The organism is Enterocloster sp. 210928-DFI.2.20 (assembly GCF_020554465.1).
Taxonomy (GTDB): domain Bacteria; phylum Bacillota; class Clostridia; order Lachnospirales; family Lachnospiraceae; genus Enterocloster; species Enterocloster bolteae.
Map to the genome: position 1 here is coordinate 1 of NZ_JAJCHK010000044.1, position 43,026 is coordinate 43,026.

The 43,026-nt window shown below is 47.2% G+C and carries 36 protein-coding genes and 2 pseudogenes; 28 read left to right on the forward strand and 10 right to left on the reverse strand.

The window, feature by feature from the left end; genetic code table 11:
- Positions 1 to 113: 113 nt before the first annotated feature.
- The gene (locus LI015_RS25125) at positions 114 to 1,673 is read right to left on the reverse strand and encodes a BCCT family transporter (RefSeq protein ID WP_002568251.1); all 1,560 of its coding nucleotides are present in this window, start codon (positions 1,671 to 1,673) and stop codon (positions 114 to 116) included.
- 187 nt (positions 1,674 to 1,860) lie between these two features.
- On the opposite strand from LI015_RS25125, the gene LI015_RS25130 reads away from it, so the two are divergent.
- On the forward strand, positions 1,861 to 2,409 hold the full coding sequence (locus LI015_RS25130) for a hypothetical protein (protein WP_002570253.1): 549 nt from the start codon (positions 1,861 to 1,863) through the stop codon (positions 2,407 to 2,409).
- A 24-nt stretch (positions 2,410 to 2,433) separates the two neighbouring features.
- Complete coding sequence (locus tag LI015_RS25135) at positions 2,434 to 3,534, forward strand: ComEC/Rec2 family competence protein (protein WP_002568249.1); 1,101 nt, start codon at positions 2,434 to 2,436, stop codon at positions 3,532 to 3,534.
- A gap of 210 nt (positions 3,535 to 3,744) precedes the next feature.
- Here LI015_RS25135 and LI015_RS25140 read toward each other — a convergent pair whose 3' ends face one another.
- Positions 3,745 to 4,728, reverse strand: a complete 984-nt coding sequence (locus LI015_RS25140; RefSeq protein WP_002568248.1) for a zinc dependent phospholipase C family protein — start codon at positions 4,726 to 4,728, stop codon at positions 3,745 to 3,747.
- A 171-nt stretch (positions 4,729 to 4,899) separates the two neighbouring features.
- On the opposite strand from LI015_RS25140, the gene LI015_RS25145 reads away from it, so the two are divergent.
- The gene (locus LI015_RS25145; protein ID WP_002570252.1) at positions 4,900 to 6,291 is read left to right on the forward strand and encodes an alanine/glycine:cation symporter family protein; all 1,392 of its coding nucleotides are present in this window, start codon (positions 4,900 to 4,902) and stop codon (positions 6,289 to 6,291) included.
- Positions 6,292 to 6,674: 383 nt separating this feature from the next.
- Here the strand turns inward: LI015_RS25145 and LI015_RS25150 are convergent, their stop codons facing one another.
- Positions 6,675 to 8,957, reverse strand: a complete 2,283-nt coding sequence (locus tag LI015_RS25150) for an EAL domain-containing protein (protein ID WP_002568245.1) — start codon at positions 8,955 to 8,957, stop codon at positions 6,675 to 6,677.
- Between the two features lie 195 nt (positions 8,958 to 9,152).
- Between LI015_RS25150 and LI015_RS25155 the strand changes: the two genes are divergently transcribed.
- From LI015_RS25155 to LI015_RS25165, 3 genes are read left to right on the forward strand one after another with little or no spacing between them, the layout of a single operon-like run.
- Positions 9,153 to 10,679, forward strand: coding sequence for a GntR family transcriptional regulator (locus tag LI015_RS25155; RefSeq protein ID WP_118024096.1), 1,527 nt, complete (start codon positions 9,153 to 9,155; stop codon positions 10,677 to 10,679).
- Positions 10,680 to 10,696: 17 nt separating this feature from the next.
- Positions 10,697 to 11,215, forward strand: a complete 519-nt coding sequence (locus LI015_RS25160; RefSeq protein WP_002568243.1) for a peptidylprolyl isomerase — start codon at positions 10,697 to 10,699, stop codon at positions 11,213 to 11,215.
- A gap of 52 nt (positions 11,216 to 11,267) precedes the next feature.
- On the forward strand, positions 11,268 to 12,017 hold the full coding sequence (locus tag LI015_RS25165) for a GNAT family N-acetyltransferase (protein ID WP_002568242.1): 750 nt from the start codon (positions 11,268 to 11,270) through the stop codon (positions 12,015 to 12,017).
- Here LI015_RS25165 and LI015_RS25170 read toward each other — a convergent pair.
- Positions 11,956 to 12,627 (reverse strand): hypothetical protein, encoded by a 672-nt coding sequence (locus LI015_RS25170; protein WP_227126593.1) that lies wholly within the window; start codon positions 12,625 to 12,627, stop codon positions 11,956 to 11,958. The genes LI015_RS25165 and LI015_RS25170 overlap by 62 nt on opposite strands.
- Positions 12,628 to 12,811: 184 nt before the next feature.
- Between LI015_RS25170 and LI015_RS25175 the strand changes: the two genes are divergently transcribed.
- The 4 genes from LI015_RS25175 (at position 12,812) to LI015_RS25190 (ending at position 15,543) form a co-directional block, all read left to right on the forward strand.
- Positions 12,812 to 13,543, forward strand: a complete 732-nt coding sequence (locus LI015_RS25175; protein ID WP_002570247.1) for a YesL family protein — start codon at positions 12,812 to 12,814, stop codon at positions 13,541 to 13,543.
- A 158-nt stretch (positions 13,544 to 13,701) separates the two neighbouring features.
- Positions 13,702 to 14,610 (forward strand): 4-(cytidine 5'-diphospho)-2-C-methyl-D-erythritol kinase, encoded by a 909-nt coding sequence (gene ispE, locus LI015_RS25180; RefSeq protein ID WP_002577485.1) that lies wholly within the window; start codon positions 13,702 to 13,704, stop codon positions 14,608 to 14,610.
- A 22-nt stretch (positions 14,611 to 14,632) separates the two neighbouring features.
- Positions 14,633 to 15,340, forward strand: a complete 708-nt coding sequence (locus LI015_RS25185) for a GntR family transcriptional regulator (RefSeq protein ID WP_002568238.1) — start codon at positions 14,633 to 14,635, stop codon at positions 15,338 to 15,340.
- Positions 15,340 to 15,543 (forward strand): hypothetical protein, encoded by a 204-nt coding sequence (locus LI015_RS25190; RefSeq protein ID WP_002568237.1) that lies wholly within the window; start codon positions 15,340 to 15,342, stop codon positions 15,541 to 15,543. The genes LI015_RS25185 and LI015_RS25190 overlap by 1 nt, the downstream gene beginning before the upstream one ends.
- 4 nt (positions 15,544 to 15,547) lie before the next feature.
- On the opposite strand, the gene spoIIR is transcribed toward LI015_RS25190, so the two are convergent.
- Complete coding sequence (gene spoIIR, locus LI015_RS25195) at positions 15,548 to 16,201, reverse strand: stage II sporulation protein R (protein WP_117625648.1); 654 nt, start codon at positions 16,199 to 16,201, stop codon at positions 15,548 to 15,550.
- Between the two features lie 120 nt (positions 16,202 to 16,321).
- On the opposite strand from spoIIR, the gene LI015_RS25200 reads away from it, so the two are divergent.
- Both LI015_RS25200 and LI015_RS25205 read left to right on the forward strand, forming a co-directional pair.
- Positions 16,322 to 17,383, forward strand: coding sequence for a D-alanine--D-alanine ligase family protein (locus LI015_RS25200; protein WP_002568235.1), 1,062 nt, complete (start codon positions 16,322 to 16,324; stop codon positions 17,381 to 17,383).
- A 17-nt stretch (positions 17,384 to 17,400) separates the two neighbouring features.
- Entirely contained in the window at positions 17,401 to 17,826 is a 426-nt protein-coding gene (locus LI015_RS25205) for a DUF1934 domain-containing protein (protein ID WP_002568234.1), read from the forward strand.
- 78 nt (positions 17,827 to 17,904) lie between these two features.
- Here LI015_RS25205 and LI015_RS25210 read toward each other — a convergent pair whose 3' ends face one another.
- Positions 17,905 to 18,366 carry a hypothetical protein gene (locus LI015_RS25210; protein WP_002568233.1) on the reverse strand — a complete coding sequence of 154 codons (462 nt, stop codon included), beginning with the start codon at positions 18,364 to 18,366 and terminating at the stop codon, positions 17,905 to 17,907.
- A 325-nt stretch (positions 18,367 to 18,691) separates the two neighbouring features.
- On the opposite strand from LI015_RS25210, the gene rpoB reads away from it, so the two are divergent.
- The gene (gene rpoB / locus LI015_RS25215) at positions 18,692 to 22,576 is read left to right on the forward strand and encodes a DNA-directed RNA polymerase subunit beta (RefSeq protein WP_038282248.1); all 3,885 of its coding nucleotides are present in this window, start codon (positions 18,692 to 18,694) and stop codon (positions 22,574 to 22,576) included.
- Between the two features lie 10 nt (positions 22,577 to 22,586).
- Entirely contained in the window at positions 22,587 to 26,300 is a 3,714-nt protein-coding gene (gene rpoC / locus LI015_RS25220) for a DNA-directed RNA polymerase subunit beta' (RefSeq protein ID WP_227126594.1), read from the forward strand.
- A gap of 303 nt (positions 26,301 to 26,603) precedes the next feature.
- Here the strand turns inward: rpoC and LI015_RS25225 are convergent.
- Positions 26,604 to 26,953: pseudogene (locus LI015_RS25225) on the reverse strand (helix-turn-helix domain-containing protein).
- Positions 26,954 to 27,141: 188 nt separating this feature from the next.
- Between LI015_RS25225 and LI015_RS25230 the strand changes: the two are divergent.
- The 5 genes from LI015_RS25230 to tuf all read left to right on the forward strand — a co-directional run bounded on the left by LI015_RS25230 (position 27,142) and on the right by tuf (position 33,179).
- Positions 27,142 to 28,350, forward strand: a complete 1,209-nt coding sequence (locus LI015_RS25230) for a DUF401 family protein (protein ID WP_002570242.1) — start codon at positions 27,142 to 27,144, stop codon at positions 28,348 to 28,350.
- 157 nt (positions 28,351 to 28,507) lie between these two features.
- A complete protein-coding gene (gene rpsL / locus LI015_RS25235; RefSeq protein ID WP_002568228.1) occupies positions 28,508 to 28,927 on the forward strand; it encodes a 30S ribosomal protein S12 in 420 nt (139 codons plus the stop codon).
- Positions 28,928 to 29,230: 303 nt separating this feature from the next.
- Positions 29,231 to 29,701: a 30S ribosomal protein S7 gene (rpsG, locus tag LI015_RS25240; protein ID WP_002568226.1), complete on the forward strand. Its 471-nt coding sequence runs from the start codon at positions 29,231 to 29,233 to the stop codon at positions 29,699 to 29,701.
- Positions 29,702 to 29,749: 48 nt separating this feature from the next.
- Positions 29,750 to 31,867 (forward strand): elongation factor G, encoded by a 2,118-nt coding sequence (gene fusA, locus LI015_RS25245; protein ID WP_002568225.1) that lies wholly within the window; start codon positions 29,750 to 29,752, stop codon positions 31,865 to 31,867.
- Positions 31,868 to 31,985: 118 nt separating this feature from the next.
- Positions 31,986 to 33,179 (forward strand): elongation factor Tu, encoded by a 1,194-nt coding sequence (gene tuf, locus LI015_RS25250; RefSeq protein WP_227126596.1) that lies wholly within the window; start codon positions 31,986 to 31,988, stop codon positions 33,177 to 33,179.
- A gap of 257 nt (positions 33,180 to 33,436) precedes the next feature.
- Here tuf and LI015_RS25255 read toward each other — a convergent pair whose 3' ends face one another.
- The gene (locus LI015_RS25255; RefSeq protein WP_008790928.1) at positions 33,437 to 33,919 is read right to left on the reverse strand and encodes a helix-turn-helix domain-containing protein; all 483 of its coding nucleotides are present in this window, start codon (positions 33,917 to 33,919) and stop codon (positions 33,437 to 33,439) included.
- 232 nt (positions 33,920 to 34,151) lie between these two features.
- Between LI015_RS25255 and LI015_RS25260 the strand changes: the two genes are divergently transcribed.
- The 7 genes from LI015_RS25260 to LI015_RS25290 all read left to right on the forward strand — a co-directional run bounded on the left by LI015_RS25260 (position 34,152) and on the right by LI015_RS25290 (position 39,508).
- Positions 34,152 to 34,346, forward strand: coding sequence for a hypothetical protein (locus LI015_RS25260; protein WP_008373537.1), 195 nt, complete (start codon positions 34,152 to 34,154; stop codon positions 34,344 to 34,346).
- Between the two features lie 11 nt (positions 34,347 to 34,357).
- The gene (locus tag LI015_RS25265; protein ID WP_004850597.1) at positions 34,358 to 35,449 is read left to right on the forward strand and encodes a site-specific integrase; all 1,092 of its coding nucleotides are present in this window, start codon (positions 34,358 to 34,360) and stop codon (positions 35,447 to 35,449) included.
- Between the two features lie 169 nt (positions 35,450 to 35,618).
- A complete protein-coding gene (locus LI015_RS25270; protein WP_055152729.1) occupies positions 35,619 to 36,701 on the forward strand; it encodes an AAA family ATPase in 1,083 nt (360 codons plus the stop codon).
- Positions 36,702 to 36,768: 67 nt separating this feature from the next.
- Positions 36,769 to 37,008, forward strand: a complete 240-nt coding sequence (locus LI015_RS25275) for a hypothetical protein (RefSeq protein WP_008793133.1) — start codon at positions 36,769 to 36,771, stop codon at positions 37,006 to 37,008.
- Positions 37,009 to 37,182: 174 nt separating this feature from the next.
- Positions 37,183 to 37,410: a DUF5348 domain-containing protein gene (locus LI015_RS25280; RefSeq protein ID WP_008373546.1), complete on the forward strand. Its 228-nt coding sequence runs from the start codon at positions 37,183 to 37,185 to the stop codon at positions 37,408 to 37,410.
- 201 nt (positions 37,411 to 37,611) lie between these two features.
- On the forward strand, positions 37,612 to 39,027 hold the full coding sequence (locus tag LI015_RS25285) for a plasmid recombination protein (RefSeq protein WP_015541741.1): 1,416 nt from the start codon (positions 37,612 to 37,614) through the stop codon (positions 39,025 to 39,027).
- A 4-nt stretch (positions 39,028 to 39,031) separates the two neighbouring features.
- Positions 39,032 to 39,508 (forward strand): TnpV protein, encoded by a 477-nt coding sequence (locus LI015_RS25290; protein ID WP_008793036.1) that lies wholly within the window; start codon positions 39,032 to 39,034, stop codon positions 39,506 to 39,508.
- A 464-nt stretch (positions 39,509 to 39,972) separates the two neighbouring features.
- Here LI015_RS25290 and rlmN read toward each other — a convergent pair whose 3' ends face one another.
- Together rlmN and LI015_RS25300 are read right to left on the reverse strand one after the other, a co-directional pair.
- Entirely contained in the window at positions 39,973 to 40,962 is a 990-nt protein-coding gene (gene rlmN / locus LI015_RS25295; RefSeq protein WP_002569187.1) for a 23S rRNA (adenine(2503)-C(2))-methyltransferase RlmN, read from the reverse strand.
- A gap of 23 nt (positions 40,963 to 40,985) precedes the next feature.
- Positions 40,986 to 41,165: a cysteine-rich KTR domain-containing protein gene (locus LI015_RS25300; RefSeq protein ID WP_002588768.1), complete on the reverse strand. Its 180-nt coding sequence runs from the start codon at positions 41,163 to 41,165 to the stop codon at positions 40,986 to 40,988.
- A gap of 385 nt (positions 41,166 to 41,550) precedes the next feature.
- Here LI015_RS25300 and LI015_RS25305 point away from each other — a divergent pair.
- Both LI015_RS25305 and LI015_RS25310 read left to right on the forward strand, forming a co-directional pair.
- A pseudogene (locus LI015_RS25305) lies at positions 41,551 to 41,766 on the forward strand (helix-turn-helix domain-containing protein); the annotation flags it as partial.
- Positions 41,767 to 41,798: 32 nt separating this feature from the next.
- The gene (locus LI015_RS25310; protein WP_226799365.1) at positions 41,799 to 42,683 is read left to right on the forward strand and encodes an XRE family transcriptional regulator; all 885 of its coding nucleotides are present in this window, start codon (positions 41,799 to 41,801) and stop codon (positions 42,681 to 42,683) included.
- Positions 42,684 to 43,026 lie beyond the last annotated feature (343 nt).

Sequence of the window (43,026 nt, forward strand, 5' to 3'; positions counted from 1 at the left end):
AAAAGAATGTTGGAAGTGTGCTTTTCAGCACACCCCAACATTCAGTATAGAACCTGATTTTATGATGTTTGCAACGATTTAATTATACCATCCAGTTATACCATTCAATTACATTATTCCATATTCCGCGTTTCGGAATTCTCTTTGTCCAGGTAGTGCCCGGCGTCTTTGAAAAAGCTCCATACAATCATGACAATAATGAAACCAATTGGAAAAGCTGCTATGATGGACACAGTCTGCAGGTTAGCCATGGAATTCTCCGCGAAAATCAGGGCTATGGGCAGCAGCATCAGCAGTATGGCCCAGAACAGCTTTACCTGCTTGTGAGGCTCTTCCTCAGCGCCCAGGGACTTATAGGAGTATGAGCTGGCCACCATGGTCAGGGCGTCGAAGGAAGTGGCATAAAAGGCAATCATGGTAATGGCCAGGAGAACCAGTCCGGCCTTGGCCGCAGGCATTGTCTCAAATATGGATATGATGGCCTGGTACAGATCTCCGGTTTTTGCATAGACACCCATCAGGTCCAGCTTTCCGTGCATCTGCAGTCCAAGTCCGTAATTGCCCAGGATGATGAAGGATGTAAAGGTGCCTGAGAGACCGAAGAAATAACCTCCCAGCACAGTCTGGCGGATGGTCCTTCCCTTGCTGATGGTGCCGATGAAGAAGGGGGTGGCAACACACCATACCATCCAGTAGGCCCAATAAAAGATGGTCCAGTTTTGGGGAAAGGAGGAGGTGCGCATGGCATCGGTCCAGGTGGCCATGCCCACGAAGTTCTGCACCATGTTCCCCACTGCGGTGATGCCTGTCTCGATGATATAGCGTGTCTCGCCCCCGCACAAAAGGAAATAGGCCAGCAGTCCGAAGAACAGGTACACGCAGGAGGCTGCCAGTTTGGCAATGCCCTGCATGCCGAAGTATACGGCCATGGTATACACAACGCAGATGATGACCAGGATGCCGATGGTCAGGAAATTGTTTTCAGGTATGCCCAGCACACGGCTTAAGGCCATGGAAAGAAGGGGCGTTGCCAGGGAAAATGTAGTGGCAGTGCCGGCCAGAAGGGCAAATACCGCTGTCAGGTCAATGAGTTTGCCCAAAACACCGTCCACACGTCTGCCCAGAAGCGGCCGGCATGCCTCGGAGTACTTTTGTTTGTTCCGCTTGCGCACATGAAGCATAAAGCCAAAGGACACAGCCAGAATGATGTAAAAGCTCCATGGGATGGGGCCCCAGTGAAACAGAGGATAGGTGGATGCCCAGTCCTGCATGGCTCCCATGTCCGTGATATGGGGCTCGCCTGCGTAGAGCATCCACTCGCACAGGGAGTAGAACAGTATGTCGGCTGCCAATCCCGCCGTAAACATCATGGAACCCCACTGAAAGGAGGAATACTGCGGCTTTTCAAGATTCCCAAGCTTTATTTTGCCATAGCGCGAAAACGCCATGTACAGGGAGCAGATTAAGGCGCCCAGCCCAAGGAGAAGATAATAGCCTCCAAACTGGTCCCCCAGGAAAAATCGCACAGAACCAAGCACTTGGGATGAGGCGTCCGGGAATATCATGAACAGGGAACAGAGGGCCAGTATGGTCACAAAGGGAATGATGGTTGTGACCCAGTCCAGTCTGTTCTTTAATGGAGTGTCTATACTGCGGTTTTTATCTTGTTTCATGGCTGTATCCTCCTGGATGTTCAAAAAATGATTTAAATTAATTATATTGAACATATTATCATCAGTTCCTGGAAAAATCAAGAGGAACTTGTAAAAACATCAATAATTTTGTAAGAAAAAAGGACTGTTAAATTATTGTAATCTTAGCTATAATAGTAACGTTGACAAAAAGGAGGATTACCATATCATGAGAAAATTAAAGAAATTATCATTGATATTATTAGCTTCAGCGGCCCTGCTTTGCGGTTGTACCCAGAGCAACATTGTTTCTCCCAGCAACGGTGTGGTTCAGGGGGACGGACAGCCTGACCTGGAGGTTGATAAAAATATTAACATCGACTGGCAGGAGGTAAGGGAAGACCTCAGGGATCAGTTCCTGGAGCCTTACGGGGTGTTTGCTGATTATGTGATGGATTTGGATGCCAAGTATGACGCCGGCAGCAACAGGGTCGTTGTTTTGCTTCCCGTGACCCATAAGACCACAGGGGATATTGCTGTGGTTTATGGCCAGGAAGTACTGAAGGCAGTGGGCACCTACATTGCGGAGCAGAATTTCTATTATGAAGCGCCAGACCCGGAGGATACGGACAGTACTTACTACGGCAGTTACTTTGACGAGCATGACGTGCTTGTTCAGGTGTTCCCTTACGACAAAGAGGGGGATGAAAGCGCATACCTTGTAAACGACGTTATGAAGGCAGGGGAACAGAGGGAGCTGACGGCTCAGATTCAGTAAAGAGATGATTAAGGAGATATTGGGATGAGGATTGACAGATACTGGAAACAGGCCGCCGCCGGGCTGCTGGCCATCATGACACTGACAATGACCGGAGGGAATCTGGACAGCTTGGCCATGACCAACTCCCAGCCGCTAAAGGCCCAGGGACAGATGCTGTCTTCCCCGGACAAAATCATCATCAGGGATGAAGGGGAGACAGCCCAGTCATCCCAGGCAGCGGCTGCCAGCCAGCCGGTCATTCAGGCCAAGGCTCAGATTGCCGCATTTGGGGAAGTCACCACTCCCAAGACAGATTCCACTTCCCTGTTCGGGGCCGGCCGTCTCACCATGCTGGCCAACCACGACACGGCAGCCCAGCTTCTGTCGGTTATCATTGAGACAGGTGAGGGCGGTCTCATCGTAGTGGACGGTGGCTGGACCAATAATACGGATTATCTTCTGAACCAGATTAAGCAGAAGGGCGGTCATGTCCAGGCATGGCTTCTGACCCACCCTGATTCAGACCATGTGGGAGCTTTGGCAGACATTCTGTACAAGCATAACGGAGAGATTACCATTGACGGCATCTACTATTCCTTTGCAGAGGACAGCTGGTATGCTGAGAAGGACCCTGAGGTCGCCAAGATGGTGGCCTACATCAAGGGAGCCTTTGGTCTGGTGCCTCAGAATATCCTTCACGGTGATATTGTGTCGGGACAGGTTATTCAGGCAGGCCCTGCCAGGATTCAGGTATTGAATCAGGCATATAAGATGAACAATGATTTTGTCAATAACAGCAGCGTGGCCTATATGGTATCCCTGAATGGGACAAACACCGTGTTCCTTGGAGATTTGGCTAAATCAGGCGGCGAGCAGCTGATGGCCGACCATGATCTGAGCGCCCTTAAGTGTGATATTGTCCAGGTGGCCCATCACGGACAGAACGGCGTAGGATATGAGGTCTACAAGGCGTTAAGACCCAGCGTTGCTCTCTGGCCAACCCCCCAATGGCTGTGGGATAATGACAATGGCGGCGGATCCGGAAGCGGTATCTGGCTTACACAGGAGACAAAGAACTGGATGGTCCGCCTTGGCGTGAATGCAAATTACTGCATTAAGGACGGCGACCAGGTAATCGAATAAAACGTGCATTGAATCAACCAAAAGATGACAGAAATTGTAAAACAACAGAAGCCGTAAAATAACAGAAATTACCAGCAGCAAAAAGCCGCGGCTCCTTCTTCCTGAATCCTCAGGAAAAGGAGCCGCGGCTTTTTACTTATTAATACTCTTTTGATTGGCGGGTCTATGCTGCTTATTGACTTACTTGCCCTGGCCGCTGTTCTGCGGCATTCAGTCATCTGCACAGGGAAGTCCGCTGTGGTAGGAATAATTACCCAGCTCGGACAGAAGATTCTCAAGGGCATTCAGCTTTAAGGGCTGTCCTGTCTCCAGCATGGAGTTGATCATGTAGAAGATAGTGCTCAGCTTCCCCAGGGACTGTCTGAACAGGTCTGGGAAGGAGGACTTGGAGGCAATACTCTTATCCCAAGGATTGCACCATGTCTCATGATGCAGGTTCAGGCTCCAGGCCGGGTTCTCCACGGTATCCGTAACCAGCTTGCTGGAAGCTACCGGATTTTTGAGGAACAGGGATTCAAAAAATGCAATCCTGTCCTTTTTTCTGCTGTTAGGGTCAGACAGAGTCCTGCATCCAAAACGGAGAGCCAGAATGGAGCGGTGTATCATAGGAGCCGTGACCTGGTACCTGTTCTTATAGCTCAGCGGATAGAATGCTTCGTTGATGCAGTCTGACAGGAACTGGGAAATAAATTGGGTTTCCATTCCATTCAGACAGATGGTTGCTGCCTGGTTGAACTGGGATGGCTTCTTTCTCTTGTACTTCTGAAGCAGAAGAGCGTCTATGTCATTCTCCAGCTTGGCGTGGAGTCCGTGGTAATAGGACCCCGGGTGATTGACATCGTATTCAATGCGTCCGTATACATAGGGGTGGCATATAGAGTCACCAATATAATGGCAGATAAAACCGCACATGTAGGCCAGGCCTTCTTCACGCTGCTGCCTGGAACCGATTCGGGAAAGCTGCATGAAACAGCAACGGAAAAAGTAATTGACATGGTGTTCATGCATATAGGAACCTACATTGCGGTGGTCTCGATGGCGCAGGATGGGCAGGTTATAAAAAAACATGTCCGGCCCCTGGAGACCCAGCTGATAGAGCCACCGATACTTGGCAATGATAAACTTCAGATTGTTCTGAGGCATATCATTGTATGCTTTCATGCCCAAGACATAGTGTGTTGTAAAACCTGGCATCGGCATACCTCTTTTCTATTGGATTCTTGCAGTAGTTCCTACTACATATTCTATCATAAACAACTATGAAATGCGAGCCGGAAACAAAAGAAAATTCCTTCCAGCGGTCATAGTCAGGGGAACTTCGGAATAAGACATTTATAAGAAGTAAGCAGGGCAGGATAAGTTCAGATGATGAATGTATTAGAGCAGGTCCACCAGATGGTGTGGGGGCCGTGGACCCTTGTCATATTCCTTGGGGTGGGTATATTCTTTACCCTGAAATGTCATTTTTTCCAAATCAGGGGATTTTTATTCTGGTGGAGCCGCACAGCAGGACGGCTTATATCGGGAGAAGCGTCCAGAAAGGAGGACGGCACCGGAAAAGGAAAGGGAATCAGCCAGTTCCAGTCGGTGTGCACCGCGCTGGCGGCAACTGTGGGAACAGGCAATATAGCAGGGGTGGCAACCGCGCTGACAGCGGGAGGACCAGGCGCCCTGTTCTGGATGTGGGTATCGGCCCTGATCGGCATGATAACCGCTTATGCGGAAACCATGCTGGGAATCAGGTACCGGTACAGGGATAAGGACGGACATTACATATGCGGTCCGTTTATATACATGGAAAGGGGACTGGGACTTAGGGGAATGGGAGTGCTGTACAGCTTCCTGTGCCTGATGAGCTCCCTTGGAATGGGCAGCATGGTCCAGGCCAACTCGGCCATCAGCACCATGGAATACACCTGGCATGTGCCAACCCTGGCGGGCGGACTGATATTTACCGGCCTTCTGGTGCTGGTCACCTGGGGAGGAATCCGCAGAATCGGAAATGTGGCTGAAAAACTGGTGCCTGCGGCGTCCGGAATCTATATTGCCTTTTCCATGATTGTGATTCTTTCCTGTCTGGAACAGATACCCGGAGCACTGGCATCCATGGTAACCTCCGCTTTCCGGCCTGAAGCGGCAGCAGGAGGGACAGCGGGATATGTAATCAGCCGCAGCGTGCGTTACGGCATCTCGCGGGGGGTATTCTCCAATGAGGCCGGACTTGGCACGCTGGCGGTACTCCACGGTCCCACAGAGGGCACAACGCCTCATGAACAGGGGATGTGGGCCATGTTCGAGGTGTTCTTTGACACCGTGGTCCTGTGCACCCTAACGGCCCTGGTAATCCTGTGCATGACCGGTTCCAGCCCGGAGACAATACCTTATGAGGGAGCAGCCCTTGCGGCCTGGTGTTTTAGCAGACGGCTGGGAGTTATAGGAGAATATCTGGTCAGCGGCTCCATGGTAGTATTTGCATTTGCCACAATCATGGCCTGGTTTTATCTGGGGAGGCAGGCTGCGGCCTATTTCATCGGGGGGTGCGGGTTCGGGGAAAATGCGCAGCACATGTTTGCTGCCAAGGTATATCCTCTTTTGTTTATTGCAGCTGTATTTTTAGGAAGCGAGGCCAGGCTGGGACTGGTCTGGCTGCTGTCAGACATATGGAACGGACTCATGGCCTTCCCCAACCTGACAGCCCTTCTGTTTTTATCCAGGGAAGTAACTCTTCCGGAGGGGTTTTTAAGAAGGCGGGACTAAGAGTATGGCCAGCGTCCTGATTCAAAAAAAGAAACAGGGGCAGGATTTAGCTCTGCCCCGGACCACGGATAAACGAAAAAACGCACCATCCTGAGGATGATACGCCTTCTGGAAAAAAGTATTTTAAAAGGGAGGAGAGCTGATAAATTCTTATCAGCTCGAGTATTATGAAAAAAATCTTGTAAGCGTTTTTTGTGTAGCAACTCTTGTTGTTTGCTATGTTTAAAGTATATAGCTTAAACATGAAGAAATAATGTTGTTTGTGTAAAAGGTTTTTGAATGAAATATGAACGAAGTGTGAATGGGCAAAGAGGGCTTGCTCCTTTTTGCAGGCGGCAGGCAAGCAGGAGCCTTAAACGGTTGAACCGGCAGCGCGCCGAATTCTAGGGCTGATCCTGGAGATAACGCTTCTCGAACTCATTTAGAGGTATGGGAGCGGAAAAAACATATCCCTGTATCATATCGCAGCCCATGCTGCGAAGAAAATCAACCTGTTCCGTGGATTCGATGCCTTCGGCCACAGTCTTTACCTTTAAATGCCTGGACAGATCAATCAGGCATGAAATCACATCCTTTGCTTTCTGACCGGACATATTGAGGAAAAAGGAGCGGTCCAGCTTCAGTGTGTCCACATCAAACTCCTTCAGAAGTCCCAGGGAGGAAAAACCAGACCCGAAATCATCCAGGGAACACAGAAAGCCCATGCGGTGCATTTCCTGAATGGTTTCTCTGACTGTCTTGATCTGCTGGTTATCAAAGAAAATGGACTCCGTCAGCTCGAATTCCAGGATTTTATCGGGTATCTTAAAGCTGGATGCGATTCCTGCAAAGGTATCCAGGAAATTGGGATTCCGGAAATGCTGGCGGGACAGGTTGACGGAGACTGGTATCAACGGCAGCCCTTCCTGTCTCCAGCGGTCTATGGCAGCGCATACCTCTGTGAATACATAGAGATCCAGCCGGCATATTTTCCCATTGTTCTCGAACAATGGTATAAAATCAGATGGATATATGATTCCTTTTTGGGGATGATTCCAGCGCACCAATGCCTCTGCTCCTTCCAGCCGGCCGCTTCTGAGTCCGATTTTGGGCTGCAGATAAATCTGAAAATACCGGTTTTCAATGGAGTCCTCAAAAAGCGCGTTTAACTCCTGTTCTATTTTCAGGGTCCGGATCAGGCTTTCATCATAAAAACAGCAGCTGTGGCATAAATCTGTCCCGCAGCTTTGCAGTGCGATCCTGGCATGGTCCTGGAGAAGAGTGATTTCCTGGTACGGGTCGTCTGCAAGGCAAGCGCCCTGCTTGAAGGACAGGGACAGGTCGGGAAGTTCCGTATCATGAAAGTTGTTGATATCATGAATCATATCATTCAGCCGGTATTGGATGGCTCCGGGGCTGTACTCCTTCAGACAGAGGAAGAAGTGGTCTGATTCGCCTCTGGCCGCAAATTCATCCTGCTCCTCACGCAGATGCTGCTTCAGCACCTTATATATATAGGAGAGAATCTGGTTGCCGATCCGGATGCCGAACTGCTCGTTGACCATCTTAAATCCCCGGACATTCAGAAGCACAATGGAATAGGTGCAGGGGGTCATGTTTTTTGAGAGTTCCCTGTATCTGGCCTGGAAAGCCGCGTTATTAAGCCCGCCTGTAAGGGGATCCCTGTATGCAATCAGCTCAAGCTGCCTTTTGTGGGCGTTATAGAACCGGAATACTGCAAATAAAAACAGGGAGAATATAAGTATGGTAGCCCCTATAATGATGAAGGACTGAAGGATGTATTGGTTTGTCCCGGTGGATATGATATCGGCAGGAATGATGGTAAGCAGAAACCAATCGTTTATGTTAAGGGCATTATAGGAGAGAAGCAGTTCTTCTTTTGTGGTAGCAGTAAATTTCAGGACGCCGCTGCGGTTTTCTGTCATATCCCGCTGCATCTTCTGTATGTCTGTAATTATTTTTTCATTTTTTTCTTGTTTAAAGATATCCCCCAGCTGCAGAAAGGGTTTTAGATCCGTAGGAGATATGATTACCTGCCCCTGGCTGTCCACAATGCAGCTCAGCATCTGGCCGCTGAAGCTTTTGGAGGAAATGAGGGACTGCATGTTTTCCTTGCTGCGAACACCCACCAGAACCCCGTCTACTCCGTTGTCCCGATAGACAGGGACGGAATAAAAAATACTTTTTCCACCTATATAGCTGGCTTGTATGCTGCCCTGAAAAGAGGCCCGGACACTGGGAAGCTTAAGAAAGTCCTCCGGGGATACAGGGGGTTCACCATCGTCAGTCTGTGAGGAGACAGAAAAGCCCTCCCTGTCAAAAAAAATCAGAGGTTTAAATTCCAAAATCTGGGCTGCGCGGTTCAGAAAGCCTGACATTGTATCTGTATCTTGTTTTTCTGTAAACTGCGAAAAGCTGTCAGCAGTCATGACCAGATTGGTTATCTTGTTATTGATGGCATCCCGGATATCGCGGGACAACTGGGAGGTCACATCCGTTAAATAGCCCTGGGTAGAGCGGTCCAACTCGATTTGAAGCTTGGCTGCATTCAGGATGGAAAGGGCAAAAACTGAGACCAGGACCAGGGAAAGGAATCCTATATACCATCCGCGTCTGAATAATGGTTTCTCATAATCATCTGATATAGAATCTTTTGTTTTTTTCATTTCCAAGTAAACTCCATATTTATAACAGTCTAACATCAATAAATTTTGATAGTTTTATTTTAAGTGACAGTATTTGATAAATCAATGCAATATTTGTGTACATATACATATAGTATTGAAATTAATACGTGGTATAATACTGTTATAAGGAACAGCGGGCGGGCAGAACATGCCGGGGGTCCGGGAGGGGTGGCAATGAAAAGAAAAAAGACGCTGCATGACTACCTGTATGAAAATCTGAGGGAACAGATTGAGACAGGGTATTATAAATATGGAGAAGCCCTGCCGTCCATGAACCGGCTGTGCGAGACCTACCATGTGGGAATCCGTACGGTTAGGGATGTGCTATCGGAATTAAGGGATCAGGGAATGATACGGACAGAGGAACGCAGACCTGCTGTCATCGTATACGGCAAAACAGGAGAAGAGGACTATATACCCGATATACTGGCAGTGCTTCAGAGAAAGACATCGGTTCTGGCGGTTTATAAGACAATGGAATTGCTGATGCCCAGGATGTTTGCATTATCTGTCCAGGTATGCGGTGTGGAAACTGCTGTGGAATATTTCAAACGGCTGAAAAGGGACAGAAGGAAGGAAGTACGTGCCAGATGGAAGGCCTCATCCAATGCTCTTTATAATCTGCTGGATGCGTCCCATAATCTGCTGTTCAGGGATATATTCACCAGCCTTGAGATTGGCTCCAGAATTCCTTTTTTCCTGGAGCCGGAGTACACGCCGCCCTTTTCCTGCTGCTGCGGGGAATATGATGACCCCATGTGGATGGCCGAGGCAGTGTCTGCCGGTGATACCCGGATGATACAGGAACAGTTTGCACGCATGTACCGGTCCCTGGGGCATGACATAAAGAGGTATCTGGACTGGATTGAATCCAGGTTTGAAACAGGAAACATAGAGCAGAAAAATGGATATTCATGGAATTGCGCTCAGGGGCATGACCACCTTTATATTCAGATTGCCCGTGACCTCATCGACCGGATTGGACTGGGATTCTATAAGGATGGTTCCTTTCTTCCTTCGGAGGCTGTTCTGGCGCAGGAGTATAGTGTCTCCGTTGCCACCATACGCAGGTCCATATCCATGCTGAACCGTCTGGGATTCTGCCGCACGTATAATGTAAAGGGAACACAGGTGACCCTGTTTAATGACCAGGCTGCCTTTCAGTCCATGAAAAACAAGGTTCACAAAAAGGATATCCTTATGTATCTGAGCGGCCTCCAGTTCATGGCCCTGGCATCCGCTCCGGCGGCCCTGCTGGCGGCGCCTTTTATCGGGAGGGAGGAGATAGACTGTATAGAGGAGGAGCTTGCAGGACCTTATGCGGTGCCCCTCAGTATCCTGATGCACCATATCATTGAAGATCTTACCCTGGAACCATACCAAATTATACTGCGGCAGGTCAGCAGCATACTTCACTGGGGGTATTATTACTCCTTTTACCAGAATGGAATCCGGGCAGGCAATGAGCTGAATCAAATCAGCCATGAGGCATTCCGGCGCCTGCAGGCCGGAGATACAGAAGAGTTTGCACGTCTTTTGTCCCTGTGCTACTGCCATGCGCTGGAGCTGGTGCGCGATTCCATGGTAGTCTGGGGACTTTCGGAGGCAGCGCTGTTTGTTACTCCTCAGGAGATGGATAAAGTGAAGCCGTGCTGGACAAAGCCCGCAGAATTTGCTATAGTGGATAAAGATTCTAATTGAAAAAGGAGAAAGACAAAATGGCAAATCCTATAGTTACCATAACCATGGAAAATGGAGATGTAATGAAAGCGGAGTTATACCCGGAAATAGCTCCTAATACAGTGAACAATTTTATCAGCCTTGTAAAAAAAGGATATTATGACGGACTGATTTTCCACAGGGTCATCAATGGCTTCATGATTCAGGGCGGCTGTCCTGAGGGCACAGGCATGGGCGGTCCTGGCTACTCCATCAAGGGAGAATTCGCACAGAACGGCGTTAAGAATGACCTGGTGCACACAGAGGGCGTACTTTCCATGGCAAGAGCCATGCATCCCAACTCAGGCGGTTCCCAGTTCTTCATCATGCACAAGGCATCGCCGCACCTGGACGGCTCATATGCAGCCTTTGGAAAGGTGACAGAGGGCATGGATGTGGTGAATAAAATCGCGGATGTCCAGACTGATTACAGTGACCGTCCCCTGCAGGAGCAGAAGATTAAGTCCATGACAGTGGAAACCTTTGGGGTGGATTATCCGGAACCGGAGAAGTGCTGATGGGAATTGTCATTGAAGGCATCCCCGGCTAATATGACAATGAGGCGGTAATATGGTAACAGAGCGTAGTATCTGTTTAGACGGAAAGACCTGTACAGCAGTCATATCAGACGAACCTGAGGCCCTTCTGGCGGCGAAAGCTGCCGGGAGGGCCGTTGTTGGCGTTGAGAGCGAGAGGACAGACATCTGGGAGTTAAAGGGCATTCCCTATGTGATACCGGACTTTGAGGATGCCACGGACGAGCTGCTGGATCTGGTGATACGCCGCCATCTGGGGCTTCCGTGGAATATATGCAGAACAGACAGGCTGCTTATACGGGAGCTGACCGCGGATGATGCCTGTCACATTCCGGAGGAGGAGTACGGACCTCAGGAAGCCATATTCCGTTTAAGAGACACACTGGAACTGTACTGCAGAAACCAGTACGGCTTTTATGAGTATGGTACATGGGCCCTGGTACGCAGGGACGACCAGGTTCTGGTGGGGCTGGCGGGAGTGTCCAACCCCAGGCTTAAAAGGGAGATGGAGGAATGTCTGGATTCCATGGGACAGTCTGTTCCCTGGCTGGAATTGGGATACCATGTTTTCCTGCCTTACCGGCAGCGGGGATACTGCGCGGAAGCTGTGACGGCTATTGCGGATTACAGCCATGAGGTGCTGGGAGTCCGGCTCTGCGCGCTGATCCGCAGAGAAAACCAGGCCTCCCGCAAGGTGGCGGAAGGCCTGGGAATGACGTGTCTTATGGAAACAGATACTCAATCATCTGAATGGCAGCTTCTTTATGGGGAGAGCCTTGTATGACGGCCAGATAAGGAGGATCCATGATGATGCCTGTCTTTTCTTCCAAAGCCGTATCCTCCAGGGACAGGGCAACAGGCGTAAGGTTTCCCTCGCCGTCCTTTGCCCGGTAGATATGGTCCTTCACCCGTGCATAAAGCTCAGGAGAAAGCAATTCCTCCAGGTTCTGGTATGCGGATACGGTCTCGTAGTGGTCTATGGCGGACTGGTCCCCGATGACCACGTCCAGGCTTTTGCTGGCAACCAGGGCGGAAATTTTGGCCAGGGTGGCATATCCGTACTGGGAGGTGGATTCCTCATTAAAATCCACCATCAGTCCCTCGTTTATTTCAATCAGGTCCTTTTTGCCGCATCCCAGGTATTCCCGCAGATCGGATTCCAGCAGGGCGCTGGAGGAGGCGCCTGCGGAGCGGTCGTTGATAATCGCCACGGACAGGCGGGTGGTAAAGGTCTGGCGGTATATCATGGTGCCTATGGTGCTTAAGACGCCGATGGCAAGAATCACAGCCAGGAGGTGGAATTTATAATACTCCCACACATACCAGGCCCTGTCTTTCCAGGACATGTTTTTCAGTTTCTGCCGTTCGTTTTCTGCTTCTTCTCTGATGGACATAGCTTATGCATTCCTTCCGTTTCTCTCTGCTGTATTTGCACGGACAGGCCGTTTCATGTAAGTATACCACATCCGGCCTTAAGGAGAATATAAAAATTTCATGAAATCAGGGCAGCCCTTTGCATTTTCCCCTTAATATGATAGAATATCACCAGGTGTATTTACAGAAAGAAGAGGAATGCTTATGTTGCAAGGTATATTTAATTATGATAATCCGGTGTGGCGGTTTATAGGAAAGCTGGGAGACTTAATCATACTGAACATTTTATGGATTGTCTGTTCCATTCCTGTGTTTACAGCCGGGGCCTCCACCACTGCCGTCTATTATGTGACCTTAAAACTGGTGCGGGATGAGGATGATTCCACCATACGGTCCTTTTTCCGGTCTTTTAAGAGCAACTTTAAGCAGGCAACAGCCATATGGCTTATCCTGCTGGCGGCCGGAATCGTGCTGGGCTTTGATTTCTGGTTCTTTGTGTCAGGTCAGATGTCTTTAAACGGAGCAGTTAGGACAGCTATGACCGCGGTGTCCGGCGGATTGCTTTTGATTTATCTGTTTATCATTACCTATGTGTTTCCGCTGCAGGCCAGGTTCTATAATCCGGTTAAGCGGACCCTGTTCAATGCGTTTTTTATGTCCGTGCGCCATTTGTTCCAGACTATCGGGATACTGGCCACTGATCTGGGAATCGCGGCAGCCACATATTTCGGGCTGTTTTATTTCCCGCAGTTTGCCATGTTATTATTCCTGTTTGGGATGCCCCTCATTGCCTTTGTAAACTCGTATTTCTTCACTGCTATTTTCAGGAAGTACATGCCTAAGGAGGAAGAGCAGGAGCATACAGATGCAACCCCCTTGCTGGGAGAAGAGGATGAGGAGATGAAGGAAGCAATTCGGAATCTGAAGGGGAAATAATCTGATTCTTACCATTATTAAAACCGGCCGGAAAATTTCTGCCGGTTTTCCGCATTTTTCTGCAATTTCCACTTGCAAATAGAGTGAAAGTATTGTATACAATATAATGTATTATAAAAACAGAAATGTAAACAATGTACATAGAGGGGAGTCCGCGGATGATAAAACATTTACGCTTAAAAGCATATGGAAAGATTAATCTGGCTCTGGATGTACTGGGACGGCGGGCTGACGGCTATCACGAGGTGCGGATGATCATGCAGACCGTGGGGCTTCATGACCGGATTGATTTGTACGTTACCCAGGAGCCGGGCATCAAGATAGAGACCAACCTGTTTTATCTGCCGGATAATGAGCAGAACCTTGCCCATAAAGCGGCCAGACTGCTGATGGAGGAATTCGGTATACGCCAGGGCCTGTCCATCCATCTGCGCAAGTTCATTCCCGTGTCAGCCGGCATGGCCGGAGGAAGTACGGACGCTGCCTCTGTTCTCTTTGGAGTCAATAAAATGTTTGGCCTGGGCCTGTCCACCGGGGAACTGATGGAACGGGGCGTGACCCTGGGAGCGGACATCCCCTACTGCCTTATGCGGGGAACTGCCCTGTCCGAGGGAATCGGCGAGAAGCTGTCGCCCCTGCCTCCCATGCCCCAGTGCCAGGTGCTCATAGCCAAGCCGGGAATCAGCGTGTCCACCAAGGTGGTATACGAGAGTCTGGACGCCATGAAGCTTGCGCCTTCGGACCATCCTGACATAGACGGCATGATAGATGCTATCCGCAGCCAGAATCTGCGGGAGGTGGCAGGCAGGTTCGGGAACGTGCTGGAGCTGGTCACCGGAGAACGGTATCCGGCCATTTCAAGGATTGAACAGGTCATGCGTGACTATGGGGCTTTGGGGGCAATGATGAGCGGAAGCGGTCCGACGGTATTCGGCCTTTTTGCCAATCCAAGGGCAGCCCAGGCAGCCTATGAGGATCTGCGGTTCGGCAAGGCATCGGAGCTGGCAAAACAAGTGTATCTGACCAATTTCTTTAATGTGAAAAGGAATGGACAGGACATGGCATAATGCTGGAAAGGGGGCATTTTAAATGGAAAATAATTTCAAGGTTAATATGAATGAGTATCTTCCGCTTCGGGACGTGGTGTTCAACACCCTGCGGCAGGCCATACTGAAGGGGGAGCTGGCTCCGGGGGAAAGGCTGATGGAAATTCAGCTGGCCGAAAAATTAGGCGTCAGCAGGACTCCGATCAGGGAAGCTATCCGTAAGCTGGAGCTGGAGGGCCTGGTGCTTATGATACCCAGGAAGGGCGCCGAGGTGGCCAAGATATCTGAGAAGAGCCTGCGGGATGTGCTGGAGGTGCGCCGCTCCCTGGAGGAGCTGGCCATTGAGCTGGCCTGCCAGAGGATGTCGGAGGATGACATGGCTGAACTGGAACGGATGCAGGGTAACTTTAAAAGCGCCATTGACAGGGGGGAAGCCATGAGCATTGCCCAGTCAGATGAGCAGTATCACGATGTCATCTACCAGGGAACCCGCAATGATAAGCTGGTGCAGATGCTGGGCAACCTGCGTGAGCAGATGTACCGCTACCGCCTGGAATATATAAAGGACGAGGACAAAAGGCAGGTGCTTCTGGTGGAGCATGAGCACATACTGAATGCCCTTAAGAACCGCAACATAGCCGAGGCAAAGAAGGCTGCCAGGGAACATATCGACAACCAGGAAATTACGGTTTCGCGCAACATAAAGGAGCAGGAACAGGAGCCGGCCGTACCGGCACGGGGGAGGAAATGATGGGGGACGAAACCTTCAAGGAGCGGTATCTGTCAGGGGAAATTCCCTTTGAGGAGATAGACCGGTATGTAAGCCGCTGGAATAACAGCGACGACCCCCGCACTCTGGCCCAGTATCTGGGGCTGAATGCGGAGGAAGAGGACGTGTGGATCGATGTGAGCGACGAGGCGCTTCAGGATATGCTGGACAGCCAGAAAAGATAGAATCTCAGCTTTTTTTATGAAATAAATCCATGAGCCGGAACCGTACGCGGACCTCCGGCTTTTGCTGCGGCTGTTTTGTCCTGTCAAGGGGGGATAACAGGGCATCGTAATCATCTTCCGCCAGCAGGGATGACAGGGTTTTCTTGGAGGAATCAGGCACCACTGCGTGGATGGCGTCGGTGTAGCATAGGGAGGGATAGAGCACGCACCACCAGTTGTGGCCTTTTCCGCTGCCAATGGTGATGCGGACCGCGTCATAGGTGCCGCAGGGAAATACCATGTCCCCGTAAGCCTTGGTGGGAAAGTAATCTCTTGTTAATTCCAACTTTACTGGATAGGAGGCTCCCTGGTCCGCCAGCCAGTCCTGTGCCATGGTCTCGATGCTGGTCTTGTTGCCCTCTATCCACTGTTTAAGCTGCTCCTTGTCCGTATCCTCAGGAACCTGGCCGTGGATGTAGTCCAGGACCAGCCCTTTTACCCCTAGCTTCAGATTCTGGTCCCTGGTGCTGTCGCTTTCCGCCAGAACGTGAAAACGGAGGATTTCAGGGGCAATGCGGGATGCCAGGGCCTCCTCGCCGGTGGTACGGGATGCCATGAGAATGAGGAACGCAGTAAAAAAACAAAGTGCGGATATGCACAGGCTTATTTTATATTTCATATGATTTAAGACCTCCTTGGCCGTTAATGCTGTTTTAATTTCTGTTTGTAATTATTGCCACATATGTTATACTATAAACGTAGAACAATCACTAAAATAAGTGAGTTTAAGGAGACTAGCATGGGTAAACTTCAGGCTGCAGTCATATTTGGCGGCCAGTCATCAGAACATATTGTGTCCTGCATGTCGGCTGTCAATGTCATTGAGCATATAGACAGGACGCGATACGATGTATTACTTGTAGGAATTACAGAAGATGGACACTGGATTAAGGCAGATTCACTGGAAGATGTAAAAAACGGTACATGGAGGGACAAAACTGTATCAGCCCTTCTGCTGCCGGACGCCACGAAGAAGTGCATCCTCCTTATGGACGGAGATTCGGTCCGCGAGGTCAGGGTGGATGTGGTATTCCCTGTGCTTCACGGCTTGTACGGGGAGGACGGTACCATCCAGGGGCTTTTGGAACTGGCTAAGATTCCCTATGTGGGATGCGGGGTTCTTTCTTCCGCAGTGTCCATGGATAAACTGTACACCAAGATTATCGTGGATGACCTGGGAGTCCGCCAGGCAGCATACGAGGCAGTGTACAGGGAACAGCTTGTGCATATGGAATCGGTGGTGGAACGGGTGGAGAAGCATTTTTCCTATCCCGTATTTATTAAGCCGTCCAATGCAGGCTCCTCCAGGGGCGTGACAAAGGCGGATGACCGCCAGGCCCTGGAAGCAGGACTGTCAGAGGCAGCCCGTCATGACCGCAAGATATTGGTAGAGGAAACCATCATAGGCAGAGAGATTGAGTGCGCTGTATTCGGAGGCGGACTTAAGGAGGTGGTGGCATCCGGGGTAGGAGAGATACTGGCCGCTGCAGAGTTTTATGACTTTGAAGCCAAGTATTATAACGAAGAATCCAGGACAGTGACGGATCCGGAGCTGCCGGCAGGGGCGGCAGAGAGAGTCCGGCAGGCCGCCATGGACATATTCCGTGCAGTGGACGGCTATGGGCTGGCCAGAGTGGATTTCTTTGTAAAGGATGACGGAGAAGTGGTATTCAATGAGATTAATACCATGCCAGGTTTTACCGCCATCAGTATGTATCCCATGCTGTGGGAAGCCAGAGGGATCACAAAGGACCAGCTGGTGGATATGCTGATGGCCCATGGGATGGAACGATACACTTAAGGGAAAGAGGAAGGAATATGACAAAAGACGTGCTGATTACAATCAGTGGCATCCAGATGATAGACGAAGAGGACTCCGATGTGGAGATGATAGTAAGGGGAGATTATTATCAGAAGAATGGAAAGCATTACATCCTCTACGAAGAGATGATGGAAGGCTTTACAGGTAAGGTCAAGAACGTAATCAAGATATCCCCTTCCGGAATGGACATAATTAAAAAGGGAATCGCCAACACCCACATGCAGTTTGAGAAGAACAAGAAGAATCTTTCATGCTACACCACTCCCCTGGGCGATATGGTGGTAGGCATACAGGCCAACCGGATTAAAATAAATGAAGAACCGGACAGCCTGCTGGTGAATGTGGATTATTCCCTGGATATCAATTATGAGCATCTGTCCGATTGCAGCATCCGCCTGGATGTCCAGTCCTGTCCGCAGTGACAGGGTACAGGGTACGCAGTACACAGAGAGCAGTAAAAGAAAAATATAAAAAAGAAGCGGCGCAGCTGCCGCTTCTTTTTATTTCTTATCTTTCTTATTCCTTTTAAATCTTGCGAAGAATCCCTTCTTCTTTGGCGGAGTCGGAATCGCGCCGCCTCTCACACTTTTGATCTCAGTGATGTAGATACCGCTGATGACAACCTTGGCCTCGGTCTTCACCGGCAGAGAGTCAAATACGCGCCCGTCTGCAATAAGGGTCATGACCTTGGGACCAATCTTGGCTTTAACCACAGGGACCTTTGCCCAGCGCATGTACTTTGGCGTCTGGTCAGTCACTGCCTTGGGAAGCCCGGCCTGGGTAATCTTCATCTTCTTCTTGTCAATGACAAGGATGGATGCGGTCTGTGCAGCTGCATCTAACAGCTGCTGCTGTTCCACCTGGCGCTTCTGGAGCTTGTTTCCCAGAAAGTAGAGAACAACCAGGGCAACCAGAGCAATGATTAGAATGACAATCAGTACATTTAAAATAATCTGAGCCATGGGGTTTACCTCCAACCTATGTAATTATAGTACCATTCCCCCCGTTAAATAATCCACAACCCCAGGGGACATTCTATAATAGTATATCATTTTAGAGGATAAATTGCAAGCAAAAATCCTTGACACCTTGACAGGTCTGTGTTATTATGGAGTGTGCACTATTGTGGCGGCGTGGGCTTTTTGCGCCCTCACGTACGGTTTTACGTGGTATGACGCCCAATTACAGAGAACGACAGTGATATTTTGCTGCATCTGGCGTCCGGTTCGGCGGCAGATTGAGATGGAAATATTGCGAACCAAATTAGAAAACAGGGGTGAAACGTCAATGGAGAAAAGCAGAATACGTCCGGTACCGGCCGGGAAAAGCGTAAGAATGAGCTATTCAAGACAGAAAGAAGTTCTTGAAATGCCTAACTTGATTGAGATTCAAAAAGACTCCTACCAGTGGTTCTTAAAAGAAGGACTGAAGGAGGCATTTGATGATATCTCTCCCATAGCGGACTTTGCAGGCCATTTGAGTCTGGAATTCGTTGACTTTACATTGTGTAAGGATGATATAAAGTATACCATCGAAGAGTGTAAAGAACGGGACGCAACTTACGCTGCACCACTTAAGGTAAAGGTAAGACTGTACAATAAAGATAAAGATGAAATGAATGAACACGAGATTTTCATGGGCGATCTGCCCCTGATGACAGATACCGGTTCCTTTGTGATTAACGGTGCTGAGCGTGTTATTGTCAGCCAGCTGGTACGTTCCCCTGGTATCTACTACGGTATTGGCCATGATAAAGTGGGTAAGGAACTGTATACCTGTACTGTTATCCCCAACCGTGGTGCATGGCTGGAGTACGAGACAGACTCCAATGACGTATTTTATGTACGTGTAGACAGGACCCGCAAGGTGCCTGTGACTGTATTGATTCGTGCCCTGGGCTTCGGAACCAATGCGGAAATCCTGGAACTCTTCGGCGAGGAGCCAAAGCTCTTAGCCAGCTTCGGAAAGGACACCTCCGATAATTACCAGGATGGCCTTCTGGAATTATATAAGAAGATTCGTCCCGGCGAGCCGTTATCTGTTGACAGTGCAGAAAGTCTCCTTAACAGCATGTTCTTTGACCCCAGAAGATATGACCTTGCAAAAGTCGGCAGATATAAATTTAATAAGAAACTGTCCTTTAAGTACCGTCTGAACGGACAGGTACTGGCAGAGGATGTGGTGGATACCGCCACAGGCGAGATTCTGGCAGAGGCAGGCACCAAGCTTGACAAGGAATCTGCCATGAGGATTCAGAACGCGGCAGTTCCCTATGTATGGGTGGACGGTCCTGACAGGAAGCAGAAGGTTCTCTCCAACATGATGGTGGAGCTTTCCGCTTATGTGCCCTTTGACCCGGAGGAAGTGGGCGTTACGGAGTTAGTATATTACCCGGCCCTGGCTTCTATCCTGGAAGAAGCTGGCACCGATGAGGAGTCTCTTAAGGAGGCTGTGCGCAGGAATATCCACGACCTGATTCCAAAGCACATTACAAAGGAAGATATTCTTGCTTCCATTAACTATAATATGCATCTGGAGGAGCAGGTGGGCAACGCAGATGACATCGACCATCTGGGCAACCGCCGTATCCGTGCCGTAGGCGAACTCCTTCAGAACCAGTACCGCATCGGTCTGTCACGTATGGAGCGTGTGGTAAGGGAGCGTATGACCACCCAGGATATGGATGGCATTACTCCCCAGTCCTTAATTAATATCAAGCCCGTGACTGCGGCTGTGAAGGAGTTCTTCGGAAGTTCCCAGCTGTCCCAGTTCATGGACCAGAATAACCCGCTGGCAGAGCTGACCCATAAGCGCCGTCTCTCCGCCCTGGGCCCTGGCGGTCTGTCCAGAGACCGTGCCGGATTCGAGGTGCGAGATGTACACTACACCCACTACGGACGTATGTGCCCTATCGAGACGCCTGAAGGTCCCAACATCGGTCTGATCAACTCTCTGGCAACCTATGCAAGGGTAAATCAGTACGGTTTCATCGAGGCTCCCTACCGCGTGGTGGATAAGACCACGGATCCGTCCAGCCCAAGGGTAACGGATGAGGTGGTGTACCTGACTGCTGACGAGGAAGATAACTTCGTTGTGGCACAGGCAAATGAGGCCCTGGATGAGGAGGGCCACTTCATACACAATAACGTATCCGGACGTTTCCGTACAGAGACATCCGAGTTCCAGAAAAAGACCATTGACCTGATGGACGTTTCTCCTAAGATGGTATTCTCCGTTGCTACGGCCATGATTCCATTCCTGGAGAACGACGATGCCAACCGCGCCCTGATGGGTTCCAACATGCAGCGTCAGGCAGTGCCCCTTCTGACCACAGAAGCCCCTGCCGTGGGTACGGGTATTGAGGCCAAGGCAGCTGTTGACTCCGGCGTATGTGTGGTGGCTAAGAACGCGGGCGTGGTAGAGCGCTCTGCTTCCAATGAAATCATTATCCGCAGGGACAGCGACGGCAACCGCGATGTGTACCATCTGACCAAATTTAAGAGAAGCAACCAGAGCAACTGTTACAACCAGAAGCCAATCGTATATAAGAATGACCATGTGGAAGCCGGCGAGGTAATCGCAGACGGCCCATCCACCTCCAACGGTGAGATTGCCCTTGGAAAGAACCCCCTTATCGGATTCATGACATGGGAAGGCTACAATTACGAGGATGCGGTCCTGTTATCCGAGCGCCTGGTTCAGGAGGATGTATATACCTCTGTCCACATTGAGGAGTATGAGGCAGAAGCCCGCGATACCAAGCTGGGACCGGAAGAGATTACCCGCGATGTGCCGGGCGTGGGCGAGGATGCCCTGAAAGACCTGGATGAGCGCGGCATCATCCGCATCGGCGCGGAGGTCCGTGCGGGAGATATCCTGGTAGGAAAGGTAACTCCTAAGGGCGAGACCGAGCTGACCGCGGAGGAGCGCCTGCTGCGCGCCATCTTCGGCGAGAAGGCCAGGGAAGTCCGCGACACCTCCCTTAAGGTGCCTCACGGCGCATACGGCATCATCGTGGATGCCAAGGTATTTACCAGGGAGAACGGAGACGAGCTGTCACCGGGCGTAAACCAGACAGTCCGCATCTACATTGCCCAGAAGCGTAAGATTTCTGTGGGCGATAAGATGGCCGGACGTCACGGCAACAAGGGTGTTGTTTCCCGCGTGCTTCCTGTTGAGGATATGCCTTTCCTGCCCAACGGACGCCCTCTTGACATCGTGCTTAACCCTCTGGGCGTGCCTTCCCGTATGAACATCGGACAGGTGCTGGAGATCCACTTAAGCCTTGCAGCCAAGGCCCTGGGCTTCAACGTATCCACCCCGATTTTCGACGGCGCAAACGAGAACGACATTATGGATACCCTGGAAGTGGCCAACGATTATGTGAACCTGTCCTGGGATGAATTTAAAGCTAAATACGAAGACCTGCTGAAGCCTTCTGTTATCGACTACCTGGGCGCCCATTTGGAGCACAGGGAGCTTTGGAAGGGTGTGCCCATCAGCCGTGACGGTAAGGTCCGCCTGAGAGACGGACGTACCGGCGAGTACTTTGACGGCGCTGTTACCATCGGACACATGCACTACCTGAAGCTGCACCATCTGGTTGACGATAAGATCCATGCGCGTTCAACCGGCCCTTACTCCCTGGTTACACAGCAGCCTCTGGGCGGTAAGGCCCAGTTCGGCGGACAGCGTTTCGGAGAGATGGAGGTTTGGGCACTGGAGGCATATGGCGCTTCCTATACCCTGCAGGAAATCATGACCGTTAAGTCGGACGACGTTGTGGGCCGTGTGAAGACCTACGAAGCCATCATCAAGGGAGAGAATATCCCTGAGCCGGGCGTACCGGAGTCCTTTAAGGTGCTCCTTAAGGAGATGCAGTCCCTGGGCCTGGATGTACAGGTACTGAGGGATGACGGCACCGAGGTCGAGATGAATGAGAATATTGATTACGGCGATACAGAGCTGCGCGCCATGTTAGAGGGCGAGCGCCGCTTCGAGGAGAAGGAATCCTATGCACAGTTTGGCTATCAGGAACAGGAATTCAAGGATAGCGAGCTGGTAGCTGTGGAGGAGGAAGAAGAAGTAAGCGCCGATGATTACACCGAAGAGGCTGATGACGAGGATGATTTGTTCCTGGATGAAGCTGCTGACGGTGAAGACGAAGAATAGAAGGGAGTAAATGCTCATGCCAGAAACTAATGAAACTTATCATCCAATGACATTTGATGCCATTAAGATTGGTCTGGCCTCCCCTGATAAGATTCTGGAGTGGTCCCATGGCGAGGTGAAGAAGCCGGAGACCATCAACTACAGGACACTTAAGCCCGAGAAGGACGGTCTGTTCTGTGAGAGAATCTTCGGGCCTAGTAAGGACTGGGAGTGTCATTGCGGTAAATATAAAAAGATTCGTTATAAAGGTGTTATCTGCGACCGCTGCGGCGTAGAAGTGACAAAGGCAAGTGTCCGTAGAGAGCGTATGGGCCACATCAAGCTGGCTGCTCCCGTATCCCATATATGGTATTTTAAGGGAATTCCCAGCCGTATGGGTCTGATTCTGGACATCTCCCCCAGGACGCTGGAGAAGGTGCTGTACTTTGCATCCTATATTGTTCTGGATCCGGGTTCCACCAGCCTGCAGTATAAGCAGGTCCTGTCTGAGAAGGAGTACAGGGAGGAAGTGGAGAAGTACGGCGGCACCGGCGGTTTCCGCGTGGGAATGGGCGCTGAGGCCATCCAGGAGCTGCTGAGGGCCATTAATCTGGAAAAGGATTCCGCAGACCTCAGAAGGGCGCTGGCGGATTCCACTGGACAGAAGCGCGCCAGAATTATCAAGAGGCTGGAGGTAGTGGAGGCATTCCTTACCTCAGGCAACCGTCCTGAGTGGATGATTATGGATGTGATTCCTGTTATCCCCCCGGATATCCGTCCCATGGTACAGCTGGACGGCGGACGTTTCGCCACCTCTGATTTAAATGACTTATACAGAAGAATCATCAACAGGAACAACCGTCTGGCAAGACTGCTGGAGCTGGGCGCTCCTGACATCATTGTCCGCAACGAAAAGCGTATGCTTCAGGAGGCAGTGGATGCCCTGATTGACAACGGACGCCGCGGCAGGCCTGTGACCGGCCCGGGCAACAGAGCCCTTAAGTCCCTTTCCGATATGTTAAAGGGTAAGCAGGGACGTTTCCGTCAGAACCTGCTTGGAAAGCGTGTGGACTATTCCGGACGTTCCGTTATCGTGGTTGGACCTGAACTTAAGATATATCAGTGCGGTCTTCCTAAGGAAATGGCCATTGAGCTGTTTAAGCCCTTTGTTATGAAGGAGTTGGTTTCCAACGGAACCGCCCACAATATAAAGAATGCCAAGAAGATGGTAGAGAGACTGCAGCCGGAGGTATGGGATGTGCTGGAGGATGTTATCAAAGAGCATCCTGTTATGCTGAACCGTGCCCCTACCCTGCACAGACTGGGTATCCAGGCCTTTGAGCCTATCCTGGTAGAGGGTAAGGCCATCAAGCTGCATCCTCTGGTGTGCACGGCCTTCAACGCTGACTTCGACGGTGACCAGATGGCTGTCCATCTGCCGCTGTCCGTAGAGGCCCAGGCAGAGTGCCGTTTCCTGCTTTTAAGCCCTAACAACCTGTTAAAGCCTTCTGACGGCGGTCCTGTGGCTGTTCCTTCCCAGGATATGGTGCTTGGTATCTATTACCTGACCCAGGAGCGTCCGGGAGCAAAGGGCGAGGGAATGGTATTTAAGAGCGTCAACGAGGCGATCCTGGCATATGAGAACCAGGAGGCAACTCTTCATTCACGGGTTAAGGTAAGGGTCAGCAAGGCCATGTCCGACGGCACGGTGAAGACAGGAACCATTGACTCCACTATCGGACGTTTCATTTTCAATGAAATCATTCCTCAGGATCTGGGATTTGTGGACAGAAGCATTCCGGAGAACGAGCTGAAGCTGGAAGTGGATTTCCACGTTGCCAAAAAGCAGTTAAAGCAGATTCTTGAGAAGGTCATTAACGTACACGGCGCAACCCAGACAGCCGTTACCCTGGATGATATCAAGGCCATTGGTTATAAATATTCCACCAGGGCGGCCATGACCGTTTCTATTTCCGATATGACCGTGCCTGAGAGCAAACCCAAGCTGATTGAGGAAGCACAGGCAACTGTGGACCGCATTGCGAAAAACTACCGCCGCGGACTTATCACTGAGGAAGAGCGCTACAAAGAGGTTATCGAGACATGGAAGACCACCGATGATCAGCTGACACATGACCTGCTGACCGGCCTGGATAAGTACAACAACATCTACATGATGGCTGACTCCGGAGCCCGTGGTTCTGATAAGCAGATCAAGCAGCTGGCAGGTATGCGAGGACTGATGGCGGATACCACCGGTCATACCATTGAGCTTCCTATCAAATCCAACTTCCGTGAGGGACTGGACGTATTGGAGTACTTTATCTCAGCTCATGGAGCGCGTAAAGGTCTGTCCGATACGGCTCTGCGTACGGCTGACTCAGGTTACCTGACCAGACGTCTGGTAGACGTATCACAGGATTTGATTATCCGTGAAGTGGACTGCTGCGAGGGCAGGGATATCCCATTTATGGAAATCAAGGCCTTTATGGATGGAAATGAAGTCATCGAGGACCTGGAAGAGAGAATCACAGGACGCTATATCGCTGAGACCATCACTGACCCGGATACAGGAGAGGTTGTGGTTAAGGCTAACCATATGTGTACACCGAAGCGCGCCGCAGCTGTTATGAAGGTGCTGAATAAGACAGGACGCAAGTCTGTGAAGATTCGTACCGTCCTCAGCTGTAAGTCCCATATCGGTGTGTGCGCCAAGTGTTACGGCGCCAACATGGCAACAGGCCAGCCTGTACAGGTGGGCGAGGCTGTCGGTATCATCGCGGCACAGTCCATCGGTGAGCCTGGTACACAGCTTACCATGCGTACGTTCCATACGGGCGGCGTGGCCGGCGGCGACATCACACAGGGTCTTCCCCGTGTGGAGGAGCTTTTTGAGGCCCGTAAGCCAAAGGGTCTTGCCATCATTACCGAGTTTGGCGGCGTGGTGCAGATTAAGGATACCAAGAAGAAGCGCGAGATTACGGTAACCGACAATGAGACCGGCAATGCCAAGACCTATCTGATTCCTTACGGTTCCAGAATCAAGGTACTGGACGGCCAGGTGCTGGAAGCCGGCGATGAGCTGACAGAAGGCAGCATCAACCCCCACGATATCCTGAAAATCAAGGGGGTCCGTGCGGTGCAGGATTACATGCTCCAGGAAGTACAGCGTGTATACCGCCTCCAGGGTGTGGAAATCAACGATAAGCATATTGAGATGATTGTTCACCAGATGCTTAAGAAAATCAAGATCGAGGAGAGCGGCGACAGCGATGTGCTGCCGGGCGTATCCATGGATGTTCTGGATTACAACGAGATGAACGAGGCTCTGATTGCCGACGGCAAGAAGCCCGCAGAAGGCAGACAGGTCATGCTGGGTATCACCAAGGCATCCCTGGCAACAGATTCCTTCTTGTCAGCCGCATCCTTCCAGGAGACCACCAAGGTCCTGACCGAGGCAGCCATCAACGGCAAGGTTGACCATCTGATTGGCCTGAAGGAGAACGTTATCATCGGTAAGCCGATTCCGGCAGGTACCGGCATGAAGCGTTACCGCAAGGTGAAGCTGGACACAGACGATTTGATTTCAGATGAAATCCTGCTGTCTGATGACGATGAACTGGTGCTTTCTTCCGAGGATGAGAGCAGCAGCGGACTCACAGAGGACAATGTTGCAGAGGAAGTTCTGGGAATGGACGATATGGCTGATGTGGATGAAGAGGACGATGCAGTAGAGGAAGAATAGACCGAGACCATAGAAACGATAGAGACCATATAGTAATCATGCTCCGGGAAGGAACAGCGTATGTTTCTTCCCGGAGTTTTTTTGCGGATGGACATGGGGCGTATATGATACGTACATGATACGTACATGGGACGGTAAGATAAAAGGCACGTGAAAAGATCAAGTTAGTCCGAGCCGGTTCAGGTATGTAATCATAGAGGAACGGTACCGGAGAAAAATGGTACCAGAGAAAAATGATACCAGAGAAAAATGATATAAATATATATATTGATAAGGCCAGAGCTTCGCGCCCCGGCCTTTTTTTCATTGCAGATGCTGCTTCAGCGCCTTGATAACATCCATGACAAAGATACATTCCTTTTCTGTCAATTTATGCAATGTCTCCCTTAATTCATCTGTGTATTCACCCGTATATTCACCGGTATACGCACCAGGCTTTTTATGATCGCGGCAGGTATTCCACTTTCTGCCTGCCAGATTATCCAGGGAAATGTTAAGGACATCGGCAATATGGCATTGCCGGTGGTAGGACTTTTCCTGCTGTTTATATATTCGGACATGAGAGAGGTCTGTATGTCTGCCATGCGGCACAAATCTGCCAGCTTCATATTTTTTTCTAATAGTAACAGCTTTAAATTCTCGTTGAATCCCATGTTCATACCTCCAGAAAGATATTAACATTTGTGCGTGAAAGCGACAATCTTTTATTGACAAACTAACGAAAGCTACATAGGGGGCGGCCAGAAGAAAAATGAATCTGAAAAATAAGTAGCAGTCAAGGCAGCTGCCATGGTAGGATTATATCATGGCAGCTGTAATAATGTGTATGGGAGAATAAGAAATGAATATATTAATAATGAAGCTCTGTTTCGTGTTCGTTGTAATCATTGCCATCCTGTGGATGAAGCGTCCTTTGTTCTGGGCCATTTCAGGCGGACTGGCGGCGGCCCTGGTTCTGTACGGTATCCGTGTACCTGACGCCCTTTCCATCATGGGAAGGTCCATGGTCAGCAAGGATACGGTTACAGTGGTCCTGAGCTTTTACTTTATCACCTTCCTCCAGCGTATGCTGGAACGCAGGAACCGCTTAAAGCAGGCAGAACAGTCCTTAAACTGGCTGTTTAACAACCGCAGGGTAAATGCGTCCGCGGCACCTGCGGTCATCGGCCTGCTTCCCTCGGCGGGTGCCATGACCATATGCGCGGAGATTGTCAGGTCATCATGCCAGGATTATCTGAGCAATGAGGACATGACCTGTGTCACCAGTTTTTACCGCCATATACCGGAGAGCTTTCTGCCCACCTATTCCTCCATATTGATAGCGCTGGCTGTGTCTGGCGTGGGAGCAGGGGAATTCGTACTTGCCATGCTGCCGCTGGTGGCTGCTCTGTTCTTTATCGGGCACATGTTCTATCTCAGAAAGGTACCCAGGTCCACGGGACAGAAGACGGAGGAAGGCAGGAAAAAGGCGGCGGTTATGCTGTTTAAGAGTCTGTGGTCCATCATATTGATTGTAGTGCTGATTATTGCCTTTGACATACCGGTTTATGTGGCGACACCGATGGCAGCCGTCCTCAATATTTTTGTGGACCATCTGAAGCCATGGGAGATAAAGCCTATGTTCAGGACTGCGTTTGAGCCAATCATCATTTTTAATACTATATTAATTATGATGTTTAAGGACATTATTACCTATACGGGGGTCATCCATGAACTGCCTGTATTTTTCGGAGGTCTGCCCATTCCCCTTCCCATGGTATTTGCCCTGATATTTTTCTTCGGCACCATTATCAGCGGTTCCAACGCCATCATACCGCTGTGCATGCCCATGGCCATGGCGGCCATGCCGGACGCAGGCGTTCCCCTGCTGGTACTGCTCATGAGTTCTGCCTATGCAGCCATGCAGGTATCCCCTACCCATGTATGCCTGTTCATTGCCGCAGAATGCTTTAAAGTGGATATCGGCGCCCTGGTAAGGAGAAACATTCCCATGATTCTGGTGTTTTTTGCAGTTACGCTGGCATATACAGCTCTTTTGGGCGTGTTTTAAGCCCGTTGGTGCCGGAAATTGCGAAAAAATAAAGAAATTCCTTGACAGAATTTTTTTGCGTGTATATAATGATATGGCGTGCTGAAACACGTAATGTTTTCGTGCGCAAAAAGCTGATATACAGCAACCGCAGACAATATCACAGGAGGTGAAAAGAATGCCAACATTTAACCAGTTAGTGAGAAAGGGAAGACAGACCAGCGTTAAGAAGTCTACTGCACCTGCTCTGCAGAGGGGTTACAACTCCTTACAGAAGAAGGCTACAGAGGTTTCTGCTCCACAGAAGCGTGGTGTGTGTACAGCTGTTAAGACAGCTACCCCTAAGAAGCCTAACTCAGCACTCAGAAAGATTGCCAGAGTACGTCTTTCCAATGGCATCGAAGTTACAAGCTACATTCCAGGAGAAGGTCACAACCTTCAGGAGCATAGTGTTGTACTGATCCGTGGAGGAAGAGTAAAGGATCTTCCAGGTACCAGATATCATATCGTAAGAGGTACACTGGATACAGCAGGTGTTGCAAACAGAAGGCAGGCCCGTTCCAAATACGGCGCTAAGAGGCCAAAAGAGAAGAAATAATTTAGTTAGACCGCAGATTTGATTTGTAGGAATTGTGCCGGAATGATGATATTGACCTGTAGGTTGCAGGATTATATATTGTAGTACCGTGCATGAACGTGTGGAAGGTGCAGAGGAAAAACAGCAGCAGGCACCATGCTCAGTGCCGCGTTTAAAGACGCGCCCGCTTCGCAGGTGTGCTTGATTGCTAAGCTCGTGAGAGACCTCGCTATGCACTCAAAGCACGAGTACCTATGATCTAATGAAACGCTGTAAGGGATCTGCAGCGCAGGTCTTTACAGTTCTATTAAGGAGGGAAGTAACGTGCCACGTAAAGGACATACTCAGAAAAGAGACGTTCTGGCAGACCCAATCTACAATAACAAGGTTGTTACCAAGCTGATTAACAACATTATGTTAGATGGTAAGAAGGGTGTTGCGCAGAAAATTGTATACGGCGCATTTGACCGTGTTGCAGAGACAACCGGCAAGGACGCTATGGAAGTTTTTGAAGAAGCAATGAACAACATCATGCCTGTTCTGGAAGTTAAGGCAAAACGTATCGGTGGAGCTACCTACCAGGTACCTATCGAGGTTAGGCCTGAGAGGAGACAGACTCTGGCTCTTCGCTGGATTACCCTCTACTCCCGCAAGAGAGGCGAGAAGACCCAGAAGGACAGACTGGCAAATGAAATCATGGATGCTGCCAACAACACAGGTGCATCTGTAAAGAAGAAAGAAGACATGCACAAGATGGCAGAGGCAAACAAGGCATTTTCACATTTCCGCTTCTAATCTTTGGAATGTGTTTAACCTGTTTGATTATTTAAGGAGGAAAATCCCTTGGCTGGAAGAGAATATCCATTGGAGAGAACCAGGAATATCGGAATCATGGCCCATATCGATGCTGGTAAAACCACAACGACTGAGCGTATTCTGTATTACACTGGTGTAAACTATAAAATTGGCGATACCCATGAAGGTACTGCTACCATGGACTGGATGGCTCAGGAGCAGGAGAGAGGTATCACCATTACTTCCGCTGCAACCACTTGTCACTGGACCCTGCAGGAAAACTGCAAGCCGAAGCCAGGTGCATTAGAGCATCGTATCAACATCATTGATACTCCAGGACACGTTGACTTCACTGTTGAGGTTGAGCGTTCCCTGCGTGTACTGGACGGCGCTGTAGGCGTGTTCTGTGCAAAGGGCGGTGTAGAGCCACAGTCTGAGAACGTTTGGCGTCAGGCAGACACCTACAACGTACCTCGTATGGCCTTCATCAACAAGATGGACATTCTGGGTGCGAATTTCTACGGCGCAGTAGACCAGATTAAGACCAGACTTGGCAAGAATGCAATCTGCATTCAGCTGCCAATCGGCAAGGAAGATGATTTCAAAGGAATCATTGACCTGTTTGAAATGAAAGCCTACATCTATAATGATGATAAGGGCGACGATATATCCATCATTGATATCCCTGAGGATATGCAGGATGATGCCGAGTTATACCGTTCCGAGTTAGTAGAGAAAATCTGCGAGCTGGATGACGATTTAATGATGACATATCTGGAGGGCGAGGAGCCCAGCAATGATGACCTTAAGAAAGCCTTAAGGAAAGCTACCTGCGAGTGTGCCGCTATTCCGGTATGCTGCGGTACTGCTTACAGAAATAAAGGCGTTCAGAAGTTACTGGATGCAGTTATTGAATTTATGCCTTCACCGTTAGACATCCCTTCCATTAAGGGTACTGACCTGGACGGCAACGAGGTTGAGCGTCATTCCTCTGATGATGAGCCGTTTGCTGCTCTTGCATTCAAAATCATGACCGACCCATTTGTGGGTAAGCTGGCATTCTTCCGCGTGTATTCAGGAAGCCTGAACTCCGGTTCTTACGTACTGAACGCAACCAAGGGCAAGAAGGAGCGTGTTGGACGTATTCTTCAGATGCATGCCAACAAGAGAAACGAGCTGGATAGGGTTTACTCCGGCGATATCGCAGCTGCAGTTGGATTTAAGGTGACTTCCACCGGCGATACCATCTGTGACGAGAAGAATCCGGTTATCCTGGAGTCCATGGAATTCCCAGAGCCGGTTATTGATATCGCTATCGAGCCAAAGACCAAAGCAAGCCAGGATAAGATGGGCGATGCGCTGGTTAAGCTGGCTGAGGAGGATCCGACCTTCCGTGTGCGTACCGATGAAGAGACTGGCCAGACCATTATCTCCGGTATGGGCGAGCTCCATCTGGACATCATTGTTGACCGTCTGCTCCGTGAGTTCAACGTTGAGGCAAACGTAGGCGCGCCTCAGGTTGCTTACAAGGAGACATTTACCAAGGCTGTTGATGTTGACAGCAAGTATGCGAAGCAGTCCGGTGGACGTGGACAGTACGGTCACTGTAAGGTTCACTTTACACCAATGGAAGCAAACGCAGAAGAGACCTTCAAGTTCACTTCTTCCGTTGTGGGCGGTGCTATTCCGAAGGAATACATCCCTGCTGTAGGCGAGGGTATTGAAGAGGCATGCAAGACCGGTATCCTTGGCGGATTCCCAGTACTGGGCGTTCACGCTGATGTATACGACGGTTCTTACCATGAGGTTGACTCCTCTGAGATGGCATTCCACATTGCCGGTTCCATGGCATTCAAGGAAGCTATGCACAAGGGCAACCCAATCCTGCTTGAGCCTATCATGAAGGTGGAAGTAACCATGCCGGAAGACTACATGGGTGATGTTATCGGTGATATCAACTCACGCCGTGGACGTATCGAGGGTATGGAAGACATTGGAGGCGGCAAGATGGTCCGCGCATACGTTCCGCTGTCAGAAATGTTCGGTTATTCTACGGATCTTCGTTCCAGAACACAGGGACGCGGAAACTATTCCATGTTCTTTGACAAGTATGAACCAGTTCCGAAGAATGTACAGGAAAAAGTACTTTCCGACCATAAGAAATAAGATAGATTCTTGATAAAAGGCTTGTAAACTAAAGGAAAATAGAATATAATGGTTGATAGCCTGACATTAACTATAATAGCCCATTATACAGGGCGCAAATTAAGGAGGACGTTATAAAATGGCTAAAGCTAAGTTTGAAAGAAACAAACCTCATTGTAACATTGGTACCATCGGACACGTTGACCATGGTAAAACAACTTTAACCGCAGCAATCACAAAGACTCTTCATGAGAGATTAGGTACCGGCGAGGCTGTTGCTTTCGAGAATATCGATAAGGCTCCAGAAGAGAGAGAGCGTGGAATCACTATCTCTACTGCACACGTTGAGTATGAGACAGAGAACAGACACTACGCACACGTTGACTGCCCAGGACATGCTGACTACGTAAAGAACATGATCACTGGTGCTGCTCAGATGGACGGCGCTATCCTGGTTGTAGCTGCTACTGATGGTGTTATGGCTCAGACAAGAGAGCACATCCTGCTGTCCCGTCAGGTAGGCGTTCCTTATATCGTTGTATTTATGAATAAGTGCGACATGGTTGATGATCCAGAGCTGCTTGAATTAGTAGAAATGGAAATCAGAGACCTGCTGAATGAATATGAGTTCCCAGGCGATGACACTCCTGTAGTTCAGGGTTCTGCTCTGAAGGCTCTGGAAGATCCTAAGAGCGAGTGGGGCGACAAGATTCTTGAGCTCATGAAGGCTGTTGACGAGTGGGTACCAGACCCAGTTCGTGAAACAGACAAGCCATTCCTGATGCCTGTAGAGGACGTATTTACCATTACCGGCCGTGGTACTGTTGCTACCGGTAGAGTAGAGCGTGGTACTCTGCACCTGAATGACGAAGTTGAAATCATCGGTATCCATGAGGATGTTCGTAAGAGCGTTGTTACTGGTATCGAGATGTTCCGTAAGCTGCTTGACGAGGCTCAGGCTGGCGACAACATCGGCGCTCTGCTGCGTGGCGTTCAGAGAACTGAAATCGAAAGAGGACAGTGTCTGTGCAAGCCAGGTTCTGTTAAGTGCCACAACAAGTTTACCGCTCAGGTTTACGTTCTGACAAAGGACGAGGGCGGCCGTCATACTCCTTTCTTCAACAACTATCGTCCACAGTTCTACTTCAGAACAACTGACGTTACTGGCGTTTGCGATCTGCCAGCGGGTGTTGAGATGTGTATGCCTGGCGATAACGTAGAGATGACCGTAGAGCTGATTCATCCAGTAGCTATGGAGCAGGGTCTTCGTTTCGCTATCCGTGAAGGTGGACGTACTGTAGGATCAGGACGTGTTGCTACAATCATCGAGTAATCACTGACTAATATATATTGAGTACCGCAAGGTACATTGTGTCCAAACGTAAGATACCCCGGAACCGTAAGGTTTCCGGGGTTTTTCTGTACTCTAAGAAAAGAATTATTCGTAAATTTATCAGGTTAGTAATAGTGAAACATTTATCAGCAAGATGAAATACAGATAAATTTATAATTAAAAAATAAGACCAGCGGTGCCAAAACGGTGCCAAAAAGAAACTCCTGCGAATGTTTGCTATTCACAGGAGTATTTTTTTACCAGCCTTTGATCTGTTTGATTTGTTCAGCACGTTCTGGATCACGATGATATTGTAATTTCAGACGGATAGTTTCCACAACTTCCTGTCTGGATTCATCATCAAGCTGATAGAACGATGTAAGCAGATTATCTACATCAGGCATACTGTTCTTACCGAAAAGGTACATCAGCGGATACATAGAATTTTTTAAGTAAGTCTTTACACGACTTGCGTCTAATGCTCCGTTCAAACCGTCTGGAAGTGTAGGATAAATCTCTTCTTCCTTAATTGTGCCAGAAAATGGACTGGCAGAACATATCTCATTCACATCAATTTGCAATTCATTCGCAAGTCTTAATGCAAAATCAAATCGAATATTGGAATCTTTTTGAATAATTGAATATAAGGTTGTAGCACTGATTCCGGTTGCCTTTGCAATTTTGCGGACATTTGTGCCTTTTTCATCAAGATATTTCTTTAAATTTTTACCGTCACCCATAGAATCCTCCTTTTTCATATATTAGAAAATTACGAAAAACATAAATCTATAAAATATCATAACACAGACGTGGAATAAAATAAAGAAAAAATAGTGTACGAAGTTCGTAAAAATGTGTTTACGAAATATTGACAACGATAGAAATACATGATATTATCAATTTACGAAAATCGTACAGATATAGAAATACAGTAAACGTATTCTATATCTGGAGAGGAAAGGAGGAGGCAATATGGCAAGTTACAATTATATGATGAGTGCTGATGAAGTGGCACAGGAATTAAACTGCTCAAAATCTCATGCCTATAAACTGGTGAAAGCTATGAATAAAGAATTATCTGCACAGGGATATATTACGATGGCTGGAAGAATACCAAAGGCGTTTTGGGCAAAAAAGATGTATGGCTATGAAATAGCAGAAAATTAGGGAGGATCAATATGGCTTACAGAGAAAAAGACACAAAAAAATGGACAGCCCAGTGGTTTGAGACAAATGTCATGGGTGAGAAGAAAAAACGCAGAAAGCGTGGATTTGAAACAAAGCGAGAAGCATTGGAGTTTGAACGAAGCAAAAAGTTGAGCAATGAGCGAAGTATGGATATGAAGCTGAGCGATTTTATTGAGATTTATTTTTCAGACAAACAAAATGATCTGAAAGATCGAACAATCAAAAATAAAAGATATATGATGCAACAGCATATCGTTCCATACTTCGGAAATCAGATGATGAGTGAAATCAAGGCTTCACAGATTATTCAGTGGCAGAATGAAATTCAGAAAAAAGGCTATTCAGATTCTTATCTGAGAATGATTCAGAATCAGTTGACCAGTCTGTTTACACATGCAGCTAAAATCTATGACTTGCCGGTTAATCCATGCAAGAAAGTGAAACGAATGGGAAATTCAGATTCAAGAAGTTTGAACTTCTGGACACTGGACGAGTACAAACAGTTTATACAGACAATGGAGCCGGGAACAAGATATTATCTTATGTTTGAGATGCTGTTCTGGACTGGATGCAGGATCGGGGAGCTGCTTGCGATTACAAAAGCTGATATCAATTTTGAAAAGAATCAGCTTAGTATCAATAAGACTTATTACCGGACAGGAATGCAGGATATTATCACAGAACCGAAAACAAAACAGTCCTTTCGGACAATCGAAATTCCGGAATTTCTGAAAGAGGAAATTAAGGAATTTGTAGATGGTCATTACGGAATGCCGGATACAGAAAGATTATTTCCGGTTGTTCAGGAAGCGGTACAGCATAAGATGAAACGGCAGATTGAGCTGGCAGGAGTGAAGAAAATTCGAGTGCATGATATCAGGCACAGCCATGTGGCTTATCTTATTGAGAAAGGTGTGGAACCGTTATTGATTCGGGACAGATTAGGTCATAAAGATATTCGTATCACATTGAACACTTATGGACATCTTTATCCAAATCAGCAGAGAAAGATTGCAAATCTTCTGGATAATGAAAATGGAAATGCTGTTACCGGATTGGGAGAAGAAAGAGATGAATGTTGAAAAGGCAAAAGAAAAAGCCCAGATAAATAATCTGAGCAAGTTCTCTGATAATCAGATTCACTGATATACCATCTTGGCAGATTCAGTATATCACGAATCGGGAAATACGACAATTCCCGAATATCTGTTCATCAGAGACTTGCCCGGAAGGGCAGGAGGAGATGATGGAATGAATATGAATGAAAAAAATAAAATTGAGAATTGTAGAATAGAACCAAAACTGAAACTGATCAATATGGATTCAGTAGAGGTGGAACAGGTAGAATGGCTGCTTTATCCGTTTATTCCTTATGGAAAAGTGACCATTATACAGGGAGATCCAGGAGAAGGCAAGACAACGATGGTACTTCAGATTATTGCAAAACTGACCAGAGGAGAGCCGATTCTTCCTGTTACTGATAAAACGAAAACAAAAGAAAAACGAAGTGATGAAGTCGATAGTGAGAATGAAGATTTAGATGCTGAAGATAATATGCAGGAACAGTCTTCTGTGTCACCTGTAAATGTAATCTATCAGACAGCAGAAGATGGACTTGGAGATACTATCAAACCCAGATTACTTGCTGCAGGTGCAGATTGTTCAAAGGTGCTGGTGATTGATGACAGTGACCAGCCACTGACAATGGCAGATGTCAGATTGGAAGAAGCAATCGTGCAGACAAAAGCAAAAATGGTTGTTCTTGATCCGATACAGGGCTTTCTGGGAGCGGACGTAGATATGCACAGGGCAAATGAGATCAGACCACTGATGAAGCGTATCGCAGTGCTGTCAGAAAAATATCACTGTGCAGTTATTTTAATCGGTCATATGAACAAAAACAGCAACGGCAAATCTTCTTATCGAGGACTTGGCTCCATTGATTTTCAGGCTGCTGCAAGAAGTGTTCTGATTGTCGGGCGAGTGAAAGATGAACCGGAAGTAAGAGTGGTATGTCATACGAAGAGTTCTCTTGCACCGGAAGGAACGTCCATTGCATTCAGACTGGATAAGAATAATGGGTTTGAATGGATTGGAGAATATGATATCAGTGCCGATGAACTTCTTAATGGAGACGGAAGAGGACAGAAAAGTCGGAAAGCAAAAGAATTTCTCCTTGAGATACTGGCAAATGGAGGAATGACTCAGAAGAAAATTGCAGAAGAAGCAGAAGCCAGAGGAATCAAAAGTAAAACGCTATGGAACGCCAAACGGGAACTTGAAATTGATTCCGTAAAACGTGGAAAGCAATGGTATTGGATGTTGCCAGAATAAAAATGGAAGATGGCAAGATTACCATTTCTTAAGAAGAGGGGATCTTGCTACCTTGAAAGGAGAATAGATGCAAAATAAAAGTGTACAGATTCCATACGAGTTATTCTTTCAGCTCTTGCAATATTTTTTGATGGATAACTACGATGGTGAAGAAATAATACGGTTGGGATTGGAGAAAAAACTGGATGCAATGGTGAATCGTGAAGTATACAGCAAATCCAAAACAGCACCAACGGAAGAAGAAAGAGAAAAGTTCCGGAAGGAATATCTGGACAGACGGGGAATACCGGAGAACTTTCGATGGTAAAGGTTCTTTCTGAACACTTTATTACAGGAGCGTGTCACGCACCTGTAGATAGCAGACAAGGAGAATGTTGGTAAGGTGTAGTCGGGAGTTGACTGGCGTAGAAGAGAATTTTCAAAAGGGAGCCCTGATTCAGGGCGCCCCTGCGGAAACGGTAGATGAAAGGAGATTGGCACAATGAGAGAAGGAAGATTAGGATATAACAGTTATAACAAAAGATATGGATTATTATCATCAGATCTATGGATTGATACAGGATTTCACTGTGGAGAATGCCTGGAAGTGTTGCTTGATGATGAATGGGTTCAGACCAGAATGGAAATGAATCCTGCAAGAGAATGGTATCTTGTAGGGACACCGTATTGTGGTGATTTGGAATATATTCGGGCAAGGATACCGGAGTAAAGGTCTCTGTACCCCCGGAGGGCGCAAGGGTACTTTTGATGGACGGTACGGCTGTCGAAAGTGCTTTTGCGTTACTTTTGACAAAAGTAACAAAACCGCCGTATCCGGCGAATATTTCTTTTTATACTATAGCTGGCAAAGATACAAATTTATGTGCCATGTCTGGCACTGGTTTTAGAAAGCGGGGTGAGGAATATGACGATGAAACGAACAATCAGTGGTATGATCGGGACAGGGTCTCTGGCTCATAACAGACGAGATTTTATAGCAGAAAATGTTGATCCAGACAGAGTGCAATTAAATATTTGTTACCGGAATGAGAATCTGAAAGAAGTCTATAAAGAGCTGTTTGATGAAGCTGTAGAACGGTATAATGTCGGGAAAAGAAAAGATCGGCAGATTACAAATTATTATGAAAAGATTCGCCAAGGAAAACAGGAAAAGTTGTTCCATGAAGTGATTTTCCAGATTGGAAACCGAGAAGATATGGCTGTTGGAACAGAAGCAGGAGATCTGGCTGTAAACGTACTGGATGAGTATGTAAAAGATTTCCAGAAACGGAATCCGACACTTCGGGTATTTAGTTGCTATCTGCATCAGGATGAGGCTACTCCACATCTCCATATTGATTTTATTCCTTATGTGACGGACTGGAAAGGAAAAGGAATGGATACCAGAGTTTCACTGAAACAGGCATTAAAAAGTCTTGGATTTCAAGGTGGAAATAAGCATGATACGGAACTGAATCAGTGGATAAATCATGAAAAAGAAGTTCTGGCAGAGACTGCAAAGCAGTATGGAATTGAATGGGAACAGAAAGGTACTCATGAGGAACATCTGGATGTCTATAACTTCAAGAAAAAAGAACGGAAAAAGGAAGTACAGGAATTGGAGCAGGAGAAAGAGCATCTAACTGCTGAAAAAGAAGAATTAACAGCACAAATTGCAGAATCCAGAGCAGATATCCAGAATTTAAAAGACGATAAGGAACAGGCAATCAAGGCGAAGCAAGAAGCAGAACAAAAGGCAGGGAGCGCAGAAAAAGAACTAAAAAGCCTGGAAGATCGCAGAGAACAGCTACAACCGATTATGGATAGTGTGAGCAAAGAAATCAAAGAATATGGAACGGTTAAAATGTTACTGCCGGAGGCGGGCACGCTAGAACGGGCAGTAACCTATCGAGATAAAAAAATTAAACCACTGTTTCTTCAAATAAAGAATAAGGTTGCTGTAATGGCGGCTCAGGTTAAAGAACTTACGAAAGAGGTGGAAGGTTGGAAGAGAAAATATCAAAAGGTGAAACAAAAATATAATGCTATTCAGAGAGAACTGGATGATATACGTAAAGATAATCAGAAATTGTCAGAAGAAAAAGATATATTACAAGGTGTTTCTGATAGGTATGATCGTGTTGTGCGTGTTCTTGGAATAGAAACTGTAGATACAGCAGTACAGCAGGATATTCAAAACGAGAAAGTCCTGGAAGAAAAGCGACGGATGGAACAAATGCCGAAGGGAAATATTCATGAAAGATTGGCATGGGGAATGAAAAAAAGCGAGATGGAGAATCAGCAGCGTAAGAAAACTAAATCAAAAAACAGAGAAATGGAGAGATAAGATTATGGAAACACACATTTATGATGAAAAGAACGGATTAAGCTATACTTTGCATGGAGATTATTATTTGCCGGATTTGGTATTGAATGAAGAAGAACCGATATATGGGAAATATGGAATGCTGAGGAAACAGTTTCTGAAGGAACACAGATTAGCAAAATATCAATATTTGTTGTTGACTGGAAAGCTGACGGAACACCTGAATCAAATTGATCAGGAGAGCAGAGAGCAGGTGGAAATGCTTATGGAACAGATGGCAGAAAAACAGGGCGTAACTGAAGAATTAAAGGTACAGAATCGGACGAAGTGGGTTAGACTGATGAATAATATAAAAGCTAGTGCAGAAGAAATGGTGTTGAAACTTCTGAAAAGCACATTGTTTGTAAAACTCCCTGCTATTAGGTTCCACATTCTCACCTCCTTTCTCGTTGGAAAGTTGGTGGTGCTTCCCCCTTTTCGCGGGGCAATACGGCGTTTTTGAAAAACGCCGAAGATTTTTTGAAATTTTTTCAAAAAATTTTTTGAGCAGCAAAATACGCCTGTCCGAAAAGCCCGGACAGGCGTATAGGTATTGTAAGCAGTATTTAGATGATTAGACAGTTCATAGTCAAGGGTAGAGAGGTTCCCGGCGGTGGTCGGGCTTTTTTTGATATGTCAATGACCGTCGGATTTTGTCGATAGGGTATGTGCTTCATGGCGGCTACCTCCTTTAGCCGCCGCTTTTAACAGTGATACCGCGTCATTTCATTAGAAGATAAAAAGAAACGGCGGCTTTGATTTTTCAAAGCTGCTGCGGAAATCAAAGAACGACAAGCAACAGTTCTGATTTTGCTCCAATATGGTTATTAGGGGCACAAATTAAAATCAAAAAAGAGCCGATAACAGCAGTATTTCAAACTGCATATTATCGGCTCTGCGTCTGTGCGTCTGGCTCTTTTAATTAAATTATTTCTGTTGTTTTTTGGCTTTATTATATGTATTAGCTAACTGTCCACAAGCTGCTTTAATCTCTCTACCATGAGAAACTCTCATGGTAACTTCAAGTCCTGTTTGCTCTAATTGATGTTTGAACGCAACCATTTCTTGTTTTTGTGGTGCTCTAATTTTTGAATTACTCGTCGGGTTGTATTGCAGCACGTTAATCATAACATTTTTGCCCTTAAACCATTTTGCAAGTTGCCTTATATCTGAGGAACGGTCATTTATACCTGGTAAAAGCAAATACGCAAATACCACTTTTCGATTATGCCTTTGAGAATAGGACAATGCTTGCTTAACAACATCTTCAATAGCGTACATGTGCATATGAGGAATGATACAGTTTCTCGCAGCCTGTGTTGCTGCATGTAAAGATATTGTCAACTGAATTTTTAGATGTTCTTCGCGCAATTTTTTTAATTGATTAACTGGACCAACTGTTGATACGGTAATGCCGTCGGTTGGAAAGTTAAGTCCATTTCTATCTCGAAGAATATGGATTGCTGCAATCAAGTTGTCGTAATTGAATAAAGGTTCTCCCATTCCCATAAAAACGATACGATTTACTTTTTGACGTATCAATACAACCTGCTGCACAATTTCAGACGGTGTTAGATTACGAACAAAACCATTGCGTCCGGACTCACAAAAAATACAGCCAACAGAACAACCAACTTGCGTACTTACGCAAACAGTCCCACCATCTCGCCGTTTAATAAAAACCGTTTCAATATACCTGTTATCTTTCAATTCATAAACATACTTTTCAGTATCGCTACTTTTATAGACTTTTTTTGTTGATATTGATAGATTTTCTTTGTGAAATGGCTGTTTATACAATTCCGTATATAAGGCTCTTGCTTTATCCTCTCCAATTACTTCCGACATTTCTTTGTAAGTAAATCCGTATGGGTCATTCAATATTTCCGTAGGTGTACTTTTAGGTAAGTGTTTCATTTAAATATCCTTCCTTTTCAAAATTAAAAAGTTTGTTTTTCAGAGTTTTTGATTATGATTTCTAGTTTTTCAACATCAACGATATGCGTTAATTTACATTTAGGGCAGAAAAGAGGAAAATTTCTTAATACCGTATTATAAAATACTTGAACCCTCGTCTTTCCGTTACAAATTGGACATTTTATCCAATATTTTTCAAGCATAATATTTCTCCTTTTGCGCAAAAAAATGCAGGTCAATTCTCAACATGAGCATTGACCTGCATTTATACATATAATACTACAACAAAATTAAGGCATAGTTTTTATACTATGTCTATACGTCGTTAGTTTTGTTGTATAGCATACGCAAAATAAGCATGACAAAAAAGCCCATATTGAAAATGGGAAAAATCTTTTTTGATTTCAATGCTTATCGAATACGCATGCTATGTAACATAAACATTCCCCCCCCTTTTATATAATATTATATACAAAAGCAGCTTGTTGTCAACATATATATATATGAATTATTTTGGCTAACTGATAGAACTATGTAGACATATCCAAGAAGAAAGGGGAACAGTAAAATGTAAGAGGGTGAATAACTATGGCAAAAAGACCAGTACCAAAATACGACTTCAAGGCTTTTGGGGCAGCGATAAAGGCAGCGCGTGAAGGACGCAAGGAAAGCCGCAAGAAAGTAGGCGACGAAATGTTTATCTCGCCGCGCTACCTTGCGAACATTGAGAACAAGGGGCAGCACCCAAGTTTACAGATATTCTTTGAGCTGATACAGCGTTACCATATATCCGTATCTCATTACTTCCAGCTTTGGCACGACTATTGAAAATTGATATGAATGAATTGTTTTCGTTTCATGAAGAATTGACAGAAAAAGAGATTGGACAATTTGTGAATGAACTTTCGGAAGTTTCATTGGACAGCTTTACAGAGGCTTTCGAGATGGCATCTCGTAAAATACAGGAGTATCCTCATTGCGACTTATTAATATATACGATCGCAACCGTTCTGAACGGATCTTTGACTTTGTCAGATCTTAATGACGAAGAACGAATGGAATATAATACAGCTATTATTGAGTGGCTGGAACGAACAGCAGATAGTCAGGATGAAAGAGTGAGAAATTCAAGCGTTTTTATACTTGCAACAAAATATGTCCAAATGGAGAAATATGAAGAAGCAAATGCCCTTTTGAAAAAAATTCCTGATACTGTAATTGATGCAACGATTATGAAAACAAGTGTATTAGCACATCAGGAAGGAACAGATACTGCTGCATTATTCTTAGAAGGGAAATTGCTACAGGCAGTTATCAATATCCAAAGCTACTTGTATAAGTTAATAGAAATGGAAGAAGAGACAGGAAATCATGATAAAGCAGAGAAAATTGCTGAGATTACAGATCACATGATATCATTGTTTGGACTATGGAATTATGGCAACACAGTTCCATATCTGCTGATTGCTGGATATCGAAAAGATGTAGAAAAATGTATCCAGTTAATTAAGCGATTATTAAGTGAATCACAGAAGCCTTGGAATATGACACAATCCCCTTTGTATTACAGGTATGAAGATACTGCACAGGGAAAAGCTTTTTCGGGACTTGGAAAAAATTTTGTTCGTGAATTGTATTCGGAAATTGAAAATAAGAAAGAGTATGAATTCTTGAGGGGGAATAAGGAACTCGAATCAATTTTTGAGGAACACTTGAAATAGGTTGTAAAAATGTATGGAAATAGATGTAGTTGAGAAAGAAGAAAATTTTTGACATTTCCACAGATGCGTGCTAATATGATTATAGAAAAAGAGTGCTACCGATAGACGGTTAGTCCACATACTTATTGATTACAAAAATAACCGTTCAGTTTGCAGGCTGGGGCGGTTATTTTTGTGGTTTATGATTATCTTTGCCTAATGTATATCCGATACTAAAGCAGGTTAAGCCGAAGCTCACTACTGCTATGAAGTCCACAATACTCATTGGCTTAGCCCTCCTTTCCACTGGAATAATCTCTCGGAATCTCTAAGCCAGTAAATATAAGGCTTTCAGATTCCTTTT

Bases quoted from the DNA above. Each gene is read 5' to 3' on its own strand.
- LI015_RS25145 (WP_002570252.1), top strand. From the start codon at position 4,900: ATGATGAATGTATTAGAGCAGGTCCACCAGATGGTGTGGGGGCCGTGG.
- LI015_RS25260 (WP_008373537.1), top strand. From the start codon at position 34,152: ATGGCAAGTTACAATTATATGATGAGTGCTGATGAAGTGGCACAGGAA.
- LI015_RS25140 (WP_002568248.1), bottom strand. From the start codon at position 4,728: ATGCCAGGTTTTACAACACACTATGTCTTGGGCATGAAAGCATACAAT.
- rpsL (WP_002568228.1), top strand. From the start codon at position 28,508: ATGCCAACATTTAACCAGTTAGTGAGAAAGGGAAGACAGACCAGCGTT.
- LI015_RS25300 (WP_002588768.1), bottom strand. From the start codon at position 41,165: ATGCTTGAAAAATATTGGATAAAATGTCCAATTTGTAACGGAAAGACG.
- LI015_RS25265 (WP_004850597.1), top strand. From the start codon at position 34,358: ATGGCTTACAGAGAAAAAGACACAAAAAAATGGACAGCCCAGTGGTTT.
- LI015_RS25155 (WP_118024096.1), top strand. From the start codon at position 9,153: ATGAAAAGAAAAAAGACGCTGCATGACTACCTGTATGAAAATCTGAGG.
- LI015_RS25310 (WP_226799365.1), top strand. From the start codon at position 41,799: ATGAATGAATTGTTTTCGTTTCATGAAGAATTGACAGAAAAAGAGATT.
- LI015_RS25190 (WP_002568237.1), top strand. From the start codon at position 15,340: ATGGGGGACGAAACCTTCAAGGAGCGGTATCTGTCAGGGGAAATTCCC.
- LI015_RS25175 (WP_002570247.1), top strand. From the start codon at position 12,812: ATGTTGCAAGGTATATTTAATTATGATAATCCGGTGTGGCGGTTTATA.
- LI015_RS25135 (WP_002568249.1), top strand. From the start codon at position 2,434: ATGAGGATTGACAGATACTGGAAACAGGCCGCCGCCGGGCTGCTGGCC.
- tuf (WP_227126596.1), top strand. From the start codon at position 31,986: ATGGCTAAAGCTAAGTTTGAAAGAAACAAACCTCATTGTAACATTGGT.
- LI015_RS25130 (WP_002570253.1), top strand. From the start codon at position 1,861: ATGAGAAAATTAAAGAAATTATCATTGATATTATTAGCTTCAGCGGCC.
- LI015_RS25150 (WP_002568245.1), bottom strand. From the start codon at position 8,957: ATGAAAAAAACAAAAGATTCTATATCAGATGATTATGAGAAACCATTA.
- spoIIR (WP_117625648.1), bottom strand. From the start codon at position 16,201: ATGAAATATAAAATAAGCCTGTGCATATCCGCACTTTGTTTTTTTACT.
- rpoC (WP_227126594.1), top strand. From the start codon at position 22,587: ATGCTCATGCCAGAAACTAATGAAACTTATCATCCAATGACATTTGAT.
- rpoB (WP_038282248.1), top strand. From the start codon at position 18,692: ATGGAGAAAAGCAGAATACGTCCGGTACCGGCCGGGAAAAGCGTAAGA.
- LI015_RS25280 (WP_008373546.1), top strand. From the start codon at position 37,183: ATGAGAGAAGGAAGATTAGGATATAACAGTTATAACAAAAGATATGGA.
- LI015_RS25160 (WP_002568243.1), top strand. From the start codon at position 10,697: ATGGCAAATCCTATAGTTACCATAACCATGGAAAATGGAGATGTAATG.
- LI015_RS25165 (WP_002568242.1), top strand. From the start codon at position 11,268: ATGGTAACAGAGCGTAGTATCTGTTTAGACGGAAAGACCTGTACAGCA.
- LI015_RS25185 (WP_002568238.1), top strand. From the start codon at position 14,633: ATGGAAAATAATTTCAAGGTTAATATGAATGAGTATCTTCCGCTTCGG.
- rlmN (WP_002569187.1), bottom strand. From the start codon at position 40,962: ATGAAACACTTACCTAAAAGTACACCTACGGAAATATTGAATGACCCA.
- LI015_RS25230 (WP_002570242.1), top strand. From the start codon at position 27,142: ATGAATATATTAATAATGAAGCTCTGTTTCGTGTTCGTTGTAATCATT.
- LI015_RS25200 (WP_002568235.1), top strand. From the start codon at position 16,322: ATGGGTAAACTTCAGGCTGCAGTCATATTTGGCGGCCAGTCATCAGAA.
- LI015_RS25275 (WP_008793133.1), top strand. From the start codon at position 36,769: ATGCAAAATAAAAGTGTACAGATTCCATACGAGTTATTCTTTCAGCTC.
- LI015_RS25270 (WP_055152729.1), top strand. From the start codon at position 35,619: ATGAATATGAATGAAAAAAATAAAATTGAGAATTGTAGAATAGAACCA.
- LI015_RS25290 (WP_008793036.1), top strand. From the start codon at position 39,032: ATGGAAACACACATTTATGATGAAAAGAACGGATTAAGCTATACTTTG.
- LI015_RS25285 (WP_015541741.1), top strand. From the start codon at position 37,612: ATGAAACGAACAATCAGTGGTATGATCGGGACAGGGTCTCTGGCTCAT.
- LI015_RS25170 (WP_227126593.1), bottom strand. From the start codon at position 12,627: ATGTCCATCAGAGAAGAAGCAGAAAACGAACGGCAGAAACTGAAAAAC.
- LI015_RS25205 (WP_002568234.1), top strand. From the start codon at position 17,401: ATGACAAAAGACGTGCTGATTACAATCAGTGGCATCCAGATGATAGAC.
- LI015_RS25255 (WP_008790928.1), bottom strand. From the start codon at position 33,919: ATGGGTGACGGTAAAAATTTAAAGAAATATCTTGATGAAAAAGGCACA.
- ispE (WP_002577485.1), top strand. From the start codon at position 13,702: ATGATAAAACATTTACGCTTAAAAGCATATGGAAAGATTAATCTGGCT.
- LI015_RS25125 (WP_002568251.1), bottom strand. From the start codon at position 1,673: ATGAAACAAGATAAAAACCGCAGTATAGACACTCCATTAAAGAACAGA.
- LI015_RS25210 (WP_002568233.1), bottom strand. From the start codon at position 18,366: ATGGCTCAGATTATTTTAAATGTACTGATTGTCATTCTAATCATTGCT.